We start from the raw sequence: 57,671 nt of genomic DNA, 5'->3' as shown, positions 1-57,671 counted from the left end.
CGGCGAATACAAAGTCAGCCCATTTCTAAGACTCTTTAAGTTTCTTAGCTAATTTTTTGTACAGGGGCGGTCATATTTGGCTGCCCCTGTTTGTTTGAAGGGCTTTCTATTCATTTCGGTTATCGTCGGAGAGGCTGTCCCCTGATCTTTAATTGACGATTTTCTATATGGGTGGGAATTGAATTATTCTTAATTTAAGCTGCTATCTGGGATGAAGAATTCGGTCACTCAAACTTGAGTGCAGCAATGGAACGTTAGAAATGTTTATACTTCGAAATGTTTATACTGGGCAAAGATAGTAAGCAATATTTCAAGCGTTTCAGCATAAAACATCCTGATATTCATGCGGTTATTAAACCACTTGAATCTGGGTAATGAGTTTTGAAATACTTAGGATAGATGGAACCTGTTACGAAGAATTACTTCTTCCTGAAAGTATCCAATGTGACAATATTATCACCTGATTCGCGCTGCTTTTCTTTGATTTTTTGCTCTTCCGGGCTGTCGTCTGCATTGGCGGCTGTATCACTGTTTTCAAAGCCGTCTTCTTCGAAGTCTTCCAAAAGATCTTCGAGCTCTTCTTCCAAGTCTTCGCTATCACCATTTGTGATATCAAATTGGAGACCAAAACGTACGGAAGGATCAGCAAAGGCAACAATGGCAGAGTAGGGAATGCTCATGCGTTCAGGAACATCCGAGAAGCTGAGTGTCACGCTAAAGCCTTCTTTACCAACTTCTAAATCCCAGAATTGGTACTGAAGAATGATAGTCATCTCACCAGGGTAACGTGCTTTTAGATGGTCAGGGATACTGACATCTTCCTGGGCTGTTTTAAAGGTGATGTAGAAATGATGGTCACCGGGTAGACCATGTTCTGCTGCATATTCGAGAGATTCCCGAACCACGTTCAAGAGGGCTTTTTCGACCATGTGGTCGTAGCGAAGTTCGCTTTCTGAAATTTCGTTATTTCCCGACATACTTCTATTCTATCCGGCCGCTGCTCTATCTGAACGTTTTATCGCTCTGATTTTTTCTATACCATCTATCTGCGACTCTAACACAAAGTCAGAGTCCAGACATGAAAAGTGGGAGCTTCTGTTGCCAGGTGCCCCCGAACCCCGCCTAGGCTTGTGAAAGCCTAGGGCTTAAAAGCGGTTGCTCAGACTGCAATTAAGCAGCGAGAGCTACCCCACGAGAATTGTCATTTGCAATTACTCAAAACGGCCCGATAACGGCGGAACCATGCCGAGCACCGAACAAATCTTTACCACGCGTGTCGATCCTATTTCGCCCCCATAATTCACATCCCGAAGAATGTGAGAGATGGTGGAGGCGCCGGGTACCGCCCCCGGGTCCACAACGCTTATTCCATAAGCCCGTTTAGCACCATAGACGGCCGAAGCCGACACCTTGAATATAGTAACTATCTGTGGGACTTCACAAGGGTAGATGTCTAAAAAGAGTATTTTTCTTACCCAAAAAGGCTGGTTTGTTATTTTTGATAGGAAAAACCAAGAGTTATTCCGCTGTTTTGGGCAAGAAGGAAATGTCGACGTAATATTTTTGTGGTGCTGCCTGATTAAGCAAAACAGTGATGATATCACTCTCAATATGAGGTTCGGGGTTAAACCAGATATTTTCACTTTTGAAGAGGTGCAGGGTGTTACTTACCGGATCCTGCCATTGTGCTATAATCTGGAAGGGATGTTTGCCGTTAACTCTTACATTCGTGTTTTGGATAATGGAATCTATTTGGGCTGTAACGGGCGTCCCATAGCGTAACAGATATTTTTTCTGTTTTCCTTTTTTGTAAAAATAGACTGAGAAACCAATACCAATGACAGAGAAAATAAAACCTATTATGCCTAAAATTATCGGTCCGAGCCAAAGGGAAAGCGTATCGCTAATTTTTGCGTTCTGCGGGTTTTCTGGATCGTAAAGAACATTTAAATTTTCGCCTCTTGCATAGGCCGGAGGGTTCGATCCTGTACTCGATTGAAATGTTATATCTTCACCTGTTTCCGTACGGAAAGTGACTTTTGGTCTGTAAACATAAGAATTGCGGGTTGATGAACTGGAAGAGGACCGTGACTGGATCAAGTCAGTCACTGTTCCCTGCGTTGAGCGTGCATTATTGACAAATTCAAGAGTCGTATACGACCAAATGCCTGTGGTAGACAGGGTAATTAAACCGACACACAGAAAGATGTATTGAAGGATCTTGATTGTTTTCATTCGGAATACTTCTTCTATGGGCGTGATGACGTCGTGTTTGATATTGATAAATTATGAGAGATTAGTACTTTTTGCAAAAGGACACCTTCTCAACTGATGACTATATTCTGACACGTGATATGATCTTGCTATCAGGTTTTCGGATTCTTCCCATCCAAACTTTTACCACTCTAGTTTTTGAAGGAAAATTAATGCGTCAGTATCTCGACCTCATGAAAGATGTCCTGGAGAACGGAACGGATAAAGGGGATCGCACAGGTACTGGAACACGAAGCGTTTTTGGGCGACAGATCAGATTTGATCTCTCTCAGGGTTTCCCTTTGATGACGACAAAAAAGCTTCACCTTAAATCGGTCATACATGAACTGCTTTGGTTTTTATCCGGGGATACGAATATAAAGTATCTCAAGGATAATGGTGTCCGGATTTGGGATGAATGGGCGGATGAAAATGGTGATCTTGGTCCAGTCTACGGGCACCAATGGCGCTCGTGGCCGACCCCTGACGGAACAACAGTGGATCAGATCACAGGCTTGATGAAGCAGATTAAAAATAATCCTGATTCCCGGCGACATATTGTTTCTGCCTGGAATGTGGCAGAAGTGGATAACATGGCCTTGCCGCCTTGCCATAGTCTGTTTCAGTTCTATGTTGCCGAAGGCCGTCTATCTTGCCAGCTTTATCAGCGATCCGCAGATGTCTTCCTTGGTGTGCCCTTTAACATCGCGTCCTATGCTCTTCTGACCTGTATGATTACCCAGCAAGCAGACCTGGAACCGGGTGATTTTGTTCATACCTTTGGTGATGCTCATATCTATTCCAATCATTTTGAGCAGGTCAAAACCCAATTACAACGTGAGCCGCTCAAACTGCCGAGCCTGCGGATCAAGAGAAAGCCCGACAGCATCTTTGACTATACCTTTGATGATTTTGATATTCTGGATTACGAAGCGCACCCGCATATCGCTGGTAAAGTCTCTGTTTAAATCGAAATAAGCGTTCTGACCTGTTCATTTCTTATTTCAGCGACAGAACAGCCTTCATAGGAAGAACATCATGCCTTTTGATACGTTGAATACGCCCGCACTTTTGCTTGATAAGGATGTGTTTGAAGAAAATTGCCGGGTGATGCAAGAGCGTGTTCAGGAGGCAGAGATAAAGCTGCGCCCGCATATGAAAACGGCAAAAGCTCTTGAAGCATATCACTGTGCAACAAAAGATGGCTTTGGTGGCATTACGGTTTCCACCTTGGCTGAAGCGGATTTCTTTGCCAGTGGTGGTGTCACAGATATTCTCTATGGTGTAGGGATTGTCCCGTCGAAGCTGTCTCAGGCACAGCGGGTACAGGATAAAGGTGTCAAACTGACGTTGATCACCGATAATCCTGATGCCATTTCCCTGTTGGATGACGAAGCCAAAAGGCTTGAGACAACCTTTCCTGTTTTGATCGAGATTGACAGTGGTGGGCGACGCGGAGGCGTTCTGGCTAACTCTCAAGAGTTTTTGAACTTGGCACAGGCTATTACAGCATCTCAGTGCCTAAGTTTAGAAGGTGTTATGACCCATGCGGGTCATTCGTATCATGTCTCTACGCCAGAGGAGATTGCCGACATAGCTGAGCAGGAGCGGGAGGCTGTTGTTGGCGCTTCGGAACGCCTCTTGAAAGCAGGGTTTCCTTGTCCTGTAGTCAGTGCCGGTTCAACACCGACAGCTGTTTTTGCCAAAAGTTACGAAGGGCTGACAGAAATTAGGCCGGGTGTTTATATGTTTGGTGATGTTGACCAAATGTTTATTGGGGCCTGCAAACAAAATGAGATTGCAGCAACAGTTCTAGCTTCGGTCATCGGGCATAACAAAACGGCAAAGCGTCTGTTGATTGATGCTGGTGGTTTGGCTCTATCAAAAGACATAAGTGCCAGCGAGTTTTCTTCACACACAGGTTATGGTCTTGTCTGTTGGCCGGATGGCGATGTTATTGAAGAACTGTATGTTGAATCCGTTCATCAGGAACACGGCCTGGTTGCATCCGTTTCCGGAGATCTGCCTTACGACAAATTTCCTGTTGGCAGCCGCCTTCGTATCTTACCAATTCATACCTGTATGACTTGCGCAGGCTTTTCCCACTATGACGTGCATAGTGCTGAAGGAGAGCTTTTGGGTAAATGGGGGCGGGTTAATCGTTGGTAACAAGCATATGAGTTCTAAGAAATTGGGATGAATTTTTTTAATCGTTTCCGGGATGTCTTTATTTTTGTTGGCAGCCTCTGGGTTGTTTTTGCCTTGAACTGGGTGCTGTCGGGTGCCCTGTTCCAATATGGTCTTGTGCCAAGGCATGCTGAAACTCTTCCGGGTATTCTGGTCTCTCCCTTTTTACATGTTGGTTATGTCCATCTGATATCAAATTCGGTTCCTCTTTTGATCCTTGGTTGTTTGGTGTCACTTGAAAGGCGCGGAGACAGACGGGGCCAATTTAGCTCGGTGTGTCTGGCGCTTATTCTCTTTTCTGGGGGATTGGTATGGTGCTTTGGCCGCACAGCACTTCACATCGGGGCAAGTGGTATCGTCTATGGATTACTGGGGTATCTGTTGGGATCAGCCTGGTGGCGCAGAGATTTCCGGTCGATCATCATCGCAGTTTTTGTTCTTGCACTATACAGCGGATTGATCTCGGGGCTTTTCATTCCGATGAGAGGCGTTTCATTCGAAGCGCATTTGTTTGGTTTCTTATCGGGTGGGGTGATTTCGTATGTTTTGTATTCTCCTAAAAAGAAGAAATACAGAACGCATAAGTAGAGAAATTACTATTTTCTACATTTTAATCATTTGATTTGATGTAGTTTTGAGTTTTATATTTATTTCGTGTGCTTATATTAAAATGTTTAGTTGTCGTTTATTTCTGAATCGTTAATTGTTTTAGTAAAAATTGATCGACTTATGGTTGTTTGCTTCTGCTTTGATTGTTTTTACTTTTGTTATTTGATTTTTTTTACATTAATAAAAAATAAATACTCTATACCTGATCATGTTTACAGAGAATTTTGTTGCGATTAGGGATGAGTACGTTGAAGTCATTAAATATTAGCACGAAAATAGTCTTTTTATTTGTATTTATTATTGCAATTACGGCTTCCATGGTTGGTGGTTGGGCTGCATGGACTTTTAAAGCCGATTTAACTCAAACCGTCATCGAGCAACAAAACTCTAGTTTGCGAACGGCGGCTGCACTTTTGAAAAAGCAGTATCCTGAAACGACCTTCTCTATCGATAATAAAGGTAAAGTTCGTGAGCTAGTCATGAATGGAATTAGTGATTTCGAAGATCATAGTATGATTGATGAAATTGGAAAAATAACTGGTGAAACGGTTACTGTTTTCCGATGGGAGGATGAGAGTAAAGATTTTTGGCGAGTTACGACGAATATAATTAAAGGTGATGGAGCAAGAGCCGTTGGAACACCACTAGGGCAAAAAGGGAAAGTATATCCAGTTATATTATCCGGAAAAACATTTAACGGAGAAGCTAATATTCTTGGAAAAGATTATTATACTATTTACGAACCAATTTTTTCTCCTAAAGGGCAAAAAATTGGCATTCTCTATGCTGGCGTTCTTAAAGAAAAAATCAACCTTGGTTTAAACAATATTATTAATGCTCTCATTGTTGCTTCATTGATTGCTACTCTTATTGGCGCCATTATTACAATTATTGTTCTTCGTAGTCTGATGCGCCCAATTCCAATGCTTGCAATTATGATGGAGAAGGTCGCAGGTGGTGATCTTAATATTGAAAACACCTACATTGATCGAAAAGATGAAGTTGGTGAAATGGCTCAAGCATTAGAAGTTTTCCGCGCGAATGCAGAAGAAAAAGAGCAATTGGAGCAAGAGCGTATTGAAGCTGAAAAGCAATATGAAGCTTCTGCACAGCAAGAAAGAAAAGCATTATCTGAAGAATTTAAAGCCTCTGTTGAAAGTATTGTGAAGCAAGTCTCTTCTTCCGTCGGGAATTTGACCGAAATTGCTCAAAACATGTCCAAGGATTCAGACACAGCCTTAACAGGTACTAATCAGGCGACGGGATCGACTCGCCATGCGACTGAAAGTGTTAATGCAGTTGCTGCTGCATCTGAAGAGCTTGCTGCTTCAATCAATGAAATTATGCAGCAGGTTCAGAGATCGGGTACTGTTGCAACGAATGCAACAGATGAGGCAATTGGTGCCAATAATAAGATGGAACAGTTGACAACCGCTGCACAAAAAATAGGAGAAGTCGTTAGTTTGATTGCAGAAATTGCTGAGCAAACAAACTTGTTGGCACTTAATGCGACAATTGAGGCAGCAAGAGCAGGAGAAGCCGGTAAAGGATTTGCTGTTGTTGCTTCTGAGGTTAAGAGTCTCGCATCTCAAACAGCAAAAGCAACTGAAGAAATTGAACAGCAAGTAAATGATATTCAATCTGCTACGGGATCTGTTGGCGGGGCTATTAAGGGTATCCAAACGATAATTGAGGAAATAAACCAAATTTCTACCGTGATTTCGTCTTCTATAGAGGAGCAAAGTAGCGCAACAGCAGAAATTGCAAGTAGTATTTCTGTCGCTTCTCAAAATACGTCTACTGCGTCAGAGCAAATATCTTTGGTTGAAAGCTCCGTGAATCAAACAAATGGTGCATCGCAAAATGTTCTTGCTGCCACGACTGAGTTGCAAGGATTTAGTAGTGATCTTTCTACGCAAGTAAATGGCTTTATAAGCAAGATAGGTTAGTTTTTCTGTATCTGGAATTAACCTTTTTGGTATGTGAACGCACTTAAAAGTCGATTTGATAATTGGATATTTTTAGTGCGTTTTTTTTGTATAAAACCCACTATGTCAGCAAAAAGCCCTTTGCGTAAGGGTCGCGATCATCAATGAAAATGTTGTTTAGGCCATGGATACGCGCCCATCCTTCAATAGAGGGGATGATTGCATCATAGCCACCAACTTTTGCTCGATCTTCGACACGACCTCTGAACAGGCTGCCGATGATGCTCTCATGAACGAAGTCGTTACCGATACCAAGCTTTCCACGAGCTGCGAGTTGCGCCATCCTAGCTGATGTACCTGTGCCGCAAGGGGAGCGATCAATACCCTTGTCACCATAAAAAACGGCATTTCGGGCGTGGGCATCCGGATGAACTGGTGTACCTGTCCACTGCAAATGCGAACAACCGCGAATGCGATCATCTTCGGGGTGAACAAAATCGTATTTATCATTGATCAAATTGCGGATTATGGGGCTAAGGCGCTGAATATCGCCGGGTGTGATGTCATTTAGATCCTGATAGTTTTCCTGTTGCTCTATGATGGCATAGAAATTACCGCCGTAGGCGACGTCAAACTTCAAGTTGCCAAAGTCGGGTACATCAACGTTAAGGTTGGTTGAATGGAGGAAAGAGGCAACATTGCGAATGCGGACAGAATCAACGTAATCACCGTTCTTTTTGTACTCTGCAATCACTAGACCTGCGGGGGTGTCGAGGCGTAAAACCCCTTCTTCTTTTGGCGTAACCAAACCACGCTCGATCATAATGGTTACGGTGCCGATAGTACCATGCCCACACATTGGCAAGCACCCACTGGTTTCAATGAAAAGAATACCGATGTCGCAATCTTCACGAGTTGGCGGGTAAAGAATACTGCCGGACATGATGTCATGCCCGCGTGGTTCAAACATTAATCCTGTTCTGATCCAGTCATATTCGGCAAGGAAATGCGCGCGCCTTTCTAGCATGGAGCCTCCCTGAAGAAGAGGGCCGCCGCCCGCAACAACCCGAACCGGGTTTCCGCAAGTGTGTGCATCAACACAGAAAAAAGTATGGTTCGCCACGTGTGTTTATCCTTATGAAAGCTTTCTGCCCAGTCAGGGCTTTACTGTTTGGGGCTTTATTATTGTTGGTAAAGTTGAAATTGATTAGTTAAAGCGGTCAATTCTAAAAGGCTTGAGATCAAAACCTGCTGGTCGACCAGACACCATATTAGCGATCGTTCGCCCAGTGACGGCACCGCCTGTGATACCAAGGTGTCCGTGGCCAAAGGCGTAATGAACATTTGAGTGCTGGCCCGATTGACTAATGACGGGAACACTGTCGGGGGTTGAAGGTCGCCGCCCCATCCATTTCGTTCCATCGGTGCCATTCAGATTTGGCATGTAGTTTTTGGCAAGGGTTAAAAGCGTATCACACCGCTTGTAATTGGGTTCAGCCTCAATACCAGCAAACTCAACGGCCCCACCGATACGCAGGCCGACGCTCATGGGGGTAGCGACAAACTTATCCTCTGCAAAAAGAACCATATTGTTAAGACTAACATCGGGGGTCGGCAGTGTTGTGTTATAGCCACGCTCGGTATCCAGCGGAAAGCTATCGCCGAGTTTCTTCGCCAGACGTGCGGACCAGGCACCGGCACAAACTACCAACTGATCAAACGCGATATTCTGTCCACCCTTGGTTATGGCCGAAGAGGGTTGATTGTCCTGATGCTCAATCTGTTCAACTTCATCCGTAATGTAGGTGCCGCCATTACGGGTAAACTGTTCCGCAAGACCTTTGACTAAATCTGCTGGATTGGCAAAGTGTCCCCAATGTGGGGTGTAGACGCCACATTTTGCTAACTCACCCAACTGGGGTTCGCGGTCCATAATTTCTGATCGGGAAAGGTTCTGGGCTTCAATTCCGTTTCTGCGTGTCAGATCCCAGTAATAGGAATCTTTTTCTCTTCCCTTTTCACTTTTGTAAACGGTCAGTGATCCTTCTGTTTTCAAAAGCGATTGCAATCCAGCCTCACTAAGAAGGGGAGTGTAGTCATCAAAAGCAGTCTTCAGATAGGCACTCATAGCCGAAGCTGTTTTTTCTACCTGTTGATGGCTACTGGATTTTAGGAACAGATACAGCCAGGGGAGGAACTTTGGTAAATAGGTCAGGCGAAGCGATAGAGGACCCAAAGGATCCAATAACCAGCCGGGTACATCTTTCCAAAGTCCGGGAAGAGCGAAGGGAACGATTTCTGTTGCGGCAATTGCACCCGCATTACCGCAAGAAGCGCCATCGCCGAGGTGATCGCGTTCAATAATAGTTACAGAATGACCATCTTTTAAAAGATAGCTCGCACTGCAAAGACCAATGATACCCGATCCAACAACGAGTATGTTCTTTTTCGTTCCCGCGCTCATCCGTAATCTCCAAAGGCTGAGTCGTAGTTGTTACCTTATGGCAGCGTATAGGCAGTTTTTACTGTTGTGAAGAACTCAGCAGCATAACTACCTTGTTCTCTACTGCCATAACTTGATCCTTTGGTGCCACCGAATGGAACATGATAATCAACGCCTGCTGTCGGTAGGTTCACCATAGCCATACCTGCCTTGGCATTGCGCTTGAAGTCCGATGCGTATTTCAGGGATGTTGTGCAGATACCGGATGACAAACCAAACTCTGTGTCATTAGCAACAGCAAGAGCTTGATCATAGTCAGCAACACGGATCACAGAAGCAACAGGCCCGAAGATTTCTTCGCGATTGATACGCATTGAGTTGCCAGTTTCTGTAAAGAGAGCCGGGGATAGATAGAATCCTTTGGTTGTACGTTCCAGAAGTTCGCCACCATACGCAAGCTTTGCACCTTCGTCTTGGCCAATACGAATGTAATCCAGATCTTGTTTTAACTGACTTTCATCAACAACCGGGCCGATGTGAACGCCGTCAGACAGGGCATTATCGATTTTGAGTTGCTCAAGTCTTGTGATTGCTTTCGCTACAAATTCATCGTGAACACCCTCGGTCACGATCAGACGTGAAGATGCTGTACAGCGCTGACCAGTTGAGAAGTATGCGCCTTGAACAGCAGTTTCAACCGCAATATCAAGATCTGCATCATCAAGAACAACGAGAGGGTTCTTGCCACCCATTTCCAGTTGGAATTTTGCCATACGTCCGGCACAGGTGGCAGCAACATGTCGGCCAGTTGCGACTGAACCGGTGAAGCTAACACCATTTACTTTAGGGTTGGTTAGAATTTCTTCGCCAACAACAGAACCCCGACCCATGACAAGGTTGAAGACACCTTCTGGTAAGCCAGAGCGTGAAATGATGTCAGCCAGTGCCCAACCACAACCGGGAACTAGGTCAGCAGGTTTGAAGACGATGGCGTTACCGTAACAAATTGCAGGGGCAATTTTCCATGCAGGAATGGCAATCGGGAAGTTCCATGGGGTAATAATACCAACAACACCCAAAGCTTCTCTGACAACTTCAACCTCTACGCCGGGACGTACCGAGGCAAGTTTGTCACCTTTAAGGCGTAGCGCTTCACCCGCAAAGAATTTGAAGATTTGACCTGCGCGTGCTGTTTCTCCGATACCTTCTGCAAGGGTTTTGCCTTCTTCACGTGAAAGAAGCTCACCAAGCTCTGCTTTTCTTGCCAGAAGTTCTGTGCCGATTGCATCGAGTACATCAAAGCGTTGTTGTGGTGTTGACTGTGACCAGCTTTTTGCCGCGACATCTGCAACATCAATTGCTTCACGGGTTTGTGTTGCATCGGCCTGGGTGTAAACACCAACGATTTCTGATGTATTCGATGGATTAATATTATCACGGGCTGCTGAACCTTCAACAAACTGGCCGTTAATGTAATTCTGTTTCAAGACTTATACTCCCTTGGTTTGGGGATGATGAACATCATCTATCTGTTTGATCTCTTATTTTTTTGATCTAGTTGATTGGCGATCATTCTAAATCAAATACCCGTTCATTTCGGGTTGTGATATTTGTTTTTTTATCGACTGGACTGTCTTCGGTATGGCCAGTAATTGTCATAGCCAGAGACTATCAATTCCGTATGTTTGTGTCTGGCCTGATTAGGCTTTGCGGCTATTATATGTATTAACTGGATATTGTATACAATATTTTAATGTTGAGGAACGATTCTATGTATAGCTTATCGCTATCACTTTGAATCTTTATTACTTTAATAGAAATCCCTGACCAATTTGATCATCTTCTTCAATTGTGAAAATGGATTCACCTGTATAGTTCGCTTTTCCTTTAACTCGAACTCGAACGGCTTGACCTGGACCGTAGGTCAAAATCTCTTCTGCTGTTGCATTGAACAAACTTTTTGTAACACTTTCAAACTGGCGGGTTTGTCCTGCTTCGATTTGTTTTTTTGCGACCTGAACAGCGATGCGTGCTGTGACACCTGAACCCGTAGGACTTCGATCAACCTGTCGATCCGCAAAGACACAAATATTTGCTGTTGGTGTCGCTGAAAACTGGTCTTCGCCATCAGTTAAAATCGTACCGTAGAGAAAAGCTAGATCTTCGGATTCCGGGTGTGTTAATTGAACAGATGCCTTTATGGCAGAGCTAATAGCATCTGCTGCATCAACAAGGTCTCTTGTCGGGGTTTTATGTATATCTAGTCCCAACTGCTTTGCTGAAACCAGTGCATAGAAGGCCCCGCCATATCCTATGTCGTATGTGATTGTATGGTATCTTGGTACATCAATCGTTTGATCTGTCAGGAAAGCAAAGGCGGGAACCGAACGGAAAGAAACAGTACTACTCTTCCCATCTTTCACATCCACATCAGCAATGACAAGACCACAGGGACATTCAATCTTGACCGTTGTTGTCGGTTCGACTGCTTTGACGATGCCTTGATCAATGGCATAGCGCCCAAGGGCAATAACAGCGTGCCCGCACATCGTGCTGTAGCCTTCATTATGAAGAAAAAGCACACCAAGATCTGCTTCAGGATGGCATGGTTCGACGAGAAGGGCGCCATACATATCGTAATGTCCGCGCGGTTCGAACATAAGGAGGTGTCTCAGATGATCAAGATTATCTCTGACATAACGACGTTTTTCGAGAATAGTTGCCCCTTGGATCTCTGGATATCCATCTGTGATGATCCGCAGAGGTTCCCCGCCAGTATGCATCTCTACTGTTTTGATTTTAAGGTCGGTCATCGTATTTTGCCTGAACGCTAAGTTTTGAATATTTTATACAATGAATTTATCCCAAGAAAAAAGCAGCAATTAATAAAGCCGCTTTTTTCGTCTAATTATTTCAATGTAACGACTAGGCGTCTGTTGCTGTTCATTGATAAGCGTTAGCCTACAGATTGCTCATCGAGAAATTCAATCAAATTTTCACAACCAGCTTCAATATGACGATCCAGTAGATCGGCGGCAGATTGAACGTCACCAGCTTTACAGAATTTGAGTAGATCCCAATGGTCATCGCGTGCTTTTGCCCGAGCGCCTGCACTGTGCAGTTGTATGCGTAGATAGCGATCAATATTATTGTGCAGGTTTTGCACAATTGCCAAGGTTTTTGGGCGTTCGGCTGCGATATAGAGGATGTGGTGAAACTCTGCGTTTAGCTCGCCCCACAAAGATACTTCGCCATTTTCAAGCGCGACATCGTAGCGGTTAAGGATGTTTTCTGCGTCCTGAATAAGTTCCGGCGGCATTCTGGGGATTGCGCGAGAGATCAAATCACCTTCCAGCAAGCGTCTGATGTCAAAAAGTTCGCGGATTTCTTCGCGGGATAGAGCCGAGACAACGGCGCCTTTGTGGGCATAGAAGGTAACCAGACCTTCGGCTTCCAGTTGTCGCAAAGCTTCACGAACGGGAATTCTGCTGACGTTAAAGCGCGAAGCAATGGCATCCTGTCTTAGTTGGGCGCCTTCTTTTTGCTGTCCTGAAAGTATTTCTTCTCTGAGAGCTTCTGCCACCGCTTCGGTGATCGTTTGGCGTTTAAAACCGCCTGATTTATTATTAGTGTCGGCCATTCGGTTTTGGGCTTCCGTTTTTATAATTGCTTAATTATGATGCCTTCATTGCCAATGACGGCTGGGCTGTATAATAGGATATTTTATCCGTCTTTGACCAGCAGCTTTCATAGATAATCTGAAATCTAGGTTAATTGAGGGGATCCACTTACCTTGATTTAGTGTTTTCTTCTAATAATGTGTGATTGAAAAGAGTGAGTTGATGACGACTGTATCCCTGATTGTGGCCCACGGAAAAAACCGAGCGATCGGGAAAGATAACGTTATGCCATGGCACATTCCGGGTGATTTGAAATTTTTCAAGGCGCAGACAATGGGCAAGCCGGTTATCATGGGGCGCAAAACTTTTCAATCCATAGGTCGCCCATTACCGGGACGCCTAAATATTGTGATTACCCGGGATGTAAGTTTTAGAGCAGAAGGTGTAAGTCTGAGTTCAAGTCTGGAAGATGCCTTGAGATTGGCTCGTGAAGAAGTTCAGCATATAGGCGGTGACGAGTTAATGATCATTGGGGGGGCGCAAATCTATACGCAGTCCATTGATCTGGCAGATCGTCTCTACATCACAGAAGTTGATCTGGCCCCTGAAGCAGATGCTTTTTTTCCTGAAACAAAAGCAGAAGAATGGACGGAAATTTCCCGGGAAGTACATGCGCCGGACGGTAATACACCAGGATATGCCTTTGTTATTTCTAATCGGGTGTAAAAGGAGCTATTAGTAAGTTCTGTTTCTTTTGTCAGGGTTGCCAAAGCTTTGAGGCTTGTTGAAGGCAATCTCTGATGTACCTTTGATTTCGCGTTTGAGCTTTTCTTTTAGGATTTCACTAAAAGCTTCAAACCCAAGAACTTCAATCAGGAAAGCATTTTCTCCACCAATAACATTTTTAAGGTAGTAAGCCCCAAGCCATGCAGATGGTGCGCCGAGGCCGTTAGGATTGGGACGAAAAGATAAAACGGGTAGCCCATTAATGGTGATGCCCTGATTAATAGCATCGTTTCTGGCTTGTTGAACGTGTCGTCCGTCGCTGTTTGGACCATCCCCGGAGATATCAATGACGGATCTTGGTGCTATGAAATCATTGTGGCTAATTTCATAGCTGGCAACATCTATCATTCGGCTGATGGATGTTGAGGGTGCCGAACTTATGGGACGTCGCGTGAGCTTGTCTGCGAAGGTTTTTGCACTTTTATGGCTGTCGAGAATAGACCATTCCACGACTTTGATTTGGTGCTGCTCTCCTGCCCATTCGATATAGGTCACGGCGATGCGCCCTAAGGGGCCAGAGCGAATACTGTCAATAACATCTGGGTCTTTTAGGGCTTCGATATAGCCCCGGCGTTGAAGGTCTGCTTCGTATTCGTCAACACTGTGAGAGACATCAACGGCCAAGACCAATTCCAGATCTACGGGTTTCAACTCAATCCCATATGTGGTTTTGACACAGAGAGAACTCGTGAGAAACAAGCCTAAAGCGATGTTAACTAGGCGTTTGAAATATACTGTTGTTACCCTCATTGTCGAATACACCAAAGACAGTCTAATCAGTTTAGAAAGACTCTCATAAAAAATGAAATTCTCAAAATGGTGTAAAAATATGATGTAAAAAAAGCCCTGGGAAAATTCCGCAGGACTTTTAAATGTAGAGTCAATTGTGGTTTCGAAAAGCGAGCGTTATTCCATCGAGATAGAAGGTGCTTTTCGCTCTGTGCTGGATAGGCTTGCCCAGACTTTATCTGCGATTTCAGCATAGCGTTTGGCATGCTCACCGTCGGGCGATGAAATGACGATGGGCTCACCTTCGTCGGATGTCATTCTGATGTCGATATGCAGCGGCATTTCACCGAGGAAAGGCGTCTTCATTTTTTCAGCTTCGGCGCGAGCACCGTGTTCGCCAAAGATATGGGCTTCGTGTCCACACTCTGGGCAGATGTAAACGCTCATATTTTCAATAATACCAAGGACTGGCACGTCAACTTTACGGAACATATTTAGGCCTTTGCGCGCATCGAGTAAGGCAATGTCCTGTGGCGTGGAAACAATAACGGCGCCGTTAAGGGGAACCTGTTGTGCCATGGTTAATTGTGCATCACCTGTTCCTGGCGGCATATCTACAATCAGGAGATCCAGTTCACCCCAAACAACATCGCGCAACATTTGGGTTAAAGCACTTTGGACCATCGGACCACGCCAGATCATGGGTGTGTCTTCTGCAACCAGAAAACCAACAGACATACATTTGATGCCGTGTCTTTCCATGGGCAACAGAGTTTTGCCATCCGGCGATGATGGTTTTCCCGTGATCCCCATCATTCGGGGTTGGGACGGGCCATAGATATCTGCATCCATCAGACCTATTTTTAGACCCTGTTTGGCAAGGGACAAAGCTAGGTTAATCGCTGTTGTTGATTTTCCAACACCGCCCTTCCCACTAGCAACGGCAATAATGTGCTTGATACCTTTAAGCTCTATTTTGTTGCCGGGGCCGGGAGAGGGCGCGGCTTTTGGTGGTGGGGATGCTTGAGCTTTGGATTCACCAGGAGCATTATCGGCGGTGAGAATCGCGCTGACAGATAAAACACCATCGAGAGCATGAACTGCTTTCTCTGCAGATTTACGTAAAGATTCCATCTCTGCAGCCTGTGTAGGATCAATCTCAATGGAAAATCCGACATTGCCCTCTTTAATGATAAGGCCAGAAATCATTCCAAGGCTGACAATATCCTTTTTACTCTGAGGTTCTACAATCGTTCTCAAAGTATCGAGAATTTGTTGCTCTGTAACCTTACTCATCCCTGAATTCCCCATGAATTAAACTTGAATTCTTCACAACTTGTACAATATGTGCAGGTACTCTTTGTTGGTCTCTGGCACAGTTGATTAAAGTGTTATGCCTTGATTATATGGTAGGGTCCACGACAAAGATAAGAGGGAATTGACGCACCCTCTGTGGAAAATATTTAGTTTTCTGTTGCACTGGGCTTGAAAAACAGGTGCATTTAGTGACAGATTCAAGCAAATTCGTTTGCATTATTAATTGATTAATACAGGGAAAATAGATGCCTTGGGAAAATAAAGGTTCTGGCGGCGGTGGCCCTTGGGGCGGCGGCAATGGTGGCGGCGGTGGCGGTGGACAACGTCCACCTGATATCGAAGATATGATTCGCAAGAGTCAGGACCGGGTCAAGGAAATGATCCCAGGCGGCGGTAATTTCAGTGGTAAAGGCTTTGTTTTTATCCTCGGTGTAGTCTTGCTTTTATGGCTTGCATCCGGTTTTTATCGTGTCGAGCCTAACCAACAGGGGGTTGTCCTGCAGTTTGGTAAGTGGGTGAAGACGACTGAAGCAGGTCTGAACTGGCATTATCCTTATCCAATCCAGACAGTTCTTACACCGGAAGTAACAAATATTCACCAGATTGATATTGGTTTCCGTGGAAATAATACTGGTGGACGGACGCAAAGCAGAGCTGTTGCAGAAGAAAGTTTGATGCTGACAGGAGACCAGAATATCATTGATATTCATTTGACCCTTCAGTGGAAGATTTCAGATCCGGGACAATTCCTGTTTAATATCCGCGAACCGGAAGCTACAGTTAAAATTGCAGCCGAATCAGCATTGCGTGAAATTATCGGGCGTACAGATATTCAACCTGCGTTAACCGAAGCGCGTGATGATATTCAAACGCAAACACAGGTTCTTTTACAATCCATTCTTGATGGCTATGAAGCCGGTATTCTTATTACAGAAGTCCAATTGCAAAACGTACAGCCTCCGGCTGCTGTGATTGATGCTTTTGATGATGTTCAGCGTTCTTTGCAGGATAAAGACCGTGCTCGTAATGAAGCGGAAAAGTATCGTAATGATATCATCCCGCGTGCACGTGGTGAAGCTCAAAGACAAATTCAGGACGCTGAAGCTTATAAAGAGCGTCTTGTAAATGAGGCGACAGGTGAGGCCGATCGTTTCCTTTCTGTTTATCGCGAGTACAAACAAAATCCGGAAGTGACCACGCGACGTATGTATCTTGAAACGATGCAAAAAGTTCTCAAAGCAACCGATAAGGTTATTTTGGGATCAGATCAGGATGGTGTTGTGCCATACCTGCCGCTTGATCAACTTCGTAAAAATAATCAATAAGGTCGGGAGTGAGTCTTATGAATAATAAAATTACTCTCATTGTTGGAGTTGTTGTTGTTGCTGTTGCTTTCCTTACCAGCAGCATGCTTTTCACAGTGGATCAACGCGAACAGGTAATGGTTCTACAGTTTGGTAATCCAATCAAAACGGTTTCAGAGCCTGGGTTGGACTGGAAATTACCATGGCAGGATGTTCAGAGATATGAGAAGCGTGTTCTTAATCTCGACCCACCAGTAGAGCGTATGATCCTTTCGGATCAGAAGCCTCTGCTTGTCGATGCGTTTGCCCGTTACAAAATCGATGATCCTTTACAGTTCTTTAAAACTGTACGTTCTGAAGAAGGTGCCCGTGCCCGTTTGGGAACAGTTGTTAATGCGGGGCTTCGTGGTGAGCTCGGTAAAGCAACTTTGAGCACGGTGTTGTCACCGGAGCGTGATATTTTCATGGCACGTGTTCTCAAGCACGTAAATGAGCAAGCTAAACGTTTTGGTATTGATGTGCTGGATATTCGTATCCGTCGTGCTGATCTGCCGAATGAAACCAGCCAAGCTGTTTTTGCCCGGATGAAAACGGAACGAGAAAGAGAAGCGGCTGAGTTCCGTGCGCAAGGTTTCGAGTTGGCACAGCGGATCAAATCCAGTGCTGATCGTGAAGTGACAGTTCTGACGGCGGAAGCCAAAAAAGAATCTGAAATCCTGCGTGGTCAGGGTGATGCTGCTCTTACAAAGATCTTGAATGATGCCTATGGGCAAGATCCAGAATTCTTCAAATTCTATCGTTCCATGCAGGCTTATGAAGAAGCGTTAAGTACCAAAGGGACATACATGGTGATTTCACCAGATAGTGATTTCTTTGATTTCTTCTCTAGTGTGGATGGGCCGGATAAATCAGCTGAATAAGTTGGTTTAATAATGATGAAAGCGGCGGTGTCTTTGAGATGTCGCCGCTTTTTTTGTGGCATATAAGTAGAAAATATTTGATAAATAAGTAGTGATGTTGAGATGACCGAATTTTTAACTGCTTTGGCGATGGTTCTTGTCATTGAAGGAATCTTTTTATCGCTTTTCCCCCATAGATTACGACAGTTGTTAGAGCTTCTGAACGAGATGTCGCCAAGCGCATTGCGTGCAGGTGGTCTGAGTTGTGCCGTTATCGGTGTTTTTTTGATTTGGATTATCAAATCATTTTAGGTAAGTGCTTTAACTGCTGTGAAGTATTAACATGAAATATTAAAGGACAATAATGGGTGAAATGTCACGTGGAAGTCACAATTACGCCCATTTCCTCCCCCATCGTCAGAAACAACATAGCTTGAATCTGATTGGTTTGAGCATAAGTATTCGTTACTCGCTAAATGCGACAAGAATAGTTGGAGAAATCGCGAATGATAAAAAGAGCGGATAATACAAGAAACCGCGCTGTGGCGGTGGCGAAGGCCGTAACCGACAACCAGAATTTACAAAGATGGCAAAGTTTACAAAAATGGCTTGTCGGTGTGACTGTCGCTATTGGTGTGCTTTCTATGGCTGCTGCGGCGAAGGCCCGTTCAGCGCCAGATAGTTTTGCTGACTTAGCTGAAGAGCTCTTACCTTCTGTTGTGAATATTATTACGACGCAAACAATCGAGCCGAGTGAACAGACTGAAGGGGAGCAACAAATCCCTCAAGGTGAAAATTTTGAAGAGTTTTTCCGAGATTTCTTTGAACGTAGAGGCGGGCGTGGCCCACAACAGCCTCGCCGTGGTGGAGCCCAGGGATCAGGCTTTATTATTGATTCAGATGGTCTGATCGTGACCAACCATCATGTGATTGATGGTGCTGATGAAGTCGCGGTTCGTTTGCAGGATGGAACTGTTCTTGATGCTGAAATCATTGGTACAGATCAAAAGACTGACTTGGCTTTGCTGAAGGTCGATACAAAAATTGATCTTCCTGAAACCAAATGGGGCGATTCTAACAAATCCCGTATTGGCGATTGGGTTGTTGCAATCGGGAATCCTTTCGGCCTCGGCGGGTCTGTATCTGCTGGTATTATCTCTGCCCATTCACGTGATATTCGTTCCGGCCCCTATGATAACTTTATCCAAACGGATGCAGCGATTAATCGCGGTAACTCTGGTGGTCCGCTGTTTAATATGGACGGTGAGGTCATCGGTGTTAACTCTGCAATCTACTCTCCATCAGGTGGGTCAGTTGGTATTGGTTTCTCCATTCCTTCGACTATGGCAAAAAATATTATCGAGCAGCTGGAATCGCATGGCGAAGTAAGACGGGGCTGGCTTGGCGTTCACATTCAAACGGTAACGGAAGAATTGGCTGAAGGTCTGCGTCTGGATGAAGCAAGTGGGGCACTTGTTGCTTCTGTTGCAGAAGGTGGTCCGGCTGAGAAGGCTGGTATCAAGCAGGGCGACGTTATTTTGGAATTTAATGGTCGCAAGGTTCCTGAGATGCGGAAGCTTCCGTTGATGGTGGCTGAAACGCCGATCGGTCGCGAAGTTGATGTGGTGGTTTGGCGTAAAGGAAAACGAAAAACAGTACAGGTTGATCTTGGCCAGCTAGATGATGACGTTGTTGCTGCGGTTGCGCCTTCTAAAACAGAGAAGAAAAATGAGCGCAGAACAAGCAAGGTTGATGATCTCGGTCTCTATCTTGGCAAGCTTGATGGTGAAACTCGACAACGCTTTAAGCTGAATGATAGCGTTAATGGTGTGGTCATCACCGATGTTGTTCCTAATAGCAGTGCGGCCGAGAAGAGCCTGCGCCCCGGGGATGTAATCGTCGAAGTGGATCAGGAAGAAGTATCTGATCCAGGACAGGTGGCATCACTGGTTGGTAAGGCCAAAGACGCTGGTTTCAGAGTTGTTACTCTGTTGGTCTTCAAGCAAGGTGAATACTCCTGGGTTGCGATTAAGCTTGATTCGTAATCAGAGATATTTCTCTAATGAAAAAGGGCGTCCCTTTTATCGGGGGACGCCCTTTTTTGATTGCAGTGATTTGTCGGGAAGGCTCGTTTAAGCGAAATCTTCTTTGCTGTAACCCTGATAGTAAAGTAGAGCCAGATGATCAGTGTGTTTGACCTGATATTCTGCAGTCTCCTGTACGATTGGTTTTGCGTGATAACCGACACCCATACCAACGGCTGACAACATTGCGAGATCGTTTGCGCCGTCGCCAACAGCGCAAACATCGTTCAGGGTGATGCCCAGTTTTTGAATAAGATCTTCTGTTGCTTCCAATTTGGCTTCTCTGCCCAAAATAGGCTCTGTCACTGTGCCGGTCAGTTTTGCATTTTCTATGTTAAGCATGTTTGCTCGATCTTCATTGAATTGACATAAATCGCGAATCTGAGCTGTAAAAAATGTAAAGCCGCCAGAGACCAATGCCGTATAGGCACCGTGTTTACGCATGGTTTTGACCAATGTATCTGCACCGGGATTTAACTTCATGAGGCTTGATATTGCGGTGAGTTCGCTTTCGGCGATATCTTTCAATAGAGCAACTCTTTCTCTGAGTGACTCCTCAAAGTTTAATTCGCCGTGCATGGATCGTTCTGTTATTTTGGCTATCTGGTCGCCGATTCCATGGCGAACGGCAAGCTCATCAATCATTTCCTGACCTATAATGGTCGATTCCATATCAGCTACGAGCAGCTTTTTGCGTCGGTTTGTCGTTTCTTGAACGGCAAAATCAAAAGGGCTTCCGAGTAATTCCTGCGATATCAATTCTTTGGCTTCTTTAATTGCGAGGCCAGAAAAGAAAACATCACAAGCCTCCCCATCTGAGAGCCAGTCCTGTTCTTCCAACGATGCACCATGTTCTGTCAGGCATGTGGAAATCGACTGAATAGTTGCGTGATCCAGCAAGGAACTATTGGGGCGGGCAACAAGGGTGGCAACAAAACGCATGGGGACGTGACCTCGGGTCTGATTTGTGGGTTCTGATTTGTTTTTGTGGCTCTTCAGATCAGGTTATAGTAGGAACCTGATAGACATTGTTAAAGCAGAGAAGCCAGACGTGATCAACGATAAGCCGAAAGTAATTGTCATAACGGGACCGACCGCAAGCGGGAAATCTGCTTTGGGTGTTGATGCGGCTCTAGCTCTGGATGGGGAAATCATCAATGCGGATTCCATGCAAATATACAAAGAGCTTGATGTGATCACCGCCCGTCCTGATAAGGAGTCTTTGGAAAAGGTTCCCCATCGTTTATATGGAACGATCCCCGGCTCTGGAAAATGTTCTGTAGAGCAGTGGCGAACCATGGCTATCGGGGAAATTGACGAAGTTCACGGGCTTGGCAAGGTGCCAATTCTTGTTGGCGGTACAGGGATGTATATCCGGGCATTGGAAAAAGGGATCGCAGAGGTTCCTGATATTCCGGATACTGTTCGCGAAAAAGGTCGGACGCTCTTGGCGCAGATAGGGGGCGAAGCTTTTAAGGCAGAGCTTTCTCTTCTTGATCCTGAAATGGGAGCAAAGCTTAATTCCGGTGACAGTCAAAGATTGGCGCGGGCGTGGGAAGTGGCCACTCATACGGGGAAGTCTCTTTTGCATTGGCAAAGGGAAGCGGAAGGCAAGGTACCTGATTATGATTTTATCCGTTTTGCCTTGGTGCCGCCCCGGGAAGATCTTTACGATAATTGCAATAAACGATTTGAAATTATGTTGGATCAGGGGGGCTTAAAAGAAGTGGAAGATTTGCTTGCCTTATCCCTTGATCCTTCTTTGCCTATTATGAAAGCTTTGGGCGTGCCGGAACTTACTGAATATATCCAGGGAAAGGCGAGTCTGGAGAACGCAATTTCGCGCGCGCAGCAAAATACCCGTCGTTATGCAAAAAGGCAGATGACATGGATCAGAACACAATATAATGACGCTAGAACTGTAAATGAGAAATATTCGGAAAGATTACAGGGTGATTTTTTTAATTTTATTCGCCAAAGCGGCTTGACCCCTTCTTGCTAAAACGCTAGTTTTCGCGCTCGCAACCAAAAAGGAAGGCTAGAGAATCTTGGCCTTTTGCTCCTTTTCTTGTTACAGGCATTGGAGTTAGGATTGCACATCATTGAAAAGCCAGTTGTTTGAGAGGAATGAAACCAATGGCGACCGAACAGTTTACCGGCGCGGAAATAGTGATCAAAGCCCTGAAAGATCAGGGTGTGGACACCGTGTTTGGCTATCCTGGCGGTGCAGTGCTACCGATTTATGATGCTATCTTCAAACAGAACGACATTAAACATGTTTTGGTTCGTCAAGAAGGTGGTGCGGTGCACGCAGCGGAAGGATATGCGCGATCTACTGGTAAAGTCGGTGTCGTCCTTGTCACTTCTGGTCCAGGCGCAACAAATGCTGTTACCGGCCTGACAGATGCTCTTTTGGATTCAATTCCTTTGATCTGCCTTACAGGGCAGGTTCCAACGCATCTAATTGGTAACGATGCGTTTCAGGAAGCAGATACAACAGGCATTACACGTCCCTGCACAAAACATAACTATCTTGTACGTGATATCGAAACTTTGTCTCGCACAATGCACGAAGCTTTCTATGTCGCGCAAAACGGACGTCCAGGGCCGGTTGTTATCGATCTGCCAAAAGATGTTCAGCAGGGCAAAATTGATACCTATCTTGCCCCGGAAGATGTAAAGCATAGAAGCTATCGTCCACAGGTTAATGGCGAAGTGGATCATATTAACGAAGCTGTTGAACTTATCGCGAACGCAAAGCGGCCTGTTTTTTATGTCGGTGGTGGGGTGATCAACTCTGGATCTTCTGCTTCGGCTGTTTTGACAGAGCTTGTTCGTTTGACGGGGGCACCTTGTACAACCACTTTGATGGGCTTGGGAGCTTACCCGGGAACAGATAAACAGTTTCTTGGTATGCTTGGCATGCATGGTACATACGAAGCCAATCTTGCTATGTATAACTGTGATGTCATGATTAACGTTGGTGCACGGTTTGATGACCGTATTACCGGTGTCATTGATGAATTCTCTCCGGATTCCAAGAAAATACATATCGATATTGATGCCAGCTCTATTAACAAAAATGTCATGGTTGATCTGCCGATTGTTGGTGATGCTGGACGTGTTGTTGAAGAGATTCTTCGGATCTGGAAAGAAAAGAAACATTCTCTTGATACCAAATCTCTAAAGGCTTGGTGGTTACGTATTGATGAATGGCGCGCGAAAGACTGTCTGGGTTATGTGCAGGACGGTCCGATTATCAAGCCTCAGCATGCAATCAAACGTCTCTATGAACTAACCAAAGATCGTAAACCTTATATTACGACAGAGGTTGGTCAGCATCAGATGTGGGCTGCACAATACTTCCATTTTGACGAACCCAAAAAATGGATGACGTCTGGTGGTCTGGGGACAATGGGTTATGGTCTTCCGGCAGCTGTCGGAGCTCAACTTGCGCACCGTGAAGATCTGGTGATTGATATTTCCGGTGAAGCTTCTTTCATGATGAACATGCAAGAGCTGGGTACAATTGCTCAGTACAAGTTACCTGTTAAGATTTTTATTGTGAATAACCAATGGATGGGCATGGTGCGTCAGTGGCAACAGCTATTGCACGGTAACCGCCATTCTGAAAGTTACTCTGATGCGTTGCCAGATTTTGTGAAACTGGCTGAATCCTTCGGATTGAAGGGGATGCGCTGTGAAAAAGCGGAAGATCTGGATCAGATGCTTCAGGAAATGATTGATTCTCCTGAGCCGGTTATCTTTGATTGTCAGGTTGCAAAAGAAGAGAATTGCTATCCGATGATTCCATCAGGCGCAGCGCATTACGAAATGTTACTTGGCCCTGAAGATTCAGCTGCGAAGCCTATCTCCGAAGAGGGAATGGTCCTCGTCTAATTGTGGATTGATTTGTTTTCCGTATTGCTTTGAATGAAAACTTTGCGGAATAGATTGTGACAAAACTATTGTTAGGATATGCGTCCCATGGCGCCGATGGATACAAATATTGAAAGCCGTACGATAGCGGTTCTTGTTGATAACGAACCTGGCGTTCTAGCCAGAGTTATTGGTCTGTTTTCAGGCCGTGGATATAACATCGAAAGTTTGACTGTGACCGAGGTTGATGTCGCACACGGTCTTTCTCGAATTACAGTCGTAACATCTGGTACGGCCCAGATTTTGGAACAAATTAAAGCCCAGTTGGGGCGCCTTGTTCCTGTTCACCGCGTCCGTGATTTGACAAAGGAAGGGACTTCTGTTGAAAGAGAACTTGCTTTGATCAAAGTTGCCGGTGCTGGTGAAAAGCGTGTTGAGGCTTTGCGGATCGCGGATATTTTCCGTGCCCGTGTTGTTGATTCCAGTCATGATCACTTTGTTTTTGAGATGACAGGCAAAAGTGACAAGCTGGATGTCTTTGTTGATCTAATGCAGCCCTTAGGATTGATCGATGTCAGTCGGACAGGTGTTGTAGCCATTTCCCGCGGGGCAAAGGCGCTCTAGGCGATACAACCCACGAGATTTTCTATTTGATATAGCTATGAATAGCTACAGTAAGGAAGGAATAAGCGATGCGTGTCTATTATGACCGTGATGCGGATGTAAATCTGATTAAAGGTAAGAAGGTTGTAATCGTTGGTTACGGTAGCCAGGGCCATGCCCATGCTAACAACCTGAAAGACAGTGGTGTTAAAGAGGTGCGTGTAGCGCTTCGTCCAAGCTCTAGCTCAGTTGCAAAAGCTGAAGCTGCTGGCTTTGAAGTTATGGCACCAGCTGATGCAGCTGCTTGGGCAGACGTTGTAATGATCCTGACCCCTGATGAAAATCAGGCGTCTCTTTATAATGCCGATCTTGCTGCAAACCTCAAAGAAGGTGCTGCAATCGTTTTCGCACACGGTTTGAATGTTCACTTCAAACTGATCGAACCACGTGCTGATCTGGATGTCTTCATGATCGCACCAAAAGGTCCTGGTCATACAGTACGTAGCGAATACCTCAAAGGTGGTGGTGTTCCTTGTTTGATCGCGGTTCATCAGAATGCATCCGGTAACGCACAGGAAATAGCACTTTCGTACGCTTCTGCTATTGGTGGCGGTCGTTCCGGTGTTATCGAAACGACTTTCCGTGAAGAATGTGAAACTGACCTCTTTGGTGAGCAGGTTGTTCTTTGTGGCGGTCTTTGTGATCTGATTAAAGCTGGTTTCGAAACGCTGACCGAAGCTGGTTATGCTCCTGAAATGGCTTATTTTGAGTGCTTGCACGAAGTAAAGCTGATTGTGGACCTTATGTACGAAGGTGGCATGGCGAACATGCGTTATTCCATCTCTAATACGGCGGAATTTGGGGACTACGTAACTGGCCCACGCATTATTACTGATGAAACAAAAGCTGAAATGAAGCGTGTTCTTGCTGACATTCAGTCCGGTCGTTTCGTGCAGAAATTTGTTTTGGATTACCAGGCTGGTCAGCCAGAACTAAAAGCAACACGTGGCCTTAACGCGGAGCACCCAATCGAGGAAGTTGGTTCTCGCCTCCGCGCGATGATGCCTTGGATTGGTGCCAACAAGCTTGTTGACAAAGAAAAGAACTAATTTTTCTTTCAGCTTTAAAGAAAAGGTGGGTTTGTCCCACCTTTTTTTATGTTTGATGATGTTTGTTAACCATCTTTAAAGCTCTTTCTTTGCACGATGTATCTATGGGGGAATAGGCGTAAAGATGGGGTGATGACAAGGAAATCGCGAAAGAGTAAATAAACTGCGATTTTCGGCCTTTCACAAAATGTGAAAAGTGTTATTGTACCCGACCATCGGGACATTCTGTTTCGGGGGGAATTTTGTGACTTTCTCCAAACATTACGGGGCAGTGCCTTGCAAAGTGTGCTTTGCAGGAGTATCCCTCGCATAATTGTGTATGACGTTTGAAATTTAGGGATAGCTAATTCATGGTCTCTTTGTTTGGCATGTTTTCTACCGATATGGCCATTGACCTCGGTACCGCCAACACCTTGGTATATGTGAAGGGACGGGGTATTGTCCTCAACGAACCTTCGGTGGTTGCAATCGGTGAGAAAAAGGGCAAGAAACAAGTTCTTGCTGTTGGTGATGAAGCCAAGTTAATGCTTGGTCGTACACCTGGTAACATCCAAGCTATTAGACCATTACGCGATGGTGTTATTGCTGACTTTGATGTCGCAGAAGAAATGATCAAACACTTTATTCACAAAGTGCATGGTCGCCGTTCGTTCGCCCGTCCAAGAATTGTTGTCTGTGTTCCTTTCGGTTCAACCGCGGTTGAACGTCGTGCTATTCAGGAATCAGCTGAATCTGCGGGTGCACGCGAAGTTCACCTCGTTGAAGAGCCAATGGCCGCCGCAATCGGTGCCGGGCTTCCTGTAACCGAGCCAACCGGGTCTATGGTTGTTGATATCGGTGGCGGTACAACAGAAGTTGCTGTTCTCTCTCTTGGTGGGATTGTTTATTCCAGATCAGTTCGTGTTGGCGGCGACAAGATGGATGAAGCAATCATCGCCTATATCCGTCGTAATCATAACCTTCTTGTTGGTGAAGCATCTGCTGAGCGTATCAAAAAGGAAATTGGATCAGCTTGCCCGCCAGAAGATGGCGAAGGCATGACAATGGAAATCAAGGGCCGTGATCTTATGAACGGTGTTCCTAAAGAATTGATCATTTCCGAGCGCCAGATTGCTGAAGCTCTTGCCGAGCCTGTTGGTGGTATTGTTGAGGCTGTTAAGGTTGCTCTTGAGCATACGGCTCCTGAACTTGCCGCTGATATTGTCGATAAGGGTATTGTCTTGACTGGTGGTGGTGGATTGCTGCGTAACCTGGACTATGTTCTGCGTGCCTCTACTGGCTTGCCTGTATCCATTGCTGATGATCCTCTTAGCTGTGTAGCAATGGGAACCGGTCGTTGCCTGGAAGACTGGAAAACACTTCAGCACGTTCTCATTCAGATGTATTAACGTCAAATTTGAAGTTATTTTGTGTCGTCATCAATTTAAAAGTTATTTTTTAACTTTTTGGTGTATAGTATATGGAATACTTTCAAAGGTTTGTGGCGATTATCTCATGTTAAATGTAACAGGAGCAGAACTTGAATAAGAGGATTGGAGCCATCAGTCATGTGACAACGCCTGTTCAGGCGTGGCTTCATGGTTCTGCTTATGCTGTGTTGATTGTTGTTGCTATTGCATTGATAATTCTTGCAAAAACAGGAAATGTTGGTGTCGAGCGTGTGCGTACAGCAGTGGTTGACGGGGTGTCTCCTCTGATGGAAATCGCCAATCGTCCTGTGGTTATGATAAGCGATACCATTGAAACTGCCCAAAACTATGTGGCTTTGAAATCTGAAAACGAAGAACTGCGGCGTCAGAATGAAAATTTGCGTCGCTGGCAAATTGCTGCTGCTAAACTGCAGGGTGAGAACGCCTCTCTTCGGGGCATGCTTAACCTTGAACCGACGCGCGCGCCAAATATAACCACAGCGATGGTAGTGGCTGATCAGGGTGGCTCTTTTGTGCGTTCTGTTGTTGTGAATTCTGGTAGCTTGGATGGCATAACAAAAGGCCAGGCGGCCATGACCGGTCTTGGTTTAGCCGGTCGCGTGGCAGAGGTTGGACGTCATTCTGCGCGTGTTATTCTACTGACTGATTTGAGTAGCCGTATTCCTGTGTTTGTTGGCTCTAGCAGATCCAGAGCGATCTTGGCTGGCGATAACTCTCCTTCACCATCACTACTTTACTTGGACGAAGGTGCGGATGTAAAAGTCGGTGATGCTATTTATACTTCGGGTCAAGGCGGTGGTTTTGTCTCAGGATTGCCTATCGGCGTTGTTCATTCCTTGACGGATGTTTCAATCAAAGTGCGGCCTTACGCTGATTGGGGGCATCTGGAGTTCTTGCGTCTGGAAGATTACGGCTTGAAGCAAAACCTAGATATCCTTTACTCGGATAGCGGGGCCGAGAGGCAAAAGTGAATCCGACCTTTTGGCAACGTATTGATGGACTAGCCCGTTCCGCCTGTCCTTTCACGATCACGCTTCTACTCACTGTATTATTTCTTGTTCCTTTACGCATCCCGAATCTGGCTGAGGTTGTTCCCTCAATCCTTTTAATTTCTGTTTTTTATTGGACACTATATCGTCCAGATTTGATGCCGATATGGGCTGTTTTCGGGTTAGCGTTTATTCATGACCTTTTGTCCGGTATCTTGTTGGGTGTTGGGCCTTTAATCCTTCTGCTGTTTTGCTTGGCATTAAATGGCCAGCGTAAGTTTCTTGTTGGGGCATCGTTCTCTGCGCTTTGGATTAATTTTTTTATTCTCTCCAGTTTGGCTTTTCTATTTCAGTGGGTCTTAATATACTTATTGGAACCGGGTATTCCTGATTACAGGCCTGTGATTTTTCAAAACCTGACAACTGTTGCTGTATACCCTGCTTTTTCATGGATTTTTGCCTTGATTCAGCGAACGTTACTCAAGGAGTAGGAATTATTTATGCCGATGGTTCACGAAGACCAGGACCGTCATAAAGGTTTTACACGTAGAATATTGATGCTTTCTTGTGGAAAGGCCGCATTGTTATCTGCACTTGTTGGCCGTATGTATTATCTGCAGGTTATTGAGGCTGAGAAGTATAAAACCTTGGCTGAAGATAACCGTGTGAATCTACGGTTACTTCCCCCCAGACGTGGCAACATTCTTGATCGCTTCGGTGTTGAAGTGGCGAATAATCAGCAAAATTTTCGGGTCGTTGTGGTTAAAGAGCAAACGCCAGATCTTATGGCGACCTTGGACGCATTGAGTAAGCTTATCAAGCTTTCAGAACACGACTACAAACGTATCCTGAGGGACGTGAAACGTAAACGAGGTTTTGTCCCCGTTACTGTTAAAGATAACCTGAGCTGGGATCAGGTCAGCAGTATAGAAGTAAATTCAGCAGACCTACCAGGGGCGAGTATTGAAGTAGGGGAAACTCGTTTTTATCCCTACGGTGCTAACATGTCCCATATTTTGGGTTATGTAGCAGCTGTTTCTGAAAAAGAGTTGACCGGCGATCCGTTGCTGGAGCTTCCCGGCTTTCGGATCGGTAAAAGCGGTATCGAAAAATATCACGATAGCGATATGCGTGGACAGGCTGGTACCAGTGAATTTGAAGTCAATGCATATGGTCGTGTCATTCGGGAACTTGCAAGGAATGAAGGTGGTAGCGGTAGGGAGATGATCCTGACGGTTGATGCTGGCTTGCAAACATTTGTCCAGCAAAGACTTATGAGTGAACTATCTGCTGCAAGCGTTGTGATTGACATTCAAAACGGAGACGTTCTCGCGATGGGTTCTGTGCCCGGATACGATCCGAGTGCCTTTAATCTTGGCCTGAGTAATAAGCAATGGAACGGATTGATTAATAACCCTTATACACCGCTTTCGAACAAGGCAATTGCGGGAACCTATGCGCCGGGATCAACCTTTAAAATGGTTGTAGCCCTGGCTGCGATGAAAGAAGGTATTGGTGCATTCAGTCATACGGCCTATTGCCCTGGTTTTATGAAGTTGGGAAATGCGCGGTTTCATTGTTGGAAGCGCGGAGGACACGGTACAGTAAACTTGATCGAAGGGTTACAGCATTCCTGTGATATCTACTTTTATGATGTTGCACGACGTATCGGGGTCGATAAGATTGCTGAAATGGCTAATAAATTCGGCTTGGGTGAGAAAGTTGGTATCGATCTACCAGGTGAACGCTCTGGCGTTATTCCAACAAAGGCTTGGAAAGAGGCAAACATAGGTGAGCCATGGCAAGGAGGCGAGACACTTGTTACATCCATTGGGCAAGGGTTCGTGCTTGCAACCCCGCTTCAGTTAGGTGTTATGACAGCTAGAATAGCTTCTGGCGGCAAAAAAGTGATACCACGCCTTGCGCGAGGCTACCGGGAAGGGGAGAAAACAGTTGCCTACCCTGTTCCCGAATTCGAAGATTTAGGAATTCCCCCAGAGCATATGAAGATGATTTATCAGGGCATGGATGCTGTTTCGAACAATCCTCGTGGCACAGCGTATAAATATCGTATCAAAGATGAAGGCTGGGAGTTGGCTGGTAAGACAGGAACAGCACAGGTACGCAGAATTACCCTTGCGGAAAGACAAGCAGGGATTTTCAAAAACGAAGATTTACCGTGGCGTCGTAGAGATCACGGTTTGTTTGTCGCCTATGCTCCTGTGGATAATCCCCGTTATGCCTGTGCTGTTATTGTAGAACATGGCGGCGGCTCTAAAAGTGCGGCCCCGATTGCCCGGGATATCTTGCAAGAAACACAAAGAAGAGATCCTGCGCGTACACCTGCAGTGCCTTTAGAACAAAGTGCAGAAATAACTAATTTGGTAGGAGAGTCGTAAATATGGGCCAACAGCCTCATTATCTTGGACGACATAATCCTGAAATTACTCTTGGGCAAAAGCTTTGGCAATTAAACTGGGGAATGATTGTTCTCATTTGCATGATTGCTTCAATTGGTTTGGGGATGCTTTACTCTGCCGCCAACGCAAGTTTTGATCCTTGGGCTTCAAGGCAGGCGGTTCGTTTTGCTATCGGTTTTGTCCTGATGATTACTGTTGCTCTGGTGGATATCCGCTTTTGGTTCCGTGTAAGTTATCTGTTCTACTTTGGTGCATTGATTCTCCTTGTGGGGGTCGAAGTAATGGGCAGTGTGGGCATGGGGGCTCAGAGATGGATTGATCTGAAGTTTATTCAATTACAGCCTTCTGAGCTGATGAAAGTTGCCATTGTTTTTGCTTTGGCTCGATACTTCCACGGTGTTTCTCAAGAAGATATCGGGCGCATTACTTTTTTGATTATTCCGCTGGTTATGGTTTTTGCCCCTTCTGTTCTTGTTTTGAGGCAACCGGATTTGGGGACAACAGGTATGCTGGTAATGGCATCCGGGGCTGTTTTCTTTTGTGCGGGTGTCCGGCTTTGGAAGTTTGCTGTGGTTATGGCATCTGGTCTTGCTGCTATTCCCATTGGGTGGCAGTTCTTACATACCTACCAAAAAAATCGCGTTCTAATCTTTTTAAATCCCGAGCAAGATCCACTCGGTACAGGGTATCATATTCATCAATCCAAGATTGCCTTTGGATCGGGGGGCGTGTTTGGTAAAGGGTTTTTACAAGGATCCCAAAGTCACTTGAATTTCTTACCAGAGAAACAAACCGACTTTATCTTTACGATGCTTGCTGAAGAATTTGGCATGGTCGGAGGGCTTGTTCTTCTGAGCCTCTATGTACTTCTGATGGTCTATGGTTTAGCAATTTCTTTACGCTCAAGAAACCAGTTTGGCCGATTATTGGCTATTGGTTTGACCTTTAACCTTTTTCTCTATGTTTTTATTAACATTGCTATGATTATGGGACTGGTACCTGTTGTCGGGGTTCCTTTGCCACTTATTTCATATGGAGGTACTGTGATGTTGACGGTTATGGTGGGGCTTGGGCTTGTGATGTCTGTATGGCTTCATAGAGACATTAAGATTTCTCGTCACGGAGTGCATGATGAATAACTTAATGTCTCTATTGCGAGTGTTGATTTAACTGATGTCATCTAGCCATGTTTTACAGGCACCAATATCCGTAACCATTATCAAAACGACGGTCTCTCCACATTCCCTTCATGTCGGCAATTAAACCGTTAGCCTTGATGATTTGTTGAATGTTGATGTTTGTAAGTTCTTTGTAGCCACTATGAGGAACGGCACCAATGACACAGTCATAAGGTTCAGCAGTTTCGAGAGACGGTTTTAAATCGATATCAAAAAATTGTTTGGCTTCCAGCGGATCGGCCATGGAATCGTGGATATCTACTTCATGTCCTAATTCTTTTAAATCATGAACAATATCAGTTACTTTTGTATTTCGTAGATCCGGGACATCTTCTTTAAAAGTTAACCCCAGAATAAGAGTGCGGGGCTGTTGTATATCTGGATTTCTGGCCAGGATTGTGTTGTGGATGGCGTTACTTACAGCTTTGCTCATTGCCTCATTGGTTGAACGGCCAGACAGGATTACTTTTGGATCATGTCCCGTCGCTGTCGCACAATGCGCAAGATAGTAGGGATCCACACCAATGCAATGCCCTCCAACAAGGCCGGGCTGGAAGTTTAAGAAGTTCCATTTCGTTCCGGCGGCTTCTAGTACATCGTAGACTGAGATACCTAGTTTCTGGAAAATAACAGCAATCTCATTGACGAATGCAATATTGATATCTCTTTGAGCATTTTCGATTACTTTTGCAGCTTCGGCAGTTTTAATATTTTTGGCCAAAAATATTTTGTCACCATTCATTGTGCCGTAAATGCTTTTAAGTGTTTGGGCCACTTCTGGGGTTTGTCCCGCGACAACTTTTGTAATGTTATCTACCGTATGCTCTTTATCCCCAGGATTTATTCGTTCTGGTGAATAACCTAGGAAAAAATCTTTTCCGCATTCTAAGCCGGAACACTTGGCGAGAATAGGGCCACATATATCTTCTGTGACACCGGGATAAACAGTACTTTCATAAACAATAATATCACCTTTTTTTAAAAAGCTTCCGACAGTTTCAGATGCCATTTTTACGGGGGTGAGATCCGGCGTATTATTGCTATCAACAGGTGTTGGAACAGTAACAATGTGGACATTGTGTCCACTCAGCTCAGCTTTGTCACTTGTTAAGTGTAGAGTCGAATTCCGCAAAACAGACGTTTCTATTTCACCTGTGCGATCAAAACCTTCTGTGAGTTCGTCGATACGGCTTTGGTTTATATCGAAACCAGTAACCGTGTAATGTTTAGCTAAGTGAATAGCTAGCGGAAGGCCGACGTAACCTAAGCCAATAATACTGATTGTTGAGTTTTCTGTCATAATACCAGCTTGAATAAATCAAATATAATCTTCGTTCGTTTTAAGTGATCACTGATACCTAGGCAATATTAATTCTGAAAAGAGGGTGAGGTGTGTATTAAACTTAGATCAAATAAAGGTAAAAGTTGATGTTTGACCATTTGTTTACCATTTTGGTGGTACTAAAAAATAGTGCGAATTTGTCATGAAATCAAAAGGTTGTCTTAATGGCAGAATATAAAGGTATCGAACGGCGCCTCGTTTTTCGCCTGCTTGATTACTGGGAGAATAAAAAAGACGGTCGAAAAATGCCCAGCCTGGATGATATCAAAGCATCCGAGCTGGGGGATGATTGGGATTGGTGCTTTTTAATTTTGCTGGGGGATGAAGGCGAAAGCGCAACTTTTCATCATATAGGATCTTTGATTTGGCCTGTTGATCGAGAGCCTCTTGTTGGTAAAGAGGTTAGTTTTAGTCCTGATGATAGCCTTATTCAACAGGCAACTCGCTTTATGCCTAGAGTAATGGAATTGGGGGTTCCTGTGAGTATTGGTGGTGAGTGTATAGATGGTGGGGATAAGCTCCTTTATCGCAGTACGTTAATGCCTTTATCGTCGGATGATAAGTTTGTTGATGCACTCTTTGGCGGTGCGAATTGCCGAAAAGTCACTAACAAATAAAAGGTTTTAGCCAAGATGTCTCAGGCTGTTTCTTTCGAAGTTGATACATATCAGAGTAATCGTTGGGTGCTTGAATGTGTCCTTGATGATAAAGATATGGCGCTGTCTACAGCGAAAAGATTGTATGATTCCAAACGGTTCTCTGCTGTGAGAGTAGTACAGGAAACGTTTGATGAAGATAGTAATTCCAGTCGGGAACGGGTGATTTTTGAAACTACAGTTGCGGATCGCGATAATCGAGCAGCTAAACAACAGGCTTCACCTGCAAAGGTTGATCGTTCAGAACGACAAGCTTTGAAAAAACGACCTCGTCAAGCGACTAAGCCAGCTGCTAAAACGGCAAGGAAAAATGGTCCGAGTTTGTGGGTCTTGTTACTGTGGCTTATTGCTATACTCGCAGGCGGGGCAACATTGCTTTATTATTTGCAACGTTTGTGATGATGGATGCATGGCAGGAATTTTAGTCGAATCCCTGCCATTATTTATTCTATTATTTCCAATAAGTCGTAAAATCTGTTGGATCTGGACGTTTTCGCTCTTTGACGTCTCTCTCAACACTACCGATATAAAGGAAGCCGATAATGTCCATGTTGTCTTCTAGACCTAGTCCGGCTTTGACATTTTGATCATAAGCGGCATTTCCTGTTAGCCAAATCGCCCCATAGTTCCGTTCATGGGCAGCAAGCATAATGTTTTGAGCTGCAGCACCAGCAGAGAGAACGCGTTCATTTTTCGGCACGCCTGGCTTTTCATCTGTCATGACAGAGCAGACGACGATGACGAGTGGCGCCAGTTTTGGACGGCTGCCTTCTTTTTCCAGCTGTTCTGCTGTTGCATCAGGATTTCGTTTTTTGAGTGATTCAACGAAAAGGTCAGAAAGCTTATTTTTTGCTTCTCCTTCAATAAGGATAAAACGCCAAGGTCGTAACCATCCATGATCCGGTGCAGTGACGGCGGCACTAAGCATGTAGTTGATGTCTTCTTTGCTTGGGGCAGGATCTACCATCCATTGGGTAACGATGGATTTACGAGATAAAAGAAATGACAAGATAATCTCCTAATAATCTTTATTTATCTCATAGATGATAATGTGCAAATTTACACCTTCTTTTTGATTCTTTGGCCTAATGATCAGAAAGAAAGCGATGGCTCATTTAAATGTAATTATCATTATTAATCTATTTGCAATCAATTCTCATTTACATTATATCTTAGTCGTGGATGAAAATCATTCTCAATGGTGAGAGAGAAAATGTACGTTTGCATATGTAATGGTTTTACAGAAAAAGATGTGAAAAATGTTGTTGGCCTTGGTGCTTCTTCTGTAGCTGGCGTTTATAAAGCAATGGATTGTTCTCCACAGTGTGGAAAATGCGGTTGTGATATCAAAGATATGCTTGATGAAGAAAAATCACTAAACGCACAATTTGCAAAGATGAGACATCTCGCCGCCGAATAGGCTCTTTCACCACAAAAATTTTCTTGAGATACGTAATTTATCTATGTGTCGAGTGTAATAGGTCCGGTTTGGGCGGGGTATCCATTCAGGATAAGGCTTTTAGCACTCTGCGATTATCGATTAATTTGATGACCATACAGCTATGGTTGATGGTGCTTTGTATTTTCCAAACTAATTATAATCAGCATAATTCCCAAACAATATGATATTTAACAACTGAAAATAGTCGTTTTAACGTTGCTGTTTCGGTTCTCCCCTAATAGTGTTAGGCAAGAATTATATTGTATAAATTAAAGTTATTTTTTGGTGAGGAATTATGAAAAAGGCGCAAGTGAAAGCTACGAAACTAGAGGATTATGTGTCTCCGGCTTTCTTGGTAGATCATGTCGATCTAACGTTTTTCCTCAAGCCTGAAGCTACCAAGGTTCATTCCAAGCTAAAAATTAGGCAAAATTCTGATTGTAAGCAGTCTCTGTTTTTGGATGGTGATGCATTACGTCTGGACACTGTCGTCATTGATGGGAGAGTGTTGGGGCAAGATGAATATGAATGCGGCGAATTTTCTCTTTCTATTCCTGATTTTCCTTCAGAAGCGATACTTGAGATTGTTACCTTTATTGATCCTGTGCATAACACCAAACTCGAAGGTCTTTACCTCTCTAGCGGAAATTTTTGTACGCAATGCGAGGCTGAAGGCTTTCGCCGGATAACCTATTATCCTGACCGTCCTGATGTTATGGCGACCTATACGGTTACTGTCCATGCAGATCAGGATAGTTATCCGGTCTTACTATCTAATGGTAATTTGATTGACCAAGGGGTGGAAGAAGACGGCAGCCATTGGGCTAAATGGGACGACCCTTTTCCGAAACCGAGCTATCTTTTTGCCTTGGTTGCTGGCGATTTGGCTTGTTGTGAAGATAGCTTTAAGACCCGCTCTGGTCAGGACGTAACACTTAAAATCTTTGTTGAGCATGGAAACGAAGATAAATGTGCCTATGCCATGGATTCTCTCATCCGTTCGATGAAGTGGGATGAAGAACGTTTTGGGCTGGAATACGATCTGGATATATTCAACATCGTGGCCGTGAGCGACTTTAATATGGGGGCAATGGAAAATAAGAGCCTTAATATCTTTAACTCAAAATGCATACTTGCAAGTCCGGATACTGCGACGGACTTTGAATTCGAGCGTATTGAAGCGATTGTTGCACATGAATATTTCCATAATTGGACTGGTAACAGGGTGACTTGTCGGGACTGGTTTCAGTTGAGCTTGAAAGAAGGTTTGACCGTTTATCGTGATCAGGAGTTCAGCGCGGACATGAGATCTGCACCTGTGAAACGGATTCAAGATGTCCGTACGTTACGTGCGCGACAATTCCCCGAAGATGCTGGTCCCCTTTCTCATCCGATCAGACCAGAATCTTATATAGAGATAAATAACTTCTATACTTCGACCGTCTATGAAAAAGGTGGTGAAGTGATCAGAATGATGGCCGAACTTCTCGGGAAGGATGGTTTTCGAAAGGGTCTGGATCTTTATTTCGAGCGGCATGATAATCAGGCCGTTACCTGTGATGATTTTGTCGCTGCGATGGAAGATGCCAATGGTGCCAACCTCAAACACTTCCGTCTTTGGTATAGTCAGGCAGGAACACCAGAGGTTGAAGCCAATTGGTCCTACGACGCGCAAGAAAAAACTTTTACTCTGACCCTTGATCAGTTTACGGCGCCGACACCCGGGCAAGATGTGAAACAGCCGTTGCTGATACCATTCACTGTCGGTCTTATCGGGCAGAATGGTGCTGCACTTCCTTTAAAACTTGAGGGAGAGAACGGAGATAAACAGACTACAAAACGAACTCTCCAATTTGATCAGGATCATCAAATATTTACCTTTGTTGATGTGAATGAACTTCCAGTTCCGTCGTTAAATAGAAACTTCTCAGCTCCAATAAAATTGTCGACGAAATATACGACTGGTGATCTCGCGTTTTTGATGGGGCACGATAAAGACGCTTTCAGCCGATGGGATGCTGCGCAAACATATGCTTCCAGATTAATGCTTAAAATGGTGAAGTCTGTTCAAGAAGGTGGAGTTGCTGAATTTGATTCTCAGTATGCCGATATTTTAGCAATAAATATTGCGGACAAATCGCTTGATCCGGCATTTTTGGCGCAAATGTTAGGCTTGCCATCCATCGATTATGTCACAGAACAAATGGAAGTTGCTGATTTTGCCGCTGTAGAAAAGGTCAGGTCTGTATTTAAGGCAGGCATTGCGAAAGCCTTGTATGGACAATTCAAAGAATTGTACCTGGCGGGTAAAGAAGCAGCAGCCTATAGCCCGGATTCAGATTCTGCCGGGCGTCGTGCACTTTGTAACACGGCGCTTGGATATTTGTCGGTTATTGAAAATGATCCAGCGTGTTTGAAGCTTGTTGTTGATCAGTTTGAGGCAGCGGATAACATGACGGATCGAATGGCTGCGCTGAGCCTGCTTGCTGACATTCCTGGGGAGGAAAGAGAGAAGGCGCTTAAGGCTTTTGAAAGCCGTTATGCGGATAACACTTTGGTTATGGACAAATGGTTTGCTGTTCAGGCCACATCAACAATTTCAAATGCATTGGAGGAAGTGAAAAAGCTGCTAACACACTCAGCTTTCTCATATAAGAATCCAAATAAAGTCAGAGCTCTCATTGGGGCTTTTTCTGGCGCAAATCCGGCACGCTTCCACGCTGAAGGCGGTGAAGGGTATCGTTTCTTGGCTGATAGTATTATTCATCTGAATGGCATTAATCCACAGGTGGCTTCAAAGATTTTAGCTCCTCTTGGAAGTTGGCGACGGATGAATGCAACGCACCAAAAAATGATGAAAGCGGAGTTGCAAAGAATTCTGGATACTGAGGACCTCTCTAATGATGTCTATGAAATTGCATCCAAATCCCTTGTGTAAATTGAATAACGTTTCGGATAAAAAATGCCTGCTTTAGCGGGCATTTTTTATTTGATAAGAAGCTTACGACAATCACCTAATCTGTCCTGCCAACCGAGTGTGACAAGTTCCGGGGTGTCCTTTTCTTCGGTTGGGTAGCCGATGCAACAATAGGCAACGAGTGCCCATTCGTCAGGGACTTCCAGTGTTTGTTTTACAGCATCCGGATCGATGATGGATACCCATCCTAGGCCTATACCCTTAGCACGTGCTGCCAGCCACAGGGTGTGGACGGATAATACAGCAGAGTAGCGTAACATTTCAGGCATGGATTGGTGCCCAAGGCCATGACCCTGCTCGGTTTCTTCGTGTGCAAAAACCGCGAGCTGTATTGGAGCGCGATCCATGCCCGATAATTTGAGGTTGGCATACAGTTGCGCTTTTTCGCCGTCGTAACCTTCGAGAGCTTGCGCATTCGCATGTTCAAAGTTTTCTTTGATTTCTTTTTTCTTTGTTTCGCTTTCGACCAATACGTAACGCCATGGCTGGCTATTACCCACAGATGGGGCAAGGCAGGCGAGGTCTAGTAATTCGTCCAATGTTCCGTCGGGTAATGGATCTGTTTTAAACTGACGTACATCCCGCCGCCACTCCAGAAGCTCTGTTAATTTGTTGCAAAAATTATCGTTGAAATCCGGTTTGTTCATTACACTTGAAGCCAATCATCACTACTTATCTATTATTGAATTTGCATGGAATAATAGGAACTGTCGATGGTTTTATTCATATTGATGGTTTTTGATATTTGCCTTGCAACAAGTTTCCGACCAAGAGAAAAGGTTAGGAGAGAGTTTGGCGAAAGCGGTGCGGTACCTGCGAATATTGAGAGTTCAAAGTGATGTCTGAAAAAAAAACTGCGATAGCTCACGCGTTAATTCTAGGGGGCGCCCGCTCTGGGAAAAGTAGCTATGCCGAACAGCTGGTCGAGCAAAAAGATGGAGATTGCCTATATGTTGCGACGGCCAGGATCTGGGACGATGAAATGTTTGATCGGATCGATGAGCATAAGGAACGCCGTGGCGCGCGGTGGACAACCTTTGAAGAACCGTTGGATATAGTACAGTGCCTAAAGCGTATCCAGCGACCAGGTGCAACTATTCTGGTTGATTGCCTGACCTTGTGGGTAACAAACTTGATGATGGAAGGGCGCGACCCTGACGTAGAAGGTGCACAATTGGTCGCGTCTTTGGCCGAGTTGTCTTGTCCTGTTGTGCTAGTTTCAAACGAAGTTGGTTTAGGAATTGTTCCCATGGACAAAATGTCCAGAGATTTCAGGGATTATGCAGGGCGTTTACATCAACGTCTTGCTGCAGTAGTTCCTTCCGTAACATTTATGATGTCAGGATTACCAATGCAGGTTAAACCCTCTGCAGTATCTTCTGACTAAATTTTAAAAGCAGGATTTTGACGTATGTCTCAAGCAGCAAAAATTCCAGCCACTGTTATCACAGGTTTCCTGGGTGCTGGAAAAACTTCGACAATACAGCATCTTTTAAAGACTGCTGGTGGTAAAAGAATTGCGCTTATTATTAATGAATTTGGCGATCTCGGTGTCGATAGTGACATTGTCAAAGGCTGTGGCATCGAAGGATGCAATGATGATGATGTTCTGGAACTTGCCAATGGATGCATCTGTTGCACTGTTGCGGATGATTTTATTCCGACAATTGAAAAGTTGTTAAACCGGGAAACGCCCCCGGACCATATCATCATTGAAACATCTGGTTTGGCTTTGCCCAAACCATTGGTGAAAGCTTTTAACTGGCCGGAAATCCGTACCCGTGTAACCGTTGATGGCGTTATTACTCTGGTTGATGGCAGAGCTGTGGCCGATGGTTTGTTTGCAACAAACCCGGAAGCAATTGCACAGCAACGTGAAGCAGATGAAAACCTTGATCACGAAAGCCCGCTGGAAGAGCTTTTTGAAGAACAACTCGCCTGTGCGGATATGGTTGTCGTGAACAAGCTTGATCTGCTTAACGAGGGTGATATGGATACAGTTCTGGCTACAATCCGTAAAGAAATCCGCCCGGAAGTAAAGATCGTCAAAATATCTCATGGTGAGATTAACGCATCTATTTTGCTTGGGTTGGAAGCTGCTGCCGAGGATGATCTGGATTCCCGTCCTTCACATCACGATGATGGGCACGAACATGATCACGATGATTTTGAAAGTTTTGCTGTGGACTTGGGCGAGATCGCAAGCCCGGAAGCCTTTATTGATAAGTTGCTGCCAATTGTAGCTGAGCATAATATTCTTCGGGTCAAAGGTTTTGCCGCTGTTGCTGATAAAGATATGCGCCTCGTGATTCAGGGTGTTGGTAGTCGTTTCCAACATTATTTTGATCAGGAATGGTCAGAGGGTGTCGAGCGTCGTTCCCGTCTTGTGATTATTGGTGATCATGACATGGACGAACCTGCTATTCGTGCTGCGATCGCGGCCTAAAAAATCAAAACACCGGGGGCAAACAATAAACCTTTTGGCCCCGGTGTTTCTATAAAAGATCAATCCTTTGCTAATGATGAGCTAGGATTACAAGAACTCGAACCAAGAGAAATACTCTATGCATCTGTTACAAGCCCAACCCGGAGCAATCGCTGATGGATCCGAAGCAATCGACCTGGGGCAAACACCGGGGGATATTGTTATTGTCTCTGCGGCAGATACAGAACTGGCCAGTCTGGTTCAGGCTAGACAAGTAATCGGTGATGCATATCCGTCTCTGCGTTTGGCGAACCTGATGCAGTTATCACACAACATGTCAGTTGATCTGTATGTTGATGATATTATCGCCAATGCCAAGGTTGTCGTGGCGCGGATCCTTGGAGGGGCTGGGTATTGGCCTTATGGGGTAGAACAATTCCGGGCCATTTGTAAGCAAAAGAAAATTCCGCTTGTGTTGTTACCGGGTGATGATCAACCCGATGCAGAACTTGCTGCACACTCTTCAGTGACGCGAGATGTATATCACCGTGTTTGGCAATATTTCATTCATGGTGGACCAGATAATTCCCGTAATCTGTTGTGCTATCTTGCGGGTTTAATTGACCGTAATTTTGAGTGGGTCGAGCCGAAGCCGTTATTGAGATCCGGCATTTATTGGCCGGGGCGTGATAATCCTGAATTAGATGATCTTCGGCATGATTGGGTAGCGAATGCACCAGTTGCTGCGATTGTTTTCTATCGTGCTCTTTTGCAAGCCGCAAATTTGGCACCAGTTGATGCCTTGATCAAGTCTTTACAGGAAAAGGGCGTCAATCCCTTACCCATTTACTGTGCTTCTCTTAAGGAACCGATTTCGGCAGGGATCGTCAGTACTTTGCTCGAAAATGCAGATACCGGACTTATTCTGAATGCAACGGGCTTTGCAATTTCAACGCCCGGTGCGGAGAGAAAAGAAACACCTTTCGATGTTGTTGATGCTCCAATTTTGCAGGTTATTTTTTCTGGTGGGAACGAGGCCGGTTGGCGGGAAGGGCTAAGTGGTCTTTCTGCGCGCGATATCGCGATGAATGTTGCCTTGCCAGAGGTTGATGGACGTATTCTCTCCCGGGCGGTTTCATTCAAGTCAGAAGCCCGTTATGACGAAACAACCCAAAGCTCTGTTGTTAGTTATCAGGAAGTCAAAGACCGGATTGATTTCGTCGCTGATTTGGCCAGAGCATGGCTTCGGCTTAGAAACAAAGAAGTTTCTGAACGCAAAGTTGCGGTCATCATGGCGAACTATCCCAATCGGGATGGGCGCATGGGCAATGGCGTCGGACTTGATACACCAGCGGGCACAATTCAGCTCTTACAGGCAATGAATGATGCTGGCTACAGCATTTTTGATATTCCAGGCGATGGAAATGCTTTGGTTGAACGAATGGCCGAAGGGCCAACCAATGCTGCCGTTGATGGGCGTGTTATCAGGTCAAAGATTTCTTTAAGTGCCTATAGGCAGTTCTGGGATGCTCTGCCGACGGCTGTGAAAACAGCTATAGAAGAGAGATGGGGTACTTTCGAGAATGATCCTTTCTTTATGCCAGATGAGGATGCTTTTGCTGTCTCTGCGTTTCATTGTGGCAAGATCATCATCGGTCTTCAGCCCGCGCGTGGATACAATATCAATCCGGTAGAAACTTATCATGATCCTGATCTGGTGCCACCTCATGGATACCTGGCTTTTTATGCGTGGTTACGACAGGAAGAAAAAGTTGATGCCATTATCCATATGGGCAAACATGGAAATATGGAGTGGCTGCCCGGGAAGTCGTTGGCGCTTTCTGAGAACTGTTTTCCGGAAGCTGTCTTCGGACCAACGCCGCATCTTTACCCCTTTATTGTGAACGATCCGGGTGAAGGGACACAGGCCAAGCGTCGTGCCCAAGCGGTGATTATTGACCATCTAACACCCCCGCTAACACGTGCTGAATCCTATGGGCCCTTGGCGGATTTGGAACAACTTTGTGATGAGTACTACGAAGCCGCTGGGGTTGATCCCAGACGTTTGAAAGTTCTGAGGGATGAAATTCTCAAGATTACTCAGCGAATTGGTCTGGATAAAGATTGTGGTATAGATCAGTCAGATGATGAAGATGCTGCGCTTTCAAAGCTGGATAATTATCTTTGTGAGTTAAAAGAAATGCAAATCCGCGATGGTTTGCATATCTTTGGACTTGCCCCGGAAGGGCGTCTTTTGGACGATTTGCTTATTGCTTTGACACGGTTGCCACGGGGCGAAGGGAAAGGTGGCGATGCCTCTTTGATCCGATCTTTGGCAAAAGATTTGAGCTTTCCGATTGAATTCGATCCCTTGGATTGTCAGTTTGGTGATCCTTGGTCTGGACCAAAGCCTGATATTCTCGTAGCAGAAGGCAGTTGGCGCACCAATGGGGATACGGTTGAACGTTTGGAAATATTGGCACAGAAACTGGTATCCGGAGAAGTGCAGGCTCTCGATGGGTGGGATAATACATGTCCGGTTTTGACCGAAATCAAAAGTACGATTGGGCCGATTGTATCATCCTGTGGTGCCGAAGAGATTAAGGGCACTCTGCGTGGCCTTAACGGAAAATTTGTTGAACCTGGACCTTCTGGTGCACCGACGCGAGGGCGACCTGATGTTCTTCCGACGGGACGTAACTTTTATTCCGTAGATTCCCGTGTTGTTCCAACCCCTGCTGCATGGCATTTGGGGTGGAAGTCAGCAAACCTGATGATTGAACGCTATCGTCAAGAAAACGGATCTTGGCCAAAACGTATGGCGCTATCTGCCTGGGGGACGTCAAACATGCGGACCGGTGGGGATGATATCGCACAAGGTCTGGCCCTGATGGGGGTGCAGCCAAAGTGGGAACCAACCTCACGACGTGTCGTCGGATTTGAGGTTATGCCTCTGTCTGTCCTAGACCGTCCAAGAGTCGATGTAACCCTGCGTGTCTCCGGTTTTTTTCGTGATGCTTTTCCGGCACAGATTGATCTGTTTGATTCAGCCTGTCGTGCCGTGGCCGCGTTGGATGAGGAAACAGAGAAAATGAATCCTCTGGCTGCAAGAGTGTCAGCAGAATCAGCTGATCTTATTGCCAAAGGATTAGATGAAAAGACAGCGATCAAGCGAGCTGGATATCGCGTTTTTGGCTCTAAGCCAGGTGCTTATGGCGCTGGATTACAGGCGCTGATTGATGAGCGCGGTTGGGAAGGCGAAGCCGATCTTGCAAAAGCCTATATCGGATGGGGCGGTTATGCCTATGGTAGCGGCGGCGCTGGGGACGCGGAACACGGCCTGTTTGAAAGCCGCCTGAGGGATGTGGAAGCGGTTATTCATAATCAGGATAATCGAGAGCACGACTTGCTGGATTCCGACGACTACTATCAATTTGAGGGGGGGATAACCGCAGCTATTCGTCACCTTTCAGGGGAACAGCCAACTGTTTATCACAATGATCATTCTCGCCCGGAAAGCCCACAGATCAGAACACTCCAAGAGGAAATAGCACGAGTTGTCAGGGCGCGTGTCGTTAACCCCAAGTGGATCGATGGTGTCAGACGTCATGGCTACAAGGGTGCTTTTGAAATGGCGGCGACAGTTGATTATCTTTTTGCCTTTGCAGCGACAGCAAAAGTAGTTGAAGATCATCACTTTGATGCTGTTTTTGATGCTTATTTGGATGATGCGGATGTCCGCGAGTTTTTGGAGCAAAATAATCCTGCAGCTTTGCGGGAAATGGCTGAACGCATGATCGAGGCACAGGATAGAAATTTGTGGAAAGCGCGGTCTAACTCTGCACGCGTTCTTTTGGAGAACATAGTTGCCGGCTAAATGAGCTGGTTTATAGATTTTATAATGAGAGAAGATATTGGGGAGACATTAAATGAGTGATACGGAAGAGAAACAGAGCGCGGAAGATTTTGAACGTGCCAACGAAAAATCAAAAAAACGCAAAGCTGCCCGCGATAAAATGCTATCGAACAAGGTTAACGAAAAAGGTTTGATCATTGTTCATACCGGTAAAGGTAAGGGTAAATCGACTGCTGCATTTGGCCTGGCGACGCGTGCTGTCGGCAACGGTATGAAAATCGGTGTTGTACAGTTTGTAAAAGGTAAGTGGGAAACAGGCGAAAAATACGTTCTGGAAAAATTCCCTGATCAGGTTGAAATGTATGCGCTGGGCGAAGGTTTTACCTGGGATACGCAAGACAGAGAACGCGATATTGCTGCCGCTGAAAAAGCATGGGCTAAATCGAAAGAAATGATTGATGCGTGCCGTGGTGATAATCCAAAATATGACATGATTGTTTTGGACGAACTGAATATTACACTTCGTTATGATCATCTGGTTCTGGAGGAAGTTGTTGATTTCCTTGAGAACAAACCAGAAGATCTACACGTCGTAATTACGGGGCGGAATGCCAAGGAAGAAATGATCGAAATCGCAGATTTAGTTACAGAGATGACCTTGGTCAAGCATCCCTTTAGAGATCAGAATATCAAAGCTCAACGTGGCATAGAATTCTAATTGATTTCTGAATACATTTTGTATCACTTAAAAAGAGACCCTAATCGTGGTCTCTTTTTTATATGGATAAAGGTGCTTGCCCTGAGATAACGATGTAAGCCGAGGCGGCGGCCCATATGGTAATTGTGAGCATTAATTGGGGATCAGAAAACAGAGCTTCTGTCGGGGATTCACCTGCATTTGTCATTTCGACTATGTACCAATATCTGTAAATACCAAACAAGACGATCGGGATTGTAATTGCGAGTTCAGGGCGCGTGGTGACAACAAAAAGACTATAGAAAACAAGCGCACCTGTTGCCGCCATTTCGGCAAAACGATTGACCAGGGATATTGAATAAGACCCCAGGACTTCTCTGCCAGAGGCGCCGCTGTCTTGTAATTCCTGTCGCCTTTTAATTGCGGCAAGAAAGAGGGCGAGGCATAGGGTGGTGACAAACATCCACGCTGAGACGGGCACATTTAATACTGTTGCACCCGCAAATACACGTAAAACAAAACCAATTGCAATTGTAAATATATCCAGAACAGGTTGATGTTTTAGATAAAAACTATATCCAATGTTAAGGATGACATAGGCAAAGAGAACAAGCGTTGCTTCTGGGGAAAAGAAATAGCCTGCAATTAAAATGCTATAGAGGCAGGCAAGTAGAATAAAGGCCTGTGGAATTGAGATCGCACCAGAAGCCAAGGGGCGTGTTTGTGACTTCTTAGGATGTTTTCGATCATGATTTATATCTTTAATATCATTGAGGACATAAACAGCTGATGATGCGATACAGAATAAGAAGGTAACGGCAAGCGTTTTCGAGATTGCCTCTGGGTTGGAAAAAAGTCCTGTAAACAGTAGAGGAGCTAGAACAAAGCCGTTCTTAACCCAGTGTTTGGGGCGCATTAACTTTGCAAGACTTAATCCAATAAAGGGGTGACTTTTGCTTTGTTCTTGGTTCTTATTATTCATATCTAATTTTTAAAACCGAAGTTCTTAATGAATCTTTTATTGAGTTATTGTCTTTTTGCTATTTTAGCGACGATCGCAAATATCGCTTCTCAGGATTTATTCCTGAAAGTTTATTCCGGCCCATTTGCTCTGATTTTGTCCGTAGGGGCGGGGACGGCGGTTGGTCTCATTACTAAGTATTTGCTAGATAAAAGGTATATATTTCGTTACCGAACGAGTGGTATGGGGCATGAAAGCAAAATTTTTATGCTTTATACGATGATGGGGGTTTTCACGACGCTAATATTCTGGACCTTTGAATTTGGGTTTCATTTTATTTTTGATGATAGAATGATGCGCTATTTCGGAGGTGTAATCGGTCTTGGAATTGGATATTGGATTAAGTATCAATTGGATAAGAAGTACGTATTTATCTCAAAGGAAACAAAATGCTAATCAGTGGTTGGGGACAATATCCAGACGCTGAGGCCGAAATTTTGAATCCTGTGTCGGGGGATGCATTACAGCGAAATTTACAAGACGAAGACGCAAAGTCGTTTATCGCCCGGGGATTGGGGCGTAGCTATGGTGATAGTTCTCTTTCGTCAACTGTCATATCAACAAAATATTTAAATCGCTTTCATTCCTTTGATGATGAAACAGGTATCCTGTCATGTGATGCGGGTGTCAGCCTCGATGATATTTTGGATGTCTTTGTGCCCAAAGGTTGGTTCCCGACAGTTACGCCGGGAACAAGATTTGTAACTGTCGGTGGGGCAATTGCAAGTGATGTCCATGGAAAGAATCATCATAACGTCGGCACTTTTTGTGACCATGTTTTGTCTTTTCGAATATTGATTGCCAGTGGAGAAATATTCAATTGTTCGCCATCTGAAAACAGAGATTTGTTTTTGGCAACTTGCGGCGGGATGGGGCTGACAGGGGTTATTCTTGATGCATCGATCAGACTACAGAAAATTGAAAGTAGCTTTATTGAAGAAACGACTTACAAAGCAGCTAACCTGAAAGAATGTTTGGAGCTTTTTACCGAGTACCGTTCGGCCACTTATTCAGTCGCCTGGATTGACTGTCTAAAACAAGGAAAAGAGCTTGGTCGATCTTTATTGATGCTGGGAAACCACAGTGAAAAAGGCGGATATGTTGACTTGAAAAAAGCAACATCTTCCATTCCTTTTAACATGCCCGGCTTTTGCCTGAATAAGTATTCTGTGGGGGCTTTTAATAGTCTCTACTATGGTCGAGTACGTGCGCAAATTCAAGAGCGGCATGTTCACTATGGCCCTTATTTTTATCCTTTGGATGGTATCGGGAACTGGACGCGACTTTATGGGGCTAAAGGCTTTGTGCAATACCAGTTTGTTATTCCAAAAGACGCGGGATTAGAGGGAATGACCTGTGTCCTTGAAAAGATATCTCAATCTGGCGCGGGATCTTTTCTGTCTGTCCTTAAGGTTTTTGGTAAAGGCAATGATAACCTTCTTTCCTTTCCGTTTGAAGGTTATACGCTGGCGTTGGATTTTAAGGTCAGTCCGAGAACATTTGAGTTGTTGGACCAACTGGATGTCATTGTGCACGACTATGGGGGGAGGATCTACCTCACGAAAGATGCGCGCATGAGTGATCGGGTTTTCCAGAAAGGATACCCTGAGTGGGAGGCATTCCAGTCTGTCAGGGAAAGATATGGCGCGGTTGGCATCTTTGCTTCTTTGCAGTCAAAGCGTCTGGGTTTAGATGTCGAACATTAAGCTATTGGGAAGCATATGAAAAAAATACTTATAATCGGGGCGACGTCAGCTATAGCAGAGGCAACAGCAAGGATTTTTGCATTACGTGGTGATAACCTGTTTTTGTTAGCACGAGATCAGGAAAGACTCTCTGTTATTGCCAATGACCTGAAAGTCCGTGGGGCTAATGATGTTCACACGTGGGCATATAATGCTTCAGGACAGCATGATAATGAAACTTTTTTTGCGAATGCTATAGAACAGCTTGGCGGCATCGATATTCTTTTCGTTGCCCACGGTATTCTTCCTGATCAAAAAAGCTGTGAAGCTTCTGTCGAGCATACGCTTAATGCGTTTGAGATCAATGCGACGAGTGTTTTTGCAATACTGACTTATTTTGCTAATATTTTCGAGGCTCAAAACCACGGTTCAATTGCCGTTATCTCTTCTGTCGCTGGGGATCGAGGTCGGCAATCAAACTATGTTTATGGGGCAGCAAAAGGTGCTGTTTCTATCTTCCTACAGGGTTTACGGCATCGTCTTGCCAAGTCTGGTGTGCAGGTTTTGACTATTAAACCGGGCTTTGTTGATACGCCGATGACAGCCAGTTTTTCTAAAGGGGCGTTATGGGCAAAACCTGAACAGATTGCCAGGCTCATTGTTAGAGCATTAGATAGAAAAAAATCTGTGGTTTACACACCCTGGTTTTGGGGTGGCATTATGCTCATTATAAGGCTTGTTCCGGATTGGATTTTTCACAAAACTCGCCTTTAGATTTTATGGGCTTTAGATTTTTATAAGAACATCCTAAGCTCCGATACTTTCTTTGCTGCAGTTTTCAATTGCTGCCATTTATTCGGAGACATAGATGTTTTTTGTTCCCGGCAAACATAAAGAGCATGGTTTGCCTTATAATCCTTTTAAAGCTTGCGTACTCCCACGGCCTATTGCCTGGCTTTCAACGAAATCAACTGAGGGTGTTTGTAATCTGGCTCCGTATAGTTTTTTCAATGCTTTTGCTGATGAACCGCCAATTATCGGTGTGGGCATAGCGCCGGATAGTAGGGAAGAAGGCACGAAGGATACACTTCGGAACATCGTTGAAACCGAAGAATTTGTTTTCAATCTCGTTTCTTGGGAACAACGCACGGCAATGAATGAAAGCTCAAGATCGTCTCCGGCTGATGTGGATGAGTTTGAGGCAGCAGGCCTTGAGAAGCTTCCTTCACAGATTATCAAGCCTCCCCGTGTAAAAGGAGCACCGGTCCATTTTGAATGTAAGCTTTTTAAAAGCTTGGACTTACCGAAGAACCACGAAGGCAAACACTATACCTTAATTCTTGGGGAAGTAGTCGGGATGCACATTGATGAAGCCTATCTCACGGACGGTATGGTTGATGCGACCAAGATGAAACCTTTGGCTCGCCTTGGTTATCAGGATTATTCCGTTGTAAATGAGGTTGTGCAGTTGGTTCGTCCTTCTGCTTAGATCGAGAGTTGGTCAAGATGTTCAGGTGTAATCTGTGACAGGCTCGTAAATAAAAAACAGGGCAGGGTGATGGCGTTTTTATTAGAACAAGTTCAGTTGGATGCTCTTGATCTGTTGTATGTTTTGTTTTGCGGATCCGTTGCTGGGCTTTGCCGCGGATTTGCAGGCTTTGGTCTTTCTGCACTTGTGGTGACGTCATTAACCCTGGTGCTTTTACCAGTTGAAGTCGTGCCGATTGCTTTACTACTTGAGATGGTTTCAAGCTTGGTCATGGCCCGCATGACGTGGACAGCCATCCATTGGGGACTATTGCGGTGGCTTTGTGTCGGGGCTGCGATTGGTGTTCCGGCGGGTGTTTTTTTATTAAAAATAATACCTGCAGATCCGTTGCGCATTGCAATCTCGTTGGGCGTATTGATCGCAAGTATTTTGTTGTTCTTGGGTGCCCGTTTTAGAGTAAAAGAAAGCAGTGCTAAAAATCTTTCCGTAGGTCTGATTTCAGGCGTTGCTAATGGTGCTGCTTCTTTGGGAGGATTACCTGTTGCTATCTATATGATGGCAGCGGCACTTCCGGCAGAAGTGGTTCGGGCGACCATGAACCTGTATTTTCTTATTCTTGATGCTTATGGAACAGGAGCTTTGGTTTTTGCAGGTCTTTTGGATCAGGTTACAATTGCACGGGCTTTATTGTTGGTTGTTCCTGTAACTTTGGGCATCTATTTGGGCAACTATATTTTCCAGCGCAGCTCAGCAACTCATTATCGCTATGTGGTTCTCGTGTTGTTGATGGCGTTATCTGTTTCCGGTTTAGTCAAATCCTTCATCTGATCGTTAGAAAAAAGAGAAATAAATCAGCAAAACCCCTAAAGGAAACAACATCCAAAAGCCCGCCCCTATATAGAGTTTCAGAGCCAGCTTTATGTCTGGCGCTGCAAGGTCGCTGCGGCCACCGTCACCCATCCAGGGATCATCGACGACATAACCCGGGTATTTGCGAGGGCCAGCAAGGGCGAAACCAAGCGCACCTGCAACGGCAGCTTCTTGCCATCCTGCATTGGGGGAACGATGTTGGCCTGCATCACGAAGCATAACCTTGAAGGCTCTGGCTGCTGATGCTCTCGAAATTAAGAGGCCAGCGAGCACATAGAGTAACCCAGCCAGACGCGCCGGGATTAGATTGACCAAATCATCCAGACGTGCGGCGAACTTACCAAAAGCTTCGTAGCGTTCGTTCTTGTGGCCGATCATACTGTCCAGCGTATTGATTGCCTTGTAGGCACAAAGTCCGGGAAGACCAAAAAGAGCAAACCAGAACACGGGGGCAACAACACCGTCAGAAAAATTTTCTGCCATACTTTCTATTGCCGCGCGGCAGATACTTGCTTCGTCCAGACTTTCGGGGTCTCGTCCGACCAGATGGCTGATGGCTTTTCTGCCTTCCTCCAAGCTTTGTGCAAGTGCAGTGGCGACATTATGAACTGCTGTTCCCAAACCTCTGTAGGCGATAAGGCTGGAAGCAAGGATGGATTCGACAATCCAGCCATGAGATACTTGCCCCAACGCGCGTGAGAGTATAAGACCGACAGCAACGGCCAGAGCAATGATTCCGATAGAGAGTAAGGCCCCGAGAAGAATTCCGGTCATTCGGTTGTTCTTGGGATTATTCATTCGGCGTTCACTGACTTCTATGGCCTTCCCGATAATGACAACGGGGTGAGGAACATAGCGATACAGCCATGCAGGATCGCCGATTACAATATCTATGAAAATAGCTGTAATCAGGATCAGGATTGGTAAAAAAAGTGGTTCTTGGACCAAATACGACATCAACATGGCGCGAGAATGTTAGCAGTCTTGTTACAGGTCAAGTAGTCGTAAGCCATAATTTGATAAAAGTGTATCGTAGCAACGCCGCCCTGTTGCTAAAAAATGATGGATGAGGTGAGTATAATGACCGAAAACGGTCCAAAAATTGGTGTAATGGTTTGTGGACATGGCAGCCGTGATGAAGGCGCCGTCCGCGAGTTTGAATCCGTTGCCCGGGGTATTCGTGAGCGCTTGCCTCAATACGAAGTCGATAGCGGTTTCTTGGAGTTTGCAACGCCAATTATTCGTACTGGTCTGGATAACTTGCGTGAATCTGGACATGATTTGGTTTTGGCTATTCCGGGTATGCTCTTTGCGGCTGGTCACGCGAAGAACGACATTCCGTCCGTGTTACGTACATACGAAGCACAACATCCAGACATGAAGATCGAATATGGGCGCGAGTTGGGCATTGATACCAAACTGATCAAAGCTGCTGCTGACCGTATTCAAGAAGCAGTTGATCGCGCCAACAAAGAAAACGGCGAAATGCCTATCAACGAGACTATGTTGATGGTTGTTGGTCGTGGTGCATCAGATCCGGATGCAAATTCCAACGTTAACAAAGTGATGCGTCTTCTCTGGGAAGGGTTTGGCTTTGGCTGGGGAGAAGTTTGTTATTCCGGTGTTACTTTCCCGTTGGTTCAACCTGGTCTGGAACATGCGGCGAAGCTTGGGTACAAACGTATTATCGTTTTCCCTTACTTCCTTTTCACAGGCATTTTGGTGAAACGCATTTATGATTACACAGATGTTGTGGCCGAAGCACATTCAGATATTGATTTTGTGAAAGCGCCTTATCTGTCAGATCATCCGCAGGTTCTTGATGCCTTTGCTGATCGCGTTCAGGAAATCCTGGATGGAACCAACGTGATGAACTGTAAGCTCTGTAAATACAGAGAACAGGTTCTGGGTTTTGAAGCAGAAATTGGCCTGCCGCAGGAAAGTCACCATCATCATGTTGAAGGTATCGGTACTGGCACTGCTGATGACCACTCTCATGAGAATGATCACTCTCATGGGCACGATCACTCACACGGTCATTCTCATGGACATGGTCATAGTCACGATCATGGGCATGATCACGACCACCACCATCATCCCTATCCGCATGCGGATCACCCTCTTGGGCCTGTGACCATGGCCAAAGATGATAAAAGCTCGTAGATAAGCGGATCAAGGTTTTTAAGTATGTCGATTGAATACGACTATATCCGGGATCCACAGGAAATTTATCGCGAGTCATTTGCGCAGATAGAGGCCGCTGCGGATTTTGGGAAGATGCCTGCTGATGTTGCTGATGTTGCTGTGCGTATCATTCATGCCTGCGGAATGCCGGAAGTTATTGATGATCTTGCCTGGACTGATGATTTCGCGGCGAAGGGGCGGGCTGCCCTTAAAGCGGGCGCGCCCATTATTGTTGATTGTCGTATGGCACGTGATGGCATTATTCAAAACAGGCTTCCTGCGAATAATCAGATCTTGTGCCCCTTGATTGATGAGCGTGTGCCGGAAATTGCCAAAGAAATCGGAAATACAAGATCCGCCGCTGCGGTGGAATTGTGGAAAGAGCATCTTGAGGGCGCTGTTGTCGTCATAGGGAATGCGCCGACAGCGCTGTTCAGATTACTGGAAGTTTTGCATGATGGTGCACCGAAGCCTGCTGCAATTCTTGGCTTTCCTGTCGGGTTCGTTGGTGCGGCTGAATCAAAAGATGCCTTGATTGCTGCCAATATTGACATCCCTTACATGACATTGCGTGGTCGTCGCGGGGGAAGTGCCATTGCATCCGCTGCGCTGAATGCGGTGGCAAAGGATAACAAATGACTTCTGAAGCAAACACGGGTGCCTGGCTCACGATTTTGGGTATTGGCGAAGAAGGGCTGGATAGCCTGACGCCTGTTGCTCGTCGTTTGCTCGATCAGGCAAAAGTACTTGTCGGCGGAGAACGTCATCTGGCAATGTTGGGCGAAGATCCTCGAGAACAAATAAACTGGTCCTCCCCCTTTTCTTCGATGGTCGAGAAGATACTCTCTCGAAGAGGAGAGAGCATCTGTATTCTGGCGTCGGGCGATCCGATGTGCTTCGGTGTTGGGGCCACCTTCTCCAAACGCATTCCCGCTTGTGAAATGCTTGTTGTTCCCGGTATCTCATCCTATTCACTTGCTTGTTCCAGACTTGGTTGGGCCATGATGGATGTTGATATGCTAACGCTACACGGACGTCCTTTGAGCTTGCTTCATCCGCATGTTCAACCCGGAGCACAGTTGCTCATGCTGAGTGAGAACGGAACCACGCCAGCCGAAGTTGCTTCTTTGCTGACGGACCGTGGCTTTGGCGATAGTAAGATTACTGTTCTTGAGCACATGGGTGGAGAGAAAGAGCAGGTACTTGACGGTGTTGCGCACTGTTGGTCCTATCCTGCCTGTGCTGATCTGAACACAATTGCTGTTGAGTGTATTGCAACGCACCGCGCAGAAGTCTTGCCGACTGTTCCCGGATTGCCTGATGATGCCTTTGTGCATGATGGGCAATTGACGAAAAAGATTGTGCGCTCATCGACCCTGTCTGCTCTGATGCCGATGACGGGACAGGTTCTTTGGGATCTGGGCGCTGGTTGCGGATCAATCTCTATCGAATGGATGCGTGCCGCACAGGGAACAAAGGCTGTTGCTATCGAGCGGGATCAAGAGCGTCTTTCAAGTATTGCGGCAAATGCTCAGGCTTTGGGGACACCCTTTCTGTCTATCAAGGAAGGGGAACTTCTTTCTGTTCTCGGCGAGTTGATGAAAGAAGAGCAGCGACCAGATGCCATTTTTGTTGGCGGAGGGGCCACTTCTGATGGATTGTTTGATATCTGCTGGAAGGCTTTAAAGCCTGGAGGTCGCTTTGTCGCAAACGTTGTGACGCTGGAAGGCGAAATGAAGCTCTTTGAATGGCATAAAAAAGTAGGGGGAGAACTTAATCGTATTTCGATTAATCAGGCATCCCCCATTGGACCTTATCATGGCTGGCGGGCGGCGATGCCTGTAACCCAGTATGCAGTGACGAAAAGATATGACGGGTAAACTTTATGGCGTCGGCATTGGGCCCGGCGATCCTGAGCTTTTGACTTTAAAAGCCTTGCGCTTGATCCAGAAGACCAAGGTATTGGCTTATCCGGCACCGGATGTTGGCGATAGTCTGGCACGGACAATTGTGGCGGAACATCTACCCGGTGGACAGACCGAATACCCAATCCGGATACCGATGGTTACAGAGCGTTTCCCGGCACAGGATGTTTATGACCAGGCGGCCAAAGATATTGCAGAATTTCTGGACGCAGGACAGGACGTTGTCGTGCTTTGCGAAGGCGATCCTTTTTTCTATGGCTCCTTTATGTATCTCTTTGGGCGTATGATGGAACGCTTTGAAGTTGAAGTCGTCCCTGGCGTTTCTTCGCTGATGGCCTGTTCGGCAATGGTCGGCGCGCCTTTGGCTGCGCGGAACGATGTCATGACTATTATTCCCGGTCCTGTCGATGCCGATATTATGAAGCAACGTCTGCGCAATGTGCAGGCTGCGGCGATCATCAAGGTTGGTCGTCATTTTGAAAAAATTCGCAGCATTCTTGAAGAACTGGATTTGGTTGATTGTGCGCGCTATGTGGAACGCGCAACCATGGAAAACCAGAAAGTAATGCCCTTAAGCGAAGTGGGGGATGCCAAGGCACCTTACTTCTCAATGATTTTGGTCCACAAACGTGGTGAGGCCTGGACACTGTAATGACGCAAAAATTTGATCACTCCCCTGCCTTTGTTGCTCTGACAGCAGAAGGTGCGAAACTTGCCAAACAACTACGTGATGCCTATGGCGCTGGTGAAGTTCATGGCCGTGTGGGTCGTGTGGAAGGCGCAGATGTTTCTTTTGATGAAACCATCGTGCATCTTCAATCGCTTTTCCGCGAAGGGCGCGCCATTGTTGGTATCTGTGCCGCTGGTGTTTTGATTCGTGGTCTATCACCTCTCTTGGCTGATAAGCGCGCTGAACCACCTGTTATTGCTGTTGCTGAAAACGGCTCTGCGGTGGTTCCCTTACTTGGCGGTCATCACGGGGCTAATGACCTTGCCAAGGATCTTTCTGCCAAGCTGGATGTTTCTGCTTCTATTACCACAGCTTCTGATAATCGTTTCGGCATTGCCCTGGATAATCCGCCTGCTGGCTGGAAGCTTGGCAACCCGCAAGATTACAAAGCTTTTATCGCCGTTGTATTGGCTGGTGCCAAGGTTCAACTCAACGGGGAAGCTGACTGGGTGAAGGCGGGGAGCCTTCCAATCTCTGACAACGGTGAGCTTGTTATCACGGTAACCGAGAAGGATCTCGCGGGCTCTGAGAAAGAGCTTGTCCTGCACCCAGCAACGCTCTCGCTTGGTGTTGGTTGCGAACGCAATGCAGAATCAGAAGAACTTTCAAAACTTGTTTCTGAGACCCTCAAAGCTGGGGGGCTTTCGCCGAAAGCCCTAGCGGGGGTGTTCTCTATTGATGTTAAAGCAGATGAAACTGCTGTTCAGGCTCTTGCTGCTGAACTGGACGTTCCTGCACGTTTCTTCCCGGCGGCAGAGCTTGAAAAACAAACTCCACGTTTAGAAACACCATCAGATATCGTCTTTGCCGAGGTCGGCTGCCATGGTGTGTCCGAAGGATCTGCCCTTGCTGCTGTTGGCGAGACAGGCAAGTTGCGTGTTGCGAAAAATAAATCCAAACGCGCAACCTGTGCGATCGGAGAAGCAACAGGTATCATTGATACCTCAACCCTGGGTCAAGCGCGCGGTAAACTATTTGTGGTTGGCCTTGGTCCGGGTGATCAAAGCTGGCGTGCACCGGAAGTGGATCGTGTGGTTCGCGGTGTTACAGATTTGGTCGGATATCATCTCTATCTTGATCTGCTTGGTCCCTTGGCCGAAGGCAAGGATCGTCATGGTTATGAACTGGGCGAAGAAGAAATGCGGGTGCGCATTGCCCTGAATCTTGCTGCCGAAGGGCGCTCGGTTGCTTTGGTTTGTTCAGGTGATCCCGGAATTTATGCCATGGCCGCTTTGACCTTTGAGCTATTGGATCGCGGAGAACGGGCGGACTGGAACCGTGTTGATATTCAGGTGACGCCGGGTATTTCTGCACTACAAGGGGCTTCTGCTCGTATCGGCGCGCCTTTGGGACACGACTTCTGCACGATCTCTCTCTCTGATCTTCTGACCCCGTGGGAAGCCATTGAAAAGCGTTTGAATGCAGCAGCACAGGGCGATTTTGTTATTGCCTTCTATAATCCGGTTTCTCGTCGTCGGACGAAACAACTAGCCACAGCGGTTGAAATCCTCCTTCAACACCGTCCGGCAGATACGCCGGTTATGCTGGGCCGTAATCTTGGTCGCGAAGGTGAGAGTATGACAGTGCTGCGGCTTGATGAATTGACACCGGATCAGGTTGATATGTTGACCGTTGTCCTTGTGGGGTCATCTACCTCGCGCAAGATTGAAAAATCTGACGGCTCATGCTGGGTTTACACACCGCGTGGCTATGAAAAGAAAGCCCATCTCTATGAGAACTTTGACGAGACGGGTGAAGTGAAAACGATCACAGAAGGATCAGCAGCATGACGGTTTATTTCATTGGCGCTGGTCCGGGTGCACCGGATCTCATTACCATTCGGGGCCGTGATCTCATTGCCAAGTGTCCTGTGTGTCTTTACGCAGGATCGCTGGTCCCCGAAGGTGTTATTGCCTTTGCACCAGAAGGCGCGCTGATCAAAGACACGGCCCCGATGAACCTGGATGAGATTATCGAGGATATCAATACGGCCCATAAAGACGGCAAGGATGTTGCCCGGGTGCATTCCGGTGACCCCTGTCTTTATGGTTCTGTTGCTGAACAGATGCGCCGCCTTGATCAACTGGGTATTGATTACGAAGTTGTCCCCGGCGTTTCAGCCTATGCTGCGGCCTCTGCGGTTATCCAGAAGGAACTGACATTACCGGAAGTCAGTCAGTCGATTATCCTGACACGAACAGCCATGAAATCTTCGGCAATGCCCAATAACGAAGATCTGGATACCTTTGGCAAGTCCGGTGCGACCCTTGCCATCCATCTATCGGTGCGTAATCTTAAACACGTTCAGGAAACCCTGACCCCGCATTACGGCGAAGATTGCCCCGTGGTGATTGCCTATCGCGTGACCTGGCCGGATGAGTTGATCATACGCTGTACCCTCAAAGACGTGCGTGAAAAAGCCCGTGAAGCCAAGATCACCCGCACAGCCCTTATCCTTGTCGGACACGTGCTGGCGGATGATAAAGACTTCATCGACAGCAAACTCTACGATCCGGATTTTGTTCACGTCCTGCGTCTTGGGAAAGATAAGAAAAAAGCCGCAGCCGTGGAACACGAAGCCAATGTGCCGGGCGGGCTGGATTGAG

Annotated in this window: 53 protein-coding genes and 1 other RNA gene (1 of these 54 only partly in view); 38 read left to right on the top strand and 16 right to left on the bottom strand. The window is 45.7% G+C overall.

The window, feature by feature from the left end; genetic code table 11:
- Window positions 1-29, top strand: partial view of a bifunctional aconitate hydratase 2/2-methylisocitrate dehydratase gene (locus WH96_RS00530; protein ID WP_047762193.1) — the end only. 2,764 nt of this gene lie to the left of the window's left edge; 29 of the gene's 2,793 nt are visible here — the last part of the coding sequence; the start codon falls outside the window, past its left edge; its stop codon occupies window positions 27-29.
- A gap of 390 nt (window positions 30-419) precedes the next feature.
- Here WH96_RS00530 and WH96_RS00525 read toward each other — a convergent pair whose 3' ends face one another.
- The 3 genes from WH96_RS00525 to WH96_RS00520 all read right to left on the bottom strand — a co-directional run bounded on the left by WH96_RS00525 (window position 420) and on the right by WH96_RS00520 (window position 2,235).
- On the bottom strand, window positions 420-977 hold the full coding sequence (locus WH96_RS00525; protein WP_047762192.1) for an SspB family protein: 558 nt from the start codon (window positions 975-977) through the stop codon (window positions 420-422).
- A 107-nt stretch (window positions 978-1,084) separates the two neighbouring features.
- Window positions 1,085-1,447: a transfer-messenger RNA gene (gene ssrA, locus WH96_RS21660) on the bottom strand.
- Window positions 1,448-1,518: 71 nt separating this feature from the next.
- Window positions 1,519-2,235 (bottom strand): DUF3592 domain-containing protein, encoded by a 717-nt coding sequence (locus WH96_RS00520; RefSeq protein ID WP_047762191.1) that lies wholly within the window; start codon window positions 2,233-2,235, stop codon window positions 1,519-1,521.
- Between the two features lie 191 nt (window positions 2,236-2,426).
- Between WH96_RS00520 and WH96_RS00515 the strand changes: the two genes are divergently transcribed.
- From WH96_RS00515 to WH96_RS00500, 4 genes are all read left to right on the top strand, one after another.
- A complete protein-coding gene (locus WH96_RS00515; protein ID WP_047762748.1) occupies window positions 2,427-3,221 on the top strand; it encodes a thymidylate synthase in 795 nt (264 codons plus the stop codon).
- 70 nt (window positions 3,222-3,291) lie between these two features.
- Window positions 3,292-4,422, top strand: a complete 1,131-nt coding sequence (locus tag WH96_RS00510; RefSeq protein WP_047762190.1) for an alanine racemase — start codon at window positions 3,292-3,294, stop codon at window positions 4,420-4,422.
- A gap of 27 nt (window positions 4,423-4,449) precedes the next feature.
- Window positions 4,450-5,028, top strand: a complete 579-nt coding sequence (locus WH96_RS00505; RefSeq protein ID WP_047762189.1) for a rhomboid family intramembrane serine protease — start codon at window positions 4,450-4,452, stop codon at window positions 5,026-5,028.
- A 269-nt stretch (window positions 5,029-5,297) separates the two neighbouring features.
- Entirely contained in the window at window positions 5,298-6,998 is a 1,701-nt protein-coding gene (locus tag WH96_RS00500) for a methyl-accepting chemotaxis protein (RefSeq protein ID WP_162200095.1), read from the top strand.
- Window positions 6,999-7,098: 100 nt separating this feature from the next.
- Here the strand turns inward: WH96_RS00500 and WH96_RS00495 are convergent, their stop codons facing one another.
- From WH96_RS00495 to WH96_RS00475, 5 genes are all read right to left on the bottom strand, one after another.
- Window positions 7,099-8,100: a 4-hydroxyproline epimerase gene (locus WH96_RS00495; protein ID WP_047762188.1), complete on the bottom strand. Its 1,002-nt coding sequence runs from the start codon at window positions 8,098-8,100 to the stop codon at window positions 7,099-7,101.
- 84 nt (window positions 8,101-8,184) lie between these two features.
- On the bottom strand, window positions 8,185-9,441 hold the full coding sequence (locus WH96_RS00490) for an NAD(P)/FAD-dependent oxidoreductase (protein ID WP_047762187.1): 1,257 nt from the start codon (window positions 9,439-9,441) through the stop codon (window positions 8,185-8,187).
- A 35-nt stretch (window positions 9,442-9,476) separates the two neighbouring features.
- The gene (locus tag WH96_RS00485; RefSeq protein ID WP_047762186.1) at window positions 9,477-10,907 is read right to left on the bottom strand and encodes an aldehyde dehydrogenase family protein; all 1,431 of its coding nucleotides are present in this window, start codon (window positions 10,905-10,907) and stop codon (window positions 9,477-9,479) included.
- A gap of 318 nt (window positions 10,908-11,225) precedes the next feature.
- Window positions 11,226-12,233, bottom strand: coding sequence for a proline racemase family protein (locus WH96_RS00480; protein ID WP_047762185.1), 1,008 nt, complete (start codon window positions 12,231-12,233; stop codon window positions 11,226-11,228).
- 143 nt (window positions 12,234-12,376) lie between these two features.
- Complete coding sequence (locus tag WH96_RS00475) at window positions 12,377-13,060, bottom strand: GntR family transcriptional regulator (protein ID WP_047762184.1); 684 nt, start codon at window positions 13,058-13,060, stop codon at window positions 12,377-12,379.
- A gap of 202 nt (window positions 13,061-13,262) precedes the next feature.
- Between WH96_RS00475 and WH96_RS00470 the strand changes: the two genes are divergently transcribed.
- Window positions 13,263-13,766 (top strand): dihydrofolate reductase, encoded by a 504-nt coding sequence (locus tag WH96_RS00470; protein ID WP_156176643.1) that lies wholly within the window; start codon window positions 13,263-13,265, stop codon window positions 13,764-13,766.
- Window positions 13,767-13,775: 9 nt separating this feature from the next.
- Here WH96_RS00470 and WH96_RS00465 read toward each other — a convergent pair whose 3' ends face one another.
- The gene (locus WH96_RS00465) at window positions 13,776-14,477 is read right to left on the bottom strand and encodes a DUF1194 domain-containing protein (protein WP_162200094.1); all 702 of its coding nucleotides are present in this window, start codon (window positions 14,475-14,477) and stop codon (window positions 13,776-13,778) included.
- A gap of 255 nt (window positions 14,478-14,732) precedes the next feature.
- The gene (apbC, locus tag WH96_RS00460) at window positions 14,733-15,851 is read right to left on the bottom strand and encodes an iron-sulfur cluster carrier protein ApbC (protein WP_047762183.1); all 1,119 of its coding nucleotides are present in this window, start codon (window positions 15,849-15,851) and stop codon (window positions 14,733-14,735) included.
- Between the two features lie 266 nt (window positions 15,852-16,117).
- Between apbC and hflK the strand changes: the two genes are divergently transcribed.
- The 4 genes from hflK to WH96_RS00440 all read left to right on the top strand — a co-directional run bounded on the left by hflK (window position 16,118) and on the right by WH96_RS00440 (window position 20,120).
- Window positions 16,118-17,197, top strand: a complete 1,080-nt coding sequence (gene hflK / locus WH96_RS00455; protein WP_047762182.1) for an FtsH protease activity modulator HflK — start codon at window positions 16,118-16,120, stop codon at window positions 17,195-17,197.
- A gap of 17 nt (window positions 17,198-17,214) precedes the next feature.
- Window positions 17,215-18,096 carry a protease modulator HflC gene (gene hflC / locus WH96_RS00450; RefSeq protein WP_047762181.1) on the top strand — a complete coding sequence of 294 codons (882 nt, stop codon included), beginning with the start codon at window positions 17,215-17,217 and terminating at the stop codon, window positions 18,094-18,096.
- 102 nt (window positions 18,097-18,198) lie between these two features.
- Window positions 18,199-18,387 carry a DUF2065 domain-containing protein gene (locus WH96_RS00445; RefSeq protein ID WP_047762180.1) on the top strand — a complete coding sequence of 63 codons (189 nt, stop codon included), beginning with the start codon at window positions 18,199-18,201 and terminating at the stop codon, window positions 18,385-18,387.
- A gap of 194 nt (window positions 18,388-18,581) precedes the next feature.
- Complete coding sequence (locus tag WH96_RS00440) at window positions 18,582-20,120, top strand: DegQ family serine endoprotease (RefSeq protein WP_082130259.1); 1,539 nt, start codon at window positions 18,582-18,584, stop codon at window positions 20,118-20,120.
- An 87-nt stretch (window positions 20,121-20,207) separates the two neighbouring features.
- Here the strand turns inward: WH96_RS00440 and serB are convergent, their stop codons facing one another.
- Window positions 20,208-21,101, bottom strand: a complete 894-nt coding sequence (serB, locus tag WH96_RS00435; protein ID WP_047762179.1) for a phosphoserine phosphatase SerB — start codon at window positions 21,099-21,101, stop codon at window positions 20,208-20,210.
- 109 nt (window positions 21,102-21,210) lie between these two features.
- Between serB and miaA the strand changes: the two genes are divergently transcribed.
- From miaA to rodA, 9 genes are all read left to right on the top strand, one after another.
- Window positions 21,211-22,161 carry a tRNA (adenosine(37)-N6)-dimethylallyltransferase MiaA gene (miaA, locus tag WH96_RS00430; RefSeq protein WP_047762743.1) on the top strand — a complete coding sequence of 317 codons (951 nt, stop codon included), beginning with the start codon at window positions 21,211-21,213 and terminating at the stop codon, window positions 22,159-22,161.
- A gap of 134 nt (window positions 22,162-22,295) precedes the next feature.
- Window positions 22,296-24,059, top strand: coding sequence for an acetolactate synthase 3 large subunit (locus WH96_RS00425; RefSeq protein ID WP_047762178.1), 1,764 nt, complete (start codon window positions 22,296-22,298; stop codon window positions 24,057-24,059).
- 96 nt (window positions 24,060-24,155) lie between these two features.
- Entirely contained in the window at window positions 24,156-24,662 is a 507-nt protein-coding gene (ilvN, locus tag WH96_RS00420) for an acetolactate synthase small subunit (protein WP_218044028.1), read from the top strand.
- A gap of 68 nt (window positions 24,663-24,730) precedes the next feature.
- Window positions 24,731-25,750, top strand: a complete 1,020-nt coding sequence (gene ilvC / locus WH96_RS00415) for a ketol-acid reductoisomerase (RefSeq protein WP_047762177.1) — start codon at window positions 24,731-24,733, stop codon at window positions 25,748-25,750.
- 350 nt (window positions 25,751-26,100) lie between these two features.
- Window positions 26,101-27,138, top strand: coding sequence for a rod shape-determining protein (locus WH96_RS00410; protein WP_046509031.1), 1,038 nt, complete (start codon window positions 26,101-26,103; stop codon window positions 27,136-27,138).
- A gap of 131 nt (window positions 27,139-27,269) precedes the next feature.
- Window positions 27,270-28,151: a rod shape-determining protein MreC gene (gene mreC / locus WH96_RS00405; protein ID WP_053005504.1), complete on the top strand. Its 882-nt coding sequence runs from the start codon at window positions 27,270-27,272 to the stop codon at window positions 28,149-28,151.
- A complete protein-coding gene (mreD, locus tag WH96_RS00400; protein ID WP_047762176.1) occupies window positions 28,148-28,660 on the top strand; it encodes a rod shape-determining protein MreD in 513 nt (170 codons plus the stop codon). Before mreC ends, mreD begins: the two co-directional genes overlap by 4 nt.
- 9 nt (window positions 28,661-28,669) lie before the next feature.
- A complete protein-coding gene (mrdA, locus tag WH96_RS00395) occupies window positions 28,670-30,568 on the top strand; it encodes a penicillin-binding protein 2 (RefSeq protein ID WP_047762175.1) in 1,899 nt (632 codons plus the stop codon).
- A 2-nt stretch (window positions 30,569-30,570) separates the two neighbouring features.
- On the top strand, window positions 30,571-31,728 hold the full coding sequence (gene rodA, locus WH96_RS00390; RefSeq protein WP_047762174.1) for a rod shape-determining protein RodA: 1,158 nt from the start codon (window positions 30,571-30,573) through the stop codon (window positions 31,726-31,728).
- Window positions 31,729-31,780: 52 nt separating this feature from the next.
- Here rodA and WH96_RS00385 read toward each other — a convergent pair whose 3' ends face one another.
- A complete protein-coding gene (locus WH96_RS00385) occupies window positions 31,781-33,067 on the bottom strand; it encodes a nucleotide sugar dehydrogenase (RefSeq protein ID WP_047762173.1) in 1,287 nt (428 codons plus the stop codon).
- Window positions 33,068-33,273: 206 nt separating this feature from the next.
- Here WH96_RS00385 and WH96_RS00380 point away from each other — a divergent pair, with 206 nt between their 5' ends.
- Together WH96_RS00380 and WH96_RS00375 are read left to right on the top strand one after the other, a co-directional pair.
- Window positions 33,274-33,726 (top strand): PAS domain-containing protein, encoded by a 453-nt coding sequence (locus tag WH96_RS00380; protein ID WP_047762172.1) that lies wholly within the window; start codon window positions 33,274-33,276, stop codon window positions 33,724-33,726.
- A gap of 15 nt (window positions 33,727-33,741) precedes the next feature.
- The gene (locus WH96_RS00375) at window positions 33,742-34,164 is read left to right on the top strand and encodes a hypothetical protein (RefSeq protein WP_047762171.1); all 423 of its coding nucleotides are present in this window, start codon (window positions 33,742-33,744) and stop codon (window positions 34,162-34,164) included.
- Between the two features lie 52 nt (window positions 34,165-34,216).
- Here the strand turns inward: WH96_RS00375 and WH96_RS00370 are convergent, their stop codons facing one another.
- On the bottom strand, window positions 34,217-34,774 hold the full coding sequence (locus WH96_RS00370; RefSeq protein WP_053005503.1) for a nitroreductase family protein: 558 nt from the start codon (window positions 34,772-34,774) through the stop codon (window positions 34,217-34,219).
- Window positions 34,775-34,978: 204 nt separating this feature from the next.
- Here WH96_RS00370 and WH96_RS00365 point away from each other — a divergent pair, with 204 nt between their 5' ends.
- A complete protein-coding gene (locus WH96_RS00365) occupies window positions 34,979-35,185 on the top strand; it encodes a (2Fe-2S)-binding protein (protein ID WP_047762170.1) in 207 nt (68 codons plus the stop codon).
- A gap of 316 nt (window positions 35,186-35,501) precedes the next feature.
- On the top strand, window positions 35,502-38,144 hold the full coding sequence (gene pepN / locus WH96_RS00360) for an aminopeptidase N (protein ID WP_047762169.1): 2,643 nt from the start codon (window positions 35,502-35,504) through the stop codon (window positions 38,142-38,144).
- Window positions 38,145-38,191: 47 nt separating this feature from the next.
- Here the strand turns inward: pepN and bluB are convergent, their stop codons facing one another.
- Window positions 38,192-38,830 carry a 5,6-dimethylbenzimidazole synthase gene (gene bluB / locus WH96_RS00355; RefSeq protein WP_047762168.1) on the bottom strand — a complete coding sequence of 213 codons (639 nt, stop codon included), beginning with the start codon at window positions 38,828-38,830 and terminating at the stop codon, window positions 38,192-38,194.
- A gap of 191 nt (window positions 38,831-39,021) precedes the next feature.
- On the opposite strand from bluB, the gene cobU reads away from it, so the two are divergent.
- The 4 genes from cobU (at window position 39,022) to cobO (ending at window position 45,182) form a co-directional block, all read left to right on the top strand.
- Window positions 39,022-39,570, top strand: a complete 549-nt coding sequence (cobU, locus tag WH96_RS00350) for a bifunctional adenosylcobinamide kinase/adenosylcobinamide-phosphate guanylyltransferase (RefSeq protein WP_047762167.1) — start codon at window positions 39,022-39,024, stop codon at window positions 39,568-39,570.
- A 24-nt stretch (window positions 39,571-39,594) separates the two neighbouring features.
- Window positions 39,595-40,629 (top strand): cobalamin biosynthesis protein CobW, encoded by a 1,035-nt coding sequence (gene cobW, locus WH96_RS00345; RefSeq protein ID WP_047762166.1) that lies wholly within the window; start codon window positions 39,595-39,597, stop codon window positions 40,627-40,629.
- A 118-nt stretch (window positions 40,630-40,747) separates the two neighbouring features.
- A complete protein-coding gene (gene cobN / locus WH96_RS00340) occupies window positions 40,748-44,485 on the top strand; it encodes a cobaltochelatase subunit CobN (protein WP_047762165.1) in 3,738 nt (1,245 codons plus the stop codon).
- A gap of 52 nt (window positions 44,486-44,537) precedes the next feature.
- Window positions 44,538-45,182: a cob(I)yrinic acid a,c-diamide adenosyltransferase gene (cobO, locus tag WH96_RS00335; protein ID WP_047762164.1), complete on the top strand. Its 645-nt coding sequence runs from the start codon at window positions 44,538-44,540 to the stop codon at window positions 45,180-45,182.
- A gap of 58 nt (window positions 45,183-45,240) precedes the next feature.
- On the opposite strand, the gene WH96_RS00330 is transcribed toward cobO, so the two are convergent.
- A complete protein-coding gene (locus WH96_RS00330) occupies window positions 45,241-46,143 on the bottom strand; it encodes a decaprenyl-phosphate phosphoribosyltransferase (protein WP_047762163.1) in 903 nt (300 codons plus the stop codon).
- A gap of 27 nt (window positions 46,144-46,170) precedes the next feature.
- On the opposite strand from WH96_RS00330, the gene WH96_RS00325 reads away from it, so the two are divergent.
- The 5 genes from WH96_RS00325 (at window position 46,171) to WH96_RS00305 (ending at window position 50,184) form a co-directional block, all read left to right on the top strand.
- Window positions 46,171-46,578 carry a GtrA family protein gene (locus WH96_RS00325; RefSeq protein ID WP_047762162.1) on the top strand — a complete coding sequence of 136 codons (408 nt, stop codon included), beginning with the start codon at window positions 46,171-46,173 and terminating at the stop codon, window positions 46,576-46,578.
- Window positions 46,572-47,888 (top strand): FAD-binding oxidoreductase, encoded by a 1,317-nt coding sequence (locus WH96_RS00320; protein ID WP_047762161.1) that lies wholly within the window; start codon window positions 46,572-46,574, stop codon window positions 47,886-47,888. The genes WH96_RS00325 and WH96_RS00320 overlap by 7 nt, the downstream gene beginning before the upstream one ends.
- A 15-nt stretch (window positions 47,889-47,903) precedes the next feature.
- Window positions 47,904-48,641 carry an SDR family oxidoreductase gene (locus WH96_RS00315; protein ID WP_047762160.1) on the top strand — a complete coding sequence of 246 codons (738 nt, stop codon included), beginning with the start codon at window positions 47,904-47,906 and terminating at the stop codon, window positions 48,639-48,641.
- A 94-nt stretch (window positions 48,642-48,735) separates the two neighbouring features.
- Entirely contained in the window at window positions 48,736-49,356 is a 621-nt protein-coding gene (locus WH96_RS00310) for a flavin reductase family protein (RefSeq protein ID WP_047762159.1), read from the top strand.
- Window positions 49,357-49,425: 69 nt separating this feature from the next.
- The gene (locus WH96_RS00305) at window positions 49,426-50,184 is read left to right on the top strand and encodes a sulfite exporter TauE/SafE family protein (protein WP_047762158.1); all 759 of its coding nucleotides are present in this window, start codon (window positions 49,426-49,428) and stop codon (window positions 50,182-50,184) included.
- Between the two features lie 3 nt (window positions 50,185-50,187).
- Here the strand turns inward: WH96_RS00305 and cbiB are convergent, their stop codons facing one another.
- Window positions 50,188-51,183 (bottom strand): adenosylcobinamide-phosphate synthase CbiB, encoded by a 996-nt coding sequence (gene cbiB / locus WH96_RS00300; protein WP_047762740.1) that lies wholly within the window; start codon window positions 51,181-51,183, stop codon window positions 50,188-50,190.
- A gap of 123 nt (window positions 51,184-51,306) precedes the next feature.
- Here cbiB and WH96_RS00295 point away from each other — a divergent pair, with 123 nt between their 5' ends.
- Genes WH96_RS00295 through cobM form a run of 6 tightly spaced genes read left to right on the top strand, consistent with a single transcriptional unit; the run spans window position 51,307 to window position 57,670 of the window.
- A complete protein-coding gene (locus WH96_RS00295) occupies window positions 51,307-52,389 on the top strand; it encodes a sirohydrochlorin chelatase (RefSeq protein ID WP_047762157.1) in 1,083 nt (360 codons plus the stop codon).
- A 24-nt stretch (window positions 52,390-52,413) separates the two neighbouring features.
- On the top strand, window positions 52,414-53,049 hold the full coding sequence (locus WH96_RS00290) for a precorrin-8X methylmutase (protein WP_047762156.1): 636 nt from the start codon (window positions 52,414-52,416) through the stop codon (window positions 53,047-53,049).
- Window positions 53,046-54,290: a bifunctional cobalt-precorrin-7 (C(5))-methyltransferase/cobalt-precorrin-6B (C(15))-methyltransferase gene (locus WH96_RS00285; protein ID WP_047762155.1), complete on the top strand. Its 1,245-nt coding sequence runs from the start codon at window positions 53,046-53,048 to the stop codon at window positions 54,288-54,290. Before WH96_RS00290 ends, WH96_RS00285 begins: the two co-directional genes overlap by 4 nt.
- A complete protein-coding gene (locus WH96_RS00280; RefSeq protein WP_047762154.1) occupies window positions 54,280-54,987 on the top strand; it encodes a precorrin-2 C(20)-methyltransferase in 708 nt (235 codons plus the stop codon). Before WH96_RS00285 ends, WH96_RS00280 begins: the two co-directional genes overlap by 11 nt.
- Complete coding sequence (gene cobJ, locus WH96_RS00275) at window positions 54,987-56,855, top strand: precorrin-3B C(17)-methyltransferase (protein WP_047762153.1); 1,869 nt, start codon at window positions 54,987-54,989, stop codon at window positions 56,853-56,855. The genes WH96_RS00280 and cobJ overlap by 1 nt, the downstream gene beginning before the upstream one ends.
- The gene (cobM, locus tag WH96_RS00270; RefSeq protein ID WP_047762152.1) at window positions 56,852-57,670 is read left to right on the top strand and encodes a precorrin-4 C(11)-methyltransferase; all 819 of its coding nucleotides are present in this window, start codon (window positions 56,852-56,854) and stop codon (window positions 57,668-57,670) included. The genes cobJ and cobM overlap by 4 nt, the downstream gene beginning before the upstream one ends.
- The last annotated feature ends 1 nt before the right edge of the window (window position 57,671 follow it).

The sequence above is a fragment of the Kiloniella spongiae genome (assembly GCF_001026905.1).
GTDB classification, from domain to species: Bacteria; Pseudomonadota; Alphaproteobacteria; order Kiloniellales; family Kiloniellaceae; genus Kiloniella; species Kiloniella spongiae.
The sequence above is the reverse complement of the archived record's forward strand: the minus strand, read 5'-3'. Positions and strand labels throughout refer to the sequence as shown.

Coding starts and splice junctions, on each gene's coding strand:
- WH96_RS00525 (WP_047762192.1), bottom strand. CDS start 977: ATGTCGGGAAATAACGAAATTTCAGAAAGCGAACTTCGCTACGACCAC.
- WH96_RS00520 (WP_047762191.1), bottom strand. CDS start 2,235: ATGAAAACAATCAAGATCCTTCAATACATCTTTCTGTGTGTCGGTTTA.
- WH96_RS00515 (WP_047762748.1), top strand. CDS start 2,427: ATGCGTCAGTATCTCGACCTCATGAAAGATGTCCTGGAGAACGGAACG.
- WH96_RS00510 (WP_047762190.1), top strand. CDS start 3,292: ATGCCTTTTGATACGTTGAATACGCCCGCACTTTTGCTTGATAAGGAT.
- WH96_RS00505 (WP_047762189.1), top strand. CDS start 4,450: ATGAATTTTTTTAATCGTTTCCGGGATGTCTTTATTTTTGTTGGCAGC.
- WH96_RS00490 (WP_047762187.1), bottom strand. CDS start 9,441: ATGAGCGCGGGAACGAAAAAGAACATACTCGTTGTTGGATCGGGTATC.
- WH96_RS00480 (WP_047762185.1), bottom strand. CDS start 12,233: ATGACCGACCTTAAAATCAAAACAGTAGAGATGCATACTGGCGGGGAA.
- WH96_RS00475 (WP_047762184.1), bottom strand. CDS start 13,060: ATGGCCGACACTAATAATAAATCAGGCGGTTTTAAACGCCAAACGATC.
- WH96_RS00470 (WP_156176643.1), top strand. CDS start 13,263: ATGACGACTGTATCCCTGATTGTGGCCCACGGAAAAAACCGAGCGATC.
- apbC (WP_047762183.1), bottom strand. CDS start 15,851: ATGAGTAAGGTTACAGAGCAACAAATTCTCGATACTTTGAGAACGATT.
- hflK (WP_047762182.1), top strand. CDS start 16,118: ATGCCTTGGGAAAATAAAGGTTCTGGCGGCGGTGGCCCTTGGGGCGGC.
- hflC (WP_047762181.1), top strand. CDS start 17,215: ATGAATAATAAAATTACTCTCATTGTTGGAGTTGTTGTTGTTGCTGTT.
- WH96_RS00445 (WP_047762180.1), top strand. CDS start 18,199: ATGACCGAATTTTTAACTGCTTTGGCGATGGTTCTTGTCATTGAAGGA.
- WH96_RS00440 (WP_082130259.1), top strand. CDS start 18,582: ATGATAAAAAGAGCGGATAATACAAGAAACCGCGCTGTGGCGGTGGCG.
- serB (WP_047762179.1), bottom strand. CDS start 21,101: ATGCGTTTTGTTGCCACCCTTGTTGCCCGCCCCAATAGTTCCTTGCTG.
- WH96_RS00425 (WP_047762178.1), top strand. CDS start 22,296: ATGGCGACCGAACAGTTTACCGGCGCGGAAATAGTGATCAAAGCCCTG.
- ilvN (WP_218044028.1), top strand. CDS start 24,156: ATGGATACAAATATTGAAAGCCGTACGATAGCGGTTCTTGTTGATAAC.
- ilvC (WP_047762177.1), top strand. CDS start 24,731: ATGCGTGTCTATTATGACCGTGATGCGGATGTAAATCTGATTAAAGGT.
- WH96_RS00410 (WP_046509031.1), top strand. CDS start 26,101: ATGGTCTCTTTGTTTGGCATGTTTTCTACCGATATGGCCATTGACCTC.
- mrdA (WP_047762175.1), top strand. CDS start 28,670: ATGCCGATGGTTCACGAAGACCAGGACCGTCATAAAGGTTTTACACGT.
- rodA (WP_047762174.1), top strand. CDS start 30,571: ATGGGCCAACAGCCTCATTATCTTGGACGACATAATCCTGAAATTACT.
- WH96_RS00385 (WP_047762173.1), bottom strand. CDS start 33,067: ATGACAGAAAACTCAACAATCAGTATTATTGGCTTAGGTTACGTCGGC.
- WH96_RS00380 (WP_047762172.1), top strand. CDS start 33,274: ATGGCAGAATATAAAGGTATCGAACGGCGCCTCGTTTTTCGCCTGCTT.
- WH96_RS00375 (WP_047762171.1), top strand. CDS start 33,742: ATGTCTCAGGCTGTTTCTTTCGAAGTTGATACATATCAGAGTAATCGT.
- WH96_RS00365 (WP_047762170.1), top strand. CDS start 34,979: ATGTACGTTTGCATATGTAATGGTTTTACAGAAAAAGATGTGAAAAAT.
- pepN (WP_047762169.1), top strand. CDS start 35,502: ATGAAAAAGGCGCAAGTGAAAGCTACGAAACTAGAGGATTATGTGTCT.
- bluB (WP_047762168.1), bottom strand. CDS start 38,830: ATGAACAAACCGGATTTCAACGATAATTTTTGCAACAAATTAACAGAG.
- cobU (WP_047762167.1), top strand. CDS start 39,022: ATGTCTGAAAAAAAAACTGCGATAGCTCACGCGTTAATTCTAGGGGGC.
- cobW (WP_047762166.1), top strand. CDS start 39,595: ATGTCTCAAGCAGCAAAAATTCCAGCCACTGTTATCACAGGTTTCCTG.
- cobN (WP_047762165.1), top strand. CDS start 40,748: ATGCATCTGTTACAAGCCCAACCCGGAGCAATCGCTGATGGATCCGAA.
- cobO (WP_047762164.1), top strand. CDS start 44,538: ATGAGTGATACGGAAGAGAAACAGAGCGCGGAAGATTTTGAACGTGCC.
- WH96_RS00330 (WP_047762163.1), bottom strand. CDS start 46,143: ATGAATAATAAGAACCAAGAACAAAGCAAAAGTCACCCCTTTATTGGA.
- WH96_RS00325 (WP_047762162.1), top strand. CDS start 46,171: ATGAATCTTTTATTGAGTTATTGTCTTTTTGCTATTTTAGCGACGATC.
- WH96_RS00320 (WP_047762161.1), top strand. CDS start 46,572: ATGCTAATCAGTGGTTGGGGACAATATCCAGACGCTGAGGCCGAAATT.
- WH96_RS00315 (WP_047762160.1), top strand. CDS start 47,904: ATGAAAAAAATACTTATAATCGGGGCGACGTCAGCTATAGCAGAGGCA.
- WH96_RS00310 (WP_047762159.1), top strand. CDS start 48,736: ATGTTTTTTGTTCCCGGCAAACATAAAGAGCATGGTTTGCCTTATAAT.
- WH96_RS00305 (WP_047762158.1), top strand. CDS start 49,426: ATGGCGTTTTTATTAGAACAAGTTCAGTTGGATGCTCTTGATCTGTTG.
- cbiB (WP_047762740.1), bottom strand. CDS start 51,183: ATGTCGTATTTGGTCCAAGAACCACTTTTTTTACCAATCCTGATCCTG.
- WH96_RS00295 (WP_047762157.1), top strand. CDS start 51,307: ATGACCGAAAACGGTCCAAAAATTGGTGTAATGGTTTGTGGACATGGC.
- WH96_RS00290 (WP_047762156.1), top strand. CDS start 52,414: ATGTCGATTGAATACGACTATATCCGGGATCCACAGGAAATTTATCGC.
- WH96_RS00285 (WP_047762155.1), top strand. CDS start 53,046: ATGACTTCTGAAGCAAACACGGGTGCCTGGCTCACGATTTTGGGTATT.
- WH96_RS00280 (WP_047762154.1), top strand. CDS start 54,280: ATGACGGGTAAACTTTATGGCGTCGGCATTGGGCCCGGCGATCCTGAG.
- cobJ (WP_047762153.1), top strand. CDS start 54,987: ATGACGCAAAAATTTGATCACTCCCCTGCCTTTGTTGCTCTGACAGCA.
- cobM (WP_047762152.1), top strand. CDS start 56,852: ATGACGGTTTATTTCATTGGCGCTGGTCCGGGTGCACCGGATCTCATT.